The organism is Ruminococcus sp. RTP21198st1_G1_RTP21198_201120 (genome assembly GCF_040924265.1).
GTDB classification, from domain to species: domain Bacteria; phylum Bacillota; class Clostridia; order Oscillospirales; family Ruminococcaceae; genus Hominimerdicola; species Hominimerdicola aceti.
Genome location: NZ_JBCOMH010000002.1, coordinates 173,014 through 230,684, shown reverse-complemented (window position 1 = coordinate 230,684; position 57,671 = coordinate 173,014). Strand labels below are relative to the sequence as shown.

Genomic DNA, 57,671 nt, shown 5'->3' with positions numbered 1-57,671 from the left:
GAAAAGATAGCACACCAAGAACGCCTGAACAAATAGAAAAGCTCAAAAAGATAGGCATAGAGCCGCAAGTAAATGACAGATTTGAAAAACAGTGGCTGACAAGATACGAAGAATTGAGATCTTTCATTGCGGAAAACGGGAGAATGCCTCTCACAAGAAAAATAAAAGGATCAGAAAACAGCATTGCAGTATGGCTCAATTCTCAGAAGAAAAAATACAAGAATGGACAGATGTCAGACAAGCATATTGAAATGCTTGAAGCACTCAAAGTTGATCTTGATCCCGAAAAAATTTGTAGATAAGTAACCTAAAAAAGCTCTTAGATCGCAAGACGACCTAAGAGCTTTTATTCTGGTGCCGCTAACCGGACTTGAACCGGTACGCTGTCGCCAGCGAGGGATTTTCGTACTACTCTATGTTACCATAGCCACACAAAGCGTGTGTTGTAGTCTGGACTTGGTCTTTACCATATCCTTTCGGACTTAGGTAGTCGGTGTAAGGTCTCTACACTCACCCTGACGGGTTAGCACGGCGTTCTGTTTGTGCCTTCGCCGTTTTAGCCGACTTCTACTCCACAGATTTCTCTGTGGGCACTCTCTGAGAAAAAACTCAGACGCACATTGCTATGCGTACAAACATCAAAGTCCCTTGTGTCTGCCTATTCCACCACAGCGGCATGCAAGATATATTATAACACTTTTTTTGCAAAATGTCAACGCTTTTTTGCAAATTACAAGTTGTTAAACGGAAATAAGTGGTAATGACAGAATAGTGGCAGTGTTTATTTTAAATCTTTTTGCCTTGAAACTGAAAATCTGTAGATAAATACAGATATCAAAGCGGTGACGACTTCTGTTATCCAGAATGCGTTCCATACGCCTGTTGGTCCCGTGAGCTTGCAGAGGAAGAACGCAAGTGGCAGTATTATCGCAATAAATCTGCACAGAGATATCATAAGCGACGGAATGCCCATGCCAAGCCCCTCCAGCGCACCTGATGAGGTGACGGATACTGCGGAGATAACAAAGCCGATACAAATTAGGCGTAGTGCTGTTTTGCCTATGGCGATAGTGTCAGCGTTTTCCGTGAAAAGCCCTATGAGCTTGGCTGGGAAAAGTGCGCATATGATAGTTCCTGCCGCCAATATCACACCTGTCATGTAAAGAACAATGCGGTATATTTTCTTCACACGCTCCTTCTCGCCTGCTCCGTAGTTAAAACTGATAACTGGTCGCATACCCTGAATAACACCGTTTGCGGGTAGATAAAGAAAGGTCTGGAGCTTGTAGTAAATTCCAAGAACAAGCACATAGCTTTGTGAATATGCCGCAAGTATGCCGTTGAGGGCGGATATGAGAAGTGACGGCAGTGCAAGATTAAGTGTTGCAGGAATGCCTATGGAGTACATCTTTGCGATTATTATGCCGTCAGGACGCTTGTGTTTTGCGGAAAGCTTAACAGGAAGCTCACAGCGAAGATATGCTATTATGTATATGACAAGGGTCAGCACCTGACCGATACCGGTGGCGAGTGCAGCACCCTTTATACCCATTTCAGGAAAAAATCCACCGCCAAAAATAAGCAGAGGGTCAAGGATTATGTTTGCAATACAGCCGCAGAGCATACTGAACATTGATATCTTCATTCTGCCGACAGATTGGAATATCTTCTCAAATGCAATGGCAAGCATTAATGCAGGAGAGAATGTAAATACAATGTTGCAATACTGCACGCCAAGATCTACAACGTTTTTATTACTTGTGAACATAGATAGAAATGCAGGCATTATAAGTATACATATTATCATTAGCACAATACCATGCAAAGCCGAAAGGGCAAGCCCCTGAGTTGCGGCAATGTCAGCCTTTTCCTTTCTGCCTGCACCAAGATATATGGCAATGACCGCATTGATGCCGATACCAAAGCCGATAGCAGTGGCACTTATAAAATTCTGCACAGGGAACACCAGTGAAAGCGATGTCATTGCGTCCTCGCTTATCTTTGCCACAAAAAAGCTGTCAATGATGTTGTAAAGAGAGTTTACAAGCATTGATATCACCATTGGCAGGGACATTGAAAGCAGAAGAGGGAAGATCGGTCTTGTTTTCATGAAATCACTGTTCATTTATTTTTTACACTCCTTTGTCTGTGGGCAGAAAAAAAGCCGCACAGCCTGTTTGCTGTGTGGCGAAAAGTGACATACTGTCAGGAAAAATCCACGCAAGTTTTACAAAGTATATTTTAACATAGCGGTATGATTTTGTCAATGAATTTTCTTTAATATTGTGTTTCAAAAAAGTATACAAACACGCTAATTGTAGATTGACAAGATTTTTCTGTTATGGTAAAATGTTATTATGATAATTTATGTTAGGGGAGAAAGCGTAATGACTTTTATAGAGTGGCTCAAAGACTGTAATGAAGCAGACCATTTGACTAAAAAGGTTTACATATGTAATGATTATCTCAACGCCGAGAGAATGTTGGAGAACGCAAGCGGTGAAAATATTGTTATAAGGCTTGAAAGATACACAGTCGCAGATCATGCAAAGCATATTATCGAAACCAGTGCCGAGTATATGGACAGCAGGATAATAACACTGTCAAATGCTGAGGGCTGTGAGATAGTAAGACGTATTATTGATGAAAGCGGTATAAACTATTTTAAAAGCGATGACCATAATGCCTGCATGGAGATATTCAAGACAATATCAGAGCTTAGAATGAACTGTATAGGCCCTGATTCATTGTCCTTGGACAGCAGACGTATCAACACGCTGAGTGCGATCTTTCAAGCGTATGAAAATAAGCTTTCAGACAGCAAACTATATGACAGTGCAAAGCTCATAAGCATTGCCAGCGGTCTTATAAAGGCTGGTAAGGCAGACGTGAACAGCGTTCATTTTGCATATGATAAAGAAATAGAAGCTGATAAGCTGACAGCGGAGTATATAGGGCTTTTGCCTGATCCTGCGGTGATAGATAACATGGCTGATATGAGCGATGAGCAGTATCAGAATGGTCTGAGAAAATTAGCACAAAAGGCGGAGCTTTGGAGAAATTATGGCGTAACAAACGAGGTGGAGAGAACTGTTCTACATATCGTGAACAGTGGTTATGAGCTTTGCGATACCGCTGTGCTGTGTCCCGATGATGAGTATATGGACTTGCTCATGAATATGTGCGATCAATACAAAGTCCCCGTGGAATTTCCTGAGGGCATTTCATGCAGACACAGTGACGTTGTTGCATTGTTCAGGGCAATGCTCAAATGGTGCAAAAATGACTATAGATTTGACCTATTCAGAGATGTAATGCTTTCGCCTGTTTTCAAATATGAGGAGATAGTAGAGGACGGCAAGACCAAAAGCAAGGGCCGGATATTCCTTGAAGCACAGAACTCAGGAAACGGCTGGGGCATTGAATGGTATAGCACAAGGGATAGTCAGGTGTTTACGGACTTTTATGATGTCTTTAAAAAAGAAAATGTCAGCGCAAAAGAGTTTTACGGTGGCGTACTGAAATTGGTAAAAAAATATGTGAATGGAGCAAACGCCGAGCAGAGAAGTTCCATATCAAGCGTTAAGGACGCTTTGATAGGCAGATATATATTTTATGCAGACTATGACAAGAGTCTTAGCTTGCAGGAAGCAATGACTGAGATCACCGACATTGCAGAGAACGCAAGGTATTCTTTGCCTGCATCAAAAGGTGCTGTTACCTGCTGTCTTATGGGGCGGTATTCTGCGCTTTTCATGAAAAACATATATGTTCTTGGTCTGACAACAGGAAGATTTCCTGTCATGCAGGACGAGTCACCTGTGCTTAACGATAAGGAGAGAGAACAGCTTTTCGGCAACCGTGACCATTGTTCTGACGCTATCGAGCGCAGAAAGCTCACTGACCTTGTGAGAACTGTTCTCATGGCTGAGAGAGCAAACCTTGTTGTAAGCTGTAGTGTTTATGATACCGTAGAAATAAGAGCGCAAAGCCCGTCGGCAGTGTATACTGTTATTGCGGCTGAAAAGGGCATTGATGTAAACAAAATAGAAGTGTATGATTATCTTTCTGACAGACGCAAGGTGAGCGTGCGTTCTGAGATATCATTAAACAGTGCTTTCCTTAACAAGGCAGAAAAAATCGGGCTTCATGATGACGGTGCAAAGCAAAGCGAAAGCCTTACGGAGTATCTTGATAAGCAAAGAGAAAGCCGTATAGATATATTGCGTGAAATGTGCGAAAAAAAACATTTTATCATTTCTGCCACAAGCCTTTCGACTATGCTTCAGTGTCCGCTGAGGTTTTTCTATGAGCGTATCGCCCATGTTGAAAAGCCGCAGGAGGTGGATATAGACCGCAGTGCATGGCTCAAAGGCAATGTCAAGGGAATGTATATACATGAGATAATGGAGAATTATGCCAAGACTGTGCTTAAAGGAAAAAGTGCGGCTGAGGTGTCTGAAACTGTTGACAAGGCTATACTTGATGAGATATTTGAGAGTGTTACGAAAAAATACCTTCTTGATTATCCACCGTTGGATATGGCTGTTGCGCAGAGTGAGAGAAATGAATATTACAATTGTGTCAAGGCATATCTTGACGAACTGCACGGCGATATACACTCAGGCAAACGTGAGGTCGTTGAGGTCGAGTATCCGTTCAACGGTGATGTGGAGATAGGAGAGTATGAAGTCACCATAATGGGTAGGATAGACCGCCTTGACAGGATAATAGACGGCACAAAGGTGTCATACCAGATAGTTGACTACAAGACGGAGGATATCAAAAAATTCAGGGAAAAGCTCCCAGAAGACCCACAGGATCATATTTATGCACTTGCGCTTGAAAATGGTTGTACGCCTGTGGGAGAAGTGAGCGAAAGTGATATCGTTGCCGCAGATTACGTTTTCATTCTTGAAAAAGGGAATTGCCATGTAGTTAACAATAAGGATAATTCTGGAATCGAAAACATGATAACAATAACATTTAAGAAAATAGTAGAAGAGGGCTTTAAAAAGTGTATTGTGAATAAGAATGATAAAATTACTCCATGCACGTTTTGTCCTGCTTATGAAGAAGTTTGCTCAGGGGGTGCAACAGAATGAGTGAAGAACAGATAAGAAGCTATATAATAGACAAAGACAGTTATGATAAGAATATCCTTGTTGAAGCAGGCGCAGGTGCAGGTAAGACAAGGCTTATAATACAGCGTGTTATAGGTCAGATAGGCGCAGGTATACCTGTTGAAAAGATAGTGCTTATAACTTTCACCAACGCTGCTGCAAACGAGCTTTATGAGAGGATACAGGCAGGGCTTACGGAGAATATCGCAAAATGCAGCGGTGAGGAAAAGAAGCTGTATGAGAACGCTGTTATGAATTTACAGCGCATGAAGATAAGCACTATACACAGCTTTTGTTTGAGTATGCTGTCAGAACAGCCTTTTGAAGCTGACCTGCATTTGGGATTAAAACTTGCCGAGGACGGTGAAACAAAGCAGGCACAGGCTGACTTTTTCGAGAGATATTACCGCACAAATGGTGCGAACATAGAAGATTTCGGCTTTCTGAACAGCAATCAATATAAGCTCAGAGACAGCCGTGTGAAAAACTTTCTTATGGAAACATTTCTTGAGTGTGCTGAATACAGAGATGTTGAGTTTGTTAGGGATAAAAGCTATGACAGTGTGACATTTGACACCATAAATAAGCTTGCCTATAAAGAAATGTGTAACTATAGGGATAGTCTTGTGCGTGCGTTCTATAATGGTGCTTTGGGTGGAAAATACGAAGATATAGCAGGTTTTCTTGTTGGTGATGTGACAAAGTTTTTTCCTGATAATATGAATGTCTACGACCCAAAGTATAATTATGTAAAAGTTTGCGCTAATCTTAAAGCTTGCAAAAAGTTCCTTGAGCCTTTTAATAAGACTAAAATTAAGAAAGATCATCCAAAGAGCAATGAGAACATGGCTATTTTCAGCCCAAGTGGGTTTGATAATGTAAAGAAAGAAAATGCACTGTATGCACTCAACAAGACGGCAACGTATATAGAGCAGGCTGTAAAGGCTTATCAGGAGAGTGAAGACGGGGAGAGCGTTTCAAATGACGGGCTTTTGTATCACACTCACGAGCTTCTCAAAAACAGCAGTGAGGCAAGAGCGTTTTTCAAAGACAAGTATTCCTGCATTTATATAGACGAGTTTCAGGACACTGACGTTATGCAGACTGAGCTTCTGCTGTATCTTTGTGCAGACGACAGCAAGCTTATAGCAGGCGGTGATATATGGCAATGCCCACTCCGCGATGGTGCGCTGTTTGCGGTGGGCGACCCTAAGCAGTCTATCTACGGCTTCCGTGACGCCGATATCAGGCTTTATAACAAAATGAAAGCCAAATTCCAGAACAATAATGAAAAAAACTGCGAGTTTTTCTCACTTGATTACAACTTCCGCTCTGATGAGCAGCTTATAGCTTGGGTAAATGAAAAGTTTCAGCCTGAAATAAACGGCAAATATGGTATGACATACAGCGATATGATATCAAAGGCTGATAAGCCTGCGGCTGTTTCCGACGATGTTATCAGAGGGGCGTATTTTGTCAAAGATCCGGGTGCTGAAAGCGTGGCTAAGATAATATCAGACCTTGTGAACGGTGGAAAGATATTCGACAAGGGTGTGGAAAGACCTATAAAATACAGTGATTTTCTTCTGCTTCTTTGGAACACAACTCAAATGGAGTTTTATTCAATGGTCTTGACAGATTGTGGCATACCATATACAATGTGGGGCAAACGTCCTCAGAAAAACAGTCTGGTGCTGAAAAGATTTATTGCTCTTGCAGAGTTCGTTTTTGAAAGCTACAGCCCTACCGCAAAGGAAAAGGCTTATTCTATCCTTTGGAGATGTAGGCCTGACAGCATCGATTTTGAAGACGCTGAAATTGACGTAGACGATTATGAACAAAACTGTGAAAGCAATGACGCCACGCTTGTTGCAGTAAAGGCGTCTGCCGATACTGTTAATGAGCCTATAGCGAAGCTTTATAAGATACTTGATTTTCCTGAGCTTCTTTTCGATAATACCAGCAACAGAGAATATGAGCTTTCAAATCTTATCTATCTTATTGAAAAGTGGGAAAAGCAGGATTTTGCAGGAAGCGATGAGCTTATGGACATGATGAAAAACGAGCTTTCTGTGCTGAAAGAAAAAGAGCTTATCCTTGACAGCAGTGAGCAGAACTGCGTAAGGCTCATGAATCTTCACAAGGCAAAGGGTCTTGAGGGGAATATCGTTATTATGGCGGAGGCTAAAAATCATAAATTCAGCGGTGGAAAGTACACCGACCTTGTGGCTAAAAGACAGGTCTATGTACCTTTGAAAACAAGCGATTATTCATATATGGACTATCTGACATTCTATCCTAATGAGAGGAAGCAGGCAGAGGATAAATATTTTGGCGAACAGCTCAGGCTTGAATATGTTGCGGCCACAAGAGCAAAGCAGGCTTTTATATTTGTGTATACTTTTGAACGGAAAAAACCTGTGATCGACAAACTTACAATGAGCAAAATAGGCAGAGAACTGCCGCAGATAAACAATGCCACAGCGCAAAGTGCTGTGCAGGCGGTGCAGATAAACGTCAAGGATATATTCGATGAGGTGAACAACAGTCGAAATGCTTTTGATGAAAGCGTTAAAAAGCTCAGTGAGAAATATGTTAGCAAAATCACTCCTAGCCACCTTGAGGACGGCAAAAAGGTCACTATACCAAGTGGAGTGGAGAAACTGTCTTATGGACGTCCAAAGGGCATAGATATCGGTCATATGGTACATCGTGCCTTTGAGCTTGCAGTGAATATGCGTGGAAAGCTGTTTTCGTATAACGAAACGCCACAGCAGAATGAGCTAATTCAGAAGATTGTCAGCAGAGCGTATCTCGACTTTGAGGACGAGTGCAGTTCGCAGGCTTCTGAGAGCTTTTATAAGGACTATATCAACTATCAGCTTCACAGCTTTTTGAAAGATAAGGATATCGAAACATTGCTCAAAAATGCGCAGGCGGTGTATACAGAGCTTCCATTCTACAGTATGGACGGCAATGAATACAGCAACGGAGTTATGGATCTTGTGCTTAAAATGTCAGACAAAAGCTTTATCATAATCGACTATAAGACCAACATACAGGAAGAAGCCGACAGAAAGCTTTTTGAGGAGAGAATTTTAAAGACATATCGTTCACAGCTTGATTTCTACGAAAAGATACTCAGAAAAATGCTCTCGCTCAGTGAGGAAACCAAGGTGGAGTGCCATATTTACTTTATGAATGACGATAAATATATGAAAAACTAGAGCAAAGTCGCTTAAAATATGAATGTGTTAATATTATGAATAATATTATAATTTGTATCGTTCGGTTGACAATGTGATTGAGGTGTGGTATAATAAATCAGTTAATAATGTCGAAAAAAGTAAAAAAAGCAACAATAAGTCTACACTAAGCGTAAGGAGAACGTGAATATGGACGTGTACAAATTATGGACCTGCGATGATAACAGCGAAAGCCAACTGAGTTCCACCTCTTCGGAGATAGAAAAGGAAATTGACGTTCTCGGGAAAACTTTTGATTTTGTCAGGCTGCTGAAAGCGGACGGTCCTCATGGAGTGAGCGGCTGCGTTGAAAATCCATGTCAGTGTTTTTCTTTTTGGAAAGTGGACGAGCCTTGTGAAAACTGTATATCCTTAAAAACTTTTATTGATAAAAAGCCGAGAACTAAGCTTGAATTTATGGGAACTGACATTTATCAGGTCTTTTCAAAGTATGTTCAGGTTGACGGAGAGCCGTATGTTATGGAGCTTATCAAAAAGCTTGATGAGGACTCTCTGCTGGGTGTTCAGGACAGAGAAAAGATAATGAATAAGCTGTCAAAATATCATAAGGCAATGTATACTGATGCATTGACAGGTGCGAGCAACAGGAGATATTTTGAAGATAAGCTTAAAAAGTCCCATGTGCCTGCGGGCGTTGCGATGATAGATCTTGACGACTTCAAGGTTTATAATGATACATGCGGTCATGACGCAGGAGATATGGTGCTTGTGACAGTGGTTGATGCTATAAGGCGCTGTATTAGAAAATCTGATGAGCTTGTGCGTTATGGTGGCGACGAGTTTTTGCTTGTCATGCCTGGTATTCAGGAGGACGATTTTGCCCATAAGCTCAGGAAGATAAAACGAAATATCCATGCGGCAACTGTGCCAGGGTATTCAAATATACGTCTGTCAGCAAGCGTCGGCGGCGTTTTCTCTGATGGCAATAGCCTTGACGAAGCTGTCAGCAAGGCTGATAAGCTTATGTATCAGGCAAAGACAAAGAAAGATACAGTTGTCACAGATGGTCACGAAAGTGTTGTCGGTGAGCCTCAAAAGCAGGAGATACTTATTGTTGACGATTCAAATATAAACAGAGAGATACTCTCTGAAATGCTTGGCAATGAATATATCATACATGAGGCGGCAAGCGGCGAGGAGTGTATTGACCTGCTTAGTCAGTATGGCACTGGAATTTCACTTGTGCTTTTAGATATAATCATGCCCGAAATGGACGGATTTGAAGTCCTTGACTATATGGCGGAACATCATTGGATAGATGATATCCCTGTTATAATGATATCAAGCGAGGATTCTGCGTCCTCTATAAGAAAAGCATATGAGTTTGGCGTTTCTGATTATATCAGCAGACCCTTTGATTCACGCGTTGTGTATCAGCGTGTGTTCAATACCATTAAGCTTTATGCAAAACAGCGCAGACTTATTTCCCTTGTCAGCGACCAGATGTATGAAAAAGATAAAAACAACCGTATGATGATAAGCATACTCAGCCAGATAGTAGAGTTCAGAAACGGCGAGAGTGGAAGTCATGTGGTGAACATAAAGCGCATAACGGAGCTGCTTTTGGATAGGCTTCCCATGCGCACAAACAAGTATACTGTCAGCGGCACTGAGCAGCTTCTCATACCAATGGCTGCGGCACTCCATGATATCGGCAAGATAGGTATTGACGATAAGATACTCAATAAGCCCGGCAGGCTAACCAAAGAGGAGTTTGAGATAATGAAAACTCACTCCGCTATCGGAGCGAATATGCTTGAAAGTCTTGAGCAGTTCCGTGACGAGCCACTCTTGAAGATAGCCCATGACATATGCAGGTGGCACCATGAGCGTTATGACGGCAGGGGCTATCCTGACGGACTAAAAGGCGACGAGATACCGATATCGGCTCAGATAGTTTCTGTCGCCGACGTTTATGACGCACTTGTCAGCGAGCGAGTTTACAAAAAGGCGTATTCTCATGAAAAGGCTATGGAATTGATACTTAACGGAGAGTGCGGTACATTCAACCCTGTGCTTGTCGAATGTCTTAAAGATATTCAGAACGAACTTGCAAAGGGCGTAGAATAAGAGATGATATGATTTGTAAGGAGTGTCCTGATGACTACTAGAGAATTTTATGAAAGCATTGGCGCAAGTTATGACAGCGTTCTGGTACGTTTCGGCAGTGAGAAAATGATAACAAAGTTTGCAAAAAGATTTGCTGATGATACAACTTTTCAGGATATGTGCAAGGCTTTAGAGGAGAAAAACGCCAAGGAAGCTTTCCGTATGGCTCACACCCTCAAAGGCATTTGTAGCAATCTTGGCTTTGATGAGCTTTACAAGGCGAGCTATGACCTTACAGAGGATCTTAGGGACGGTGAGCTGTCAGGCTATGAGCAGGATTATGAAAAGGTCTGCGAAAAATATAAGATAGTTTATGACACTGTGACAAAAATAGATAACTGAGTTTTGACCGATAGTCTGTCAGACTGTCGGTTTTATGGTGAGGAGGAGCTTCCAACCCATGAGCTTAGAATGATGTCTGCGTTTAATGGGAAGATAGCAAACTTCAATCGCAAAACTATCAAGGGCAGACAGCTTTTCAGAATGAAATATTTAATTTGCCCCAGAAAATAGCAAAACACCCGTATCATGTGCGATACGGGTGTTTTTTTATCAGAAGCCTTGTTCTTTAAGTTCTTTTACTATATCTACATAAAATTCTCTCACGTCAAAATCTTTGATGTTCTCCCTGAAAAGGTCGATAACGTCGCCATGAGAAATGCCACGCTTGCCCTTGTGTTCTATCATCTTGGCGTTTTCACCATAAAGTCCCGACTCAACTGTTACTAGCCCGTCATTGCCCTTGCCGTATGGCTTGTTGAGCAGATAGCCGATATTTAACGGAAAACCTGCGGAACGTATACTGTTCATTTTGCTCATCACGGAGCGGTAGGAAACCAACTGGCTGTCAGGGGTGCTTGCGTTAAGCTCAGAGCAGTTTTTGTAAGTCAGGTCATAAACGCCATCTAAAAAGCTTGGGCCTTTGTCACCCAGAGCAGTGAAAAGCTTGTTGTATTTTCTATCAACAAAGCCCTGTATGCTCTCAGGTATCTTCTCAAGAAGCATATCAACGAATTTACAGCCATAGTGTGGCGTGTTTATGGTGGTAAGAGTTGCCACATATTTGTCCATGCCGAGGTGAGAGATAGCGTATCTCGAGTCAAGCCCACCCTTTGAGTGTGCGATTATGTTGACCTTTTCTGCGCCAGTTTCTGCAATGACTTCTTTTATCCTTTCAGCTACCTCAGTGGCACTGACGGATACTTTGTTGGCGGACTGTTGCTTGCCGTAATAGACCTCTGCGCCATTTCTAATAAGTTCATTAGGTACCCTGCCCCAATAGTTTATTACCTGCCAATCACGGAAGAATATGCCATGCACCATAAGTATAGGATACTTTGTCTTGCATATCTCGTTCTCTTTTCGTGCAGCGTCAAGGTCAAGCTTTGCCTGCTCGAAGTAGTATTCACTTCTCGCTGTCTTGTAGAATTTTCTGAACACGATGCAGTTCACAAGAGGTATGTACCAGGTGAATAACAGAATAACATACCACAGTATTTTCACCTGACGTGCCGAAGCCGCTATCCGCACAATGCCACTCAAACACAAAAGCGTTGTTATAGCATAAGCGCAAAGTGCATTTGCAAGAAGCCGCCAACCGTTCAGCTTTGTAAAGCAAAGCGCTATCACTATTATAAGCTGTATAACGCTTTGCAAAACACCGCAGCCAAGTACAAACGCTCCGGAATCAAGCCGTCGGATTTTTCCATGAGAACCTTTGCGTCCATGTGATTTGAACATGAAAACCAAGGTGTATAGTGCAAAAAGTATGATGATAAGCGTTTTGAGCAGAGAATTTATGTCAATAAGTTTCCACAGCAAAGGTGCGTTTGCAAGCAGAAGCACCGGTATAGAAAGAAAAGTTCCCCTAATTTTTTTCATTTTTTACCCCTTAAAGATTATTTTTCAGCTTTACGTGTCTAATATCGTTTCCCACAAACATAATAGGCATGAAACAGCCTGTGAGCCTCGAAACTATACGCTCATTATATTTTCCATTGTATTCTTCATTGGTGAGATTGGTAGAGATTATCGTTGGCCTGCCAAGGTTGATACGCTCGTTGATTATTTCATAGATCACGGAATCTGTAAAGCTCGTTTGAAATTCTGAGCCGAGGTCGTCAAGGATAACAAGGTCGGCATTCTCTATGATGTCAAGTGTCTGACCTGTAGCTCTGCCGAAATGCTCGTCCTCTATCTGTCTGAGAAGCTTAAGCAGAGAGGCGAAAATGACGCTGTAGCCCTTTTGTATAAGTTCATTTGCAATGCAGGCTGAAAGAAAAGTCTTGCCAAGACCTGTTTTGCCAATGAAAAACAGTGATGGAGAGTTTTCATGAAATTTGTCAGCATATGCACGGCAGTTTGAATACACCGTTCTCATTTTCTCTCTCGGTGACATTCCGTTACCGTCGCTTTCAGGATAAAATTCTATTCTGAACTCAGAGAAATCGTGGAGCTGGATACTGCAATTCTCGTTAAGCTCCTCAGTGGTGTATTTTTTCAGCAAGTCGGTGAAGCACTGGCACTTCACTCCGTCACGATAGCCATAATCACAGCATTTAGGACAGTAATAGTGATAATCAAGGTAGTCTTCAGGATAACCTCCCATTTTAAGCAGTCCTTTAATGGCACGTTTAGTATTGGCATTGTTTTGACGCATTTTTTGTATATATTCTCTTCCATGAGCATTTTTGCCTACTATGCCCTTCATTAGTTCACAGTTATTTGCTTTTAGTGATCTTGTAAGAACCTCTATTTCAGGAAGTCGCTGTGCTATCTCCTGAGCGTGGACCTCATGCTCGTTCATGACAGCTTCACGCCGTCTTTTAAGTTCATTTTCAGCCTTGTCATATGCGGTTATTGAATATTTCATTTTCTACTCCTTATCATAGCTTTCCTGATTTTTCTAGATCAAAATTCATTGCGAATTTTTCAAAATCATCAAGATTATAGGAAGTTTGCTTATTAGTATTCTTATTTTTCTTGGAGGTGTGGTACTTTTCGTCCTCGTGTGTGACCTGTTCAGGGGTAGTGATGCTCTTGCCAGCCCAGTTTGACAGTATAGTGTCTATATATTTGTAATTCAGTTTGTTGGTATTGTCAACGCACTTGTTATAGGCTATCTCCAGCATTTCAACAGTGAAGCCCATTGTTCGCCACTTTTCTATAAACTCGAGCTGCTGCTTTGACGGCTTTGCGGTCTGTCCGAAAATTTTCAGTACCTTGAATTCATACTTTTTTATGTTGGAAAGCCTAATTATTTCTTGTTCAATTTGTTGATAAGTACAGATGTCTTGTTCAAACCACCCACGCATTACTGTCACAAGGTAAGACACGTTGTGCTTTTCAAGTGACACACAGTATTCTGCGGCTAAGAGAATAGATGCAGCATCAAATCGGTAATATTCGTAAAGAGCAAGAAGTTCCCCTTGCTCAGTTCCATTGATAGTGCGTTGTAAAACGGTTTGTATCTCGTCAAAAAGATGTGCAAGGTTAGGGTCCTTCTGCTGTTTTTCCAGTATCTCGGAATTTTTGTACCTTATGCACAGCTTGTTTGAAACGCTCTGACGTTTCGGGGCAACTGCCTCAACTTTTGAAACAGGCTCGGCCTTTGTTTCAGGCTCTGAAACAGGCGTAGAAACGGCTTTGACCTGTGCAGGATTTGTCGTATCACTGTGTTCTGTGGTGATGACTCCTAGCGATACCCAATGTGTCACAGCGTCAATGACAGTGTTCTCAGAAAGTCCGGACTTTTCCGCAAGCTTTGCACTGTCGCATTCACGTTCCGTTGAACAGAGTATGCAGAGAAGTACCTTTACAAAGTCGCCATCACTTAATTTTATGTATTTATCGACCACTTTAGACGGCACTGAAAAACTGCTTCCCCAGCGGTCGCAATCAAAAGTATATATCATTATGTATCCTCACAAATATGATTAAAAATATCCAAAATAATTATATCACATAATCTGGACTTTTGCAACAAAATTTGTGCATTTGACTTTTGGTAAATAAAATGCTATAATAGGCTAATACCAAAGAAACGGAGAGATAAAAATGATAAGAAAATTTGTGCCTGAGGACAGGGAAGATTATATCAGATTTTCCACTGAGTTCTATAATTCTTCTGCGGTGGACAAACCTGTTCCAAGAGAGCATTTTGAGCAGGGCTTCGATGAAATGATGAGGTCTGACGTGTATGTGCAGGGTTATATGCTCGTTTGTGACGGCAATAATGTTGGCTACTGTGTTACAATGAAAACATATTCAGTTGAAGCAGGCGGTATTACTATATGGATAGACGAGCTTTTTGTGCTGGAGGAATACCGCTCAAAAGGTCTAGGCAGGGAGCTTTTTAAGTATATCGAGGAAAATGGCGACAAAAAGCTCCGCCGTATCCGACTTGAAGTCGAGCTTGAAAACGGCAGAGCCATATCGCTTTATAAGAAAATGGGCTTTGAGCCTGCGCCTTACGACGGAATGTGGAAAACTATTTTATAGTTCTCTCGTGAATTTCCCTTGAAATGCTGTCGCAAACCTTATTAAGTGCGGCGTGGTCCATTGCGGCGATATAATACTTTTCTATCTCGTCATGGACTTTCTTGGCTTTCTTGATGCCTGAATACACTTCCTCTGCAAGGTCGGAGGCGGTGACTTTATCTAATCTCAGTCTTGTTTTCAGGGCTGAGATCTTTTTCTTGTCATAAAATCTGCCCATGTTGATAGCTTTTTCAAAGCCGTCAAGCTGGCTTATAGGGGAATTTATCACAAATGCGATGCCAGCCTCCGGGATAAGCAAATGCTCGTAAAGGGTGTTGCCAAATAGGATAGCAGGGCAGAGGATAACATCATAACCTCGCTTTACAGCCTGCTGTGCCATGAGGGTGACGAACTTGTGGGAAGCGGCATAATAATCATCGTTCATGGCGAACACGTCAAGGTAGCTGTCAAGAGTGGCAAGCTGCGTCATACAGCCGTATTCTGTCAAAGCGGTCAACTGTCTAAGATCAGTTTTGCCGCTGCCAGAGCCTTTTTTGTTTAGAAGACGTTTTGCTGATCGTTCTGTGAAGCTTTTCAGCTTTTCCTCCAGCAGACAGCCTTCACCGCAATTGTAGGTATCAAAGCAAACGTTAGACAGGGCAGTGGTAAACCTTTTGCTTCTTGCCAAAAGCGACTTGTTTTTGTCTGTGACCTCGATTATTTCAGATCTGAAGGCCTTCAGTTTTTCTTCGTCCCAATACTCTCCTAAGTTGATTATTTTCTGACAAACTCCTGGATATGAACATTCCATAACGTGTGGCGCAGTGCCGTCGCAGATTATGGCCTTTGATGTATGCAGAACGATTGCATCAAGGGAAGCAGGATCAGAGGAGCAATAAAATCTAGTGACGTCCTCTGTCGGTTCAAACTCGGCGGCTATCTTTTTCATAAGTGAAGATTTTCCCGTGCCTGCACCTCCTTTGAGTATGAATGTGAAATACTCCTTATCAGCCATTATCTTGCCAAATTCCGTGGAAAACCCATTCTGCGTCATTGCACCAAAAAAATACTTTTCTGACATAAATTACCCTCCATATCTCAAACGCATCAGATCAGTGTGACTGCGTTTGCATTTTCATTTTTATAATATGTCAGAAAAAGCATGATTGTTCAAAAAAATTAGGTGGACAAAAAAAGCTTGAATAAAGTAAAAAAACTTTCATTGCATGACGTTGCAACTTGATATTGTAATAACGACTTTATCTTTCCTGCCTGCAACAGGATACAAAACGCCGTCCGCTTTATGCAGTGCCTTTTTTACTATTGCAGAACTTTTCATTATGTTCCGCCTTTCTTATCTATCTTAATTCTGCGGTATCATACAGCTAGTTATGACTAACTCGTAAACTTTTATGATAGCACAACAAGGTGGAAATGTCAATAGAATTGGGGCGATGGAAGGCGGTAAGGACAGAAAAATACCGATACAGAGGGGGCTGTATCGGTGGAATATATGGGTAAAGCTTAGTCTGGAAATTCAAGAGATCTTGTACATATCATTTTTGTAGAACATTATTGAATCGTTTTTTTCAGAGCGCCTTAGAACGGTAAGGACATTATAAACATCTGGAAATGGCGAAACCATACCCATACACGCCATACCAAAATTCAATCCATTAAATACTCTAAATTCGGCAGGACTAATTAAAAATAATATAAAAGGAATCACCCCAAGAACAAAAGGCAGCAGACACATCAATATAAACCTATCTCGTTTTAATGGATATGATGCTAATGCCACAAATGTTGTCTTTCCTTTAATTCTTCCTATTGTTACATCTGCGTCCTTAGGATAAACGATTCCGTGTAACCACTCGTGAATTATCAACAATAAAAAGCCTAAAGCAAATCCCACCAGAATAAATATTGGAGAGATCACGACCACCTTGCACACAATGGTTTTACCAAGCATAGCGGCAAAAAGTAAAACACATAGAATTACAGCTATCGGCAACGCTTTTTTCATCAGTTCATCGACGCTCTTAGGCGTTTCTATCTTTATTGCATTATCGGGTAAGTTTCCTGTTTGATATTTATTTATATCTTTTATTGACCACACAATTTTTATCATATTACATACCTTTGTTTATCTAATCTCGATTTATCGTCTAACTATATCGTATTATTCATTATACCACACCATATGCCCCAAAGTCAAGCAAACTATTCGATCCGATATAGTTTGAAACTATATCTATCCCACAGAAATAAATATTTTACTATCGCCTTTTTTCGTGCTATACTAAATACCAGCAAACCAATAGGAAATAAACTATAGTAAAATGAAAGAGGTAATGAAAATGAACAATAATATCAAAGCACCATGCCGCTACGATTTTGTGGGCAGCTTTCTCAGACCTGACTATCTGAAAAAGGCAAGAGCAGATTTTGAAAACGGCGCTATCACAGCCGAGCAGCTTAAAGAGGTAGAGGATAAGGCTATCCTTGACCTCGTTGCAAAACAGAAAAAGGCTGGCTATCATATCATCACAGACGGCGAGTTTCGCAGAGCAACATGGCATCTTGACTTTATGTGGGGCTTCAACGGAGTTGGTCACAGCAAGACACAGACAGGTCTGCCATTCCATGGTGAAGCCGCAATGATAGACGATACATACCTCACAGGCAAGGTATCAGTTGGCGACCACCCATTTGTTGAGCATTTTAAATTCGTTAAGGCTCTCGAGGACGAGAACACAGTCGCAAAGCAGACTATCCCTGCACCTGCACAGTTTCTTGAGCAGATGATAATGCCTTTCGCACTGGAGAACACAAAGAAGTATTATGACGATACAGAAGAGCTTGTTCAGGATATCGCAAAGGGCTACAGAAAAGTCATCGCTGATCTTTACGCAGCAGGTTGCCGCAACATTCAGTTCGACGACTGCTCATGGGGCATGATAGTTGACCCTAATGCAAAGGCTATTTTTGAAGTTGATGACGCAGGTCTTGAGGATATAAAAAGACTTCTGTTGAGAATAAACAACCTTGCTATCGAGGGCAAGCCTGAGGATCTTGTTATCACAACACACGTTTGCCGTGGTAACTTCCACTCAACATATGCAAGCAGCGGTGCTTATGACAGCGTTGCAGAAACACTTTTCGCAGGTGAAAACGTAAGCGCATATTATCTTGAATTTGATGATGAGCGTTCAGGTGGCTTTGAACCTTTGAAAGCAGTAAGCGGCGACAAGAAGGTAGTCCTCGGACTTATCACATCAAAGAAGCCTGAGCTTGAGGACAAGCAGGCTGTTATCGACCGTATCCACGAGGCTGCAAAATACATCTCACTTGACAGACTTTGCCTTAGCCCACAGTGCGGCTTCGCTTCCTGCGAGATAGGCAACAAGCTCACAGAGGAGGAACAGTGGGCAAAGCTTGCTCTTGTTAAGGAGATCGCAGAGGAAGTTTGGGGATAACCAACAGATTTAACATATATCCCGAGGGATACTCAATATTCTTGATAAAAAATGACTCATGTCAAAACATATCCGACTTATTAACAGATCATACGAGTGCAGAGAAAAGGATAAATAAAAACAGGTAGATAACTCAATTGAGGTATCTACCTGTTTTGTTCATATTTCACTATATAGGTCATTCATATTAGTTCTTTGAAAATGTCTATATGAGTATATATCAAATTGATGTGAGTCATTTTTTTAGCTTAATTATGTTGCCACACGCAACGTATTTTTTATAGCCTATGTACCCAATCAATAGCCGCCTCTGCCCAATGAGCCGCCACCGGCTGATAGTGACCTTCCCATGTGGCAGTGGTTTCGTCGCACAATGCAAGTCCATGTCCACCGTATTCATAAATGTGGCTCTCGAATGGAATGTGATACTTTGAAAGACTGCACATATACCAAAGTGTGTTCTCAACCCTTACACAGCCATCATCAGCACAGTGCCAGATGAATGTAGGAGGAGTGTTCTCCGATACTCTCTTCTCCATTGAAACAAGCTCTCTGAGCTCCGATGATTTTTCCTCGCCAATAATATTGAGTATTGAGCCTTCATGAGTGTATTCAGGTTCGGATGTGATAACAGGATAGCCCAAGATAGAGCCGTTTACCTTGATGTCCTCAGGGTTGCAGCCAAGAGGCTTTGTGAGCAGCTCGCTGTTCCAGAAGTTTGCCATTGTTGCCGCAAGGTGTCCGCCTGCTGAAAAACCGCATACTATTATCTTGTCAGGGTCAATGTCAAATTTCTCCGCATTATCTCTAACATACTTGACAGCCGCTGCACATTCAAGAACGTCAGTAGGAAATTTTTTCTTGACGCATGAATATCTCAACACAAACGCACATATGCCTGCACCCAAAAATCTGAATGCAACAGGCTCAGCTTCACGCTCAGAACACCAATCATATCCTCCGCCTGGACAAACGATAACAGCCTTGTGCTTCTTTCTGCCTATTTCCTCAGTTAGCGTGTTGTAATAGCAATCAAGCACAGGTGCGCAGCCTTCGCTTGAAACGCCAGCCTTTTCATAATCCACTTTTATTTCTACTGTTTCTTTAAGCATTTTCTTTCCTCCGAAAATTTATTCTGTAGCCGCCTGCTGGTCTGTCTGAGAGGACGAGTCAGCAGGTGCTGCATTTTCTGTCATATTTACGCAGACGATATAGCCGTCAACGTTGTTGCCTGAGATAGTGTTAGGACGCTCATTGTTGCTGTCGTCAAGTGGTACAGGCACGTTTGTGGTGCTGCCCTTGTCTGCGGCAACGTAGTAAACTGAATACTCAGTGTCGTCAAAAGCCGTGAATGTAAGCGGTTTTTCAAATGTATAGTCCTTGACAAAATCTATGTATTCTTCAAGGCAAAGCTTGTTTGCTGTCATTATCTCAGCGTGTGGTATTCCTACATATCTGAAATGATAAGCCATAGGGCTTACACCTGTGATGTCAGCTTTGTCCTCTGGGTATCTGAGGATAAGTCCGTATTTCCAGCAGTTTTCAGATATCCAACTATAATCTCCCTCGCCTGTGAACTCAGGATATGCGCCTGTGCTTGCGTCATAAAGATGCAGGTCAAAGGCAAGTCCAGTGTCATGCTCGTAGCAGGCAGAGCTGCTGTCTTCATCATCTTCCGCAGGCATAGCTGTGTTTATCATAAGTGTTGATATCTTCTTGTCAGCATAAAAATCATTGCCCATTTTGCCAAAGGCTTCAAAGGTCTCTTTTTTAGCCGTCAGTTGAGTGCTGCTGGTGGACATTATTTGACTTCCGTTCTTGTCAAACAAATAGGAATAAACTGTGTCTGTGTTATTCACTGTACCGGTGAATGAGTGGTCGCCATTAACGAGAACAAGATCTCCATTTACCATATCAGTTTTGTTTTTTGCGGTAACATAAATATAATTGCCCGTAAGCTTTTTTACAGCTTTTTTACTGCTGCTGTCAGCCTTGACCGCAGAGGAGTTTGACGAGCTGTCGGAAATTTTCTTAGGGCTGTCAGCTTTTGAACTGCACGATGTAGATATTCCCAGAATGATCAAAAGCAGTATGGCAAGAGCCGCTGCAATATTCTTGTATTTATAACGTTTTACTTTTGGCACTTAACATCACCTTCCTGTATAACATACACCTAAATTATAACACATTTTTCGTAATAAGTGAACCATATGCCACTGTAGTGTCGGCACTTTTGTTATATCAGACAAATGTTTTGCGGACGTTTTATGCAACAAGCACAAACAAAATAAGGGCTGTACCGCAAAACAGTACAGCCCTTAGTAATAAAAATTCTGTTAGTTTCTTACATAGTCAACAACAGACTTTATGAACGCACGTCCCTCAGGGGAGTGGGAAAGCTTATCAAAATCGCATGAGCAAACTACCACCTTGCCGCCGTCCTTTTCATACTCGTAGAGGAGTGAAAGATCGTGGTTGCGGTCAAAGTTGTCGATAGTTCTCACGATAACATTTTTCTCGCCCTTAAAGTCGTCAAGAATAACCGAGCGTGAGTTCTGAACTATCTCCCACCACTGAGGCGTTGAGTATTTTTCCCCTGCAAAGCCTGCAAGAGCAGGGTGTTCATTGTCGATAAGAAGTCCCATTGTGCCAACAGGGTCAGGTTTTTTCATCATCTGTGAGATGATACAGAACATATGATAGCACCAGAAGTCCTGACAGTAGAAGCCCTCAATAGAATTTTCAAGCCTTGAAAGGTCAGGGACGATAAGTACGGTCTTGCCCTGTTTCAACAGGCTCTCAGCCTCATCGTTCACCTCGTCGAAAATGTACGCACCGCTTATGTCGGTCTTTTCAACGGTAGGTATCGCCCAAAGGTCATAATGATTGTGAATGTCAGTGCCCTCTATCTCAAGTGAAAGCACAGCCTTTGTGTTCTTTTCGACTTGTGGGAAAGTGAACTCTGCGTCGCAAATGTCGGTGTAATTGCCCTCTGATACAAAATCTTTTTCCACCTTGCCGATTACTTCGCCGCTTTCAAGAGCGAGGGTGCAGATAAGTTTGCCGCCTTTAAGCTCAGGTCTGTAATTGCAAAGCTCTGCGTGGGCCTTAAAGCTGCTGCCTGCCTCGAAAACATAGCTGTCAAAGCGTGCCATTACAACGGCGTCATTGCAGAACTCTCTCCATTCGCTGTCGGTGATAAGACCCTTGCTGTCCATGAATGCGTCAAGTACACCCACAAGGGCAGTACCCTGACCGCTGAAATCCTGAATATCGAGTATCTGGAAACCGCCGAGAAGTCTTGAACGGAAAACAGCCTCCATTTCTTCTTTATAGCACTGTACAGCAAGCTTGCCTGAGCATTTGAAATAATCCTCAGCCAGCGGAAGCAGACCCTTTTCATCAAGTCTTTCTCTGAATACCTCAAAGTTTCTGGCTTTAAGGGAGCCCGTGTATTTCTCTATCTCCTTGAAGTTCGGATAAGTTTCATACTGACCTATTTCGTGAGTAACGATAGGCACTTCAGGGATAAAATCTGCGTCAGCATCGCTTGCCTTGACAGTTTTCATGGTCGTGCCGTACTGTATCTGAACAGTGCCGTCCTCTGAAATTTCCGTGGAGCTTGCCTGCTTCTTAGGTCTTATAATGCTGTCATAATCGTGATTTGCCGCAGGCTTGTCAGTCTGAATATGACCAAGTGGAGCGTCACACATAGCGTATGAGCCTCTTATAAGCCTGTCGTTTGCAAGTCTTACGCCAACAAAGAAATCGTCATTTTCTATAACGTTAGGGAACCACTGGAAATTGTTTGAACCTTGTGTGTAAAGGTGTCTGTTGTCAAATTTCTTGTAGCCGCCTATTATATCGTTGAGTATCTTCTTTGAACCCCAAAGCTCGTTGCCCATTGACATCATGCAGTAGGAAGGGTGATTGCCGAAGAATTTCAGCATATTGAAGCCCTCTTCAACGAGGAAATCCTGCTCCTCCTGATTGTGGTTTTCCTCGCCCTCTTCTGTGATAGTTCCCCAGAAAGGAAGCTGTGGCTCCATATAAATTCCAAGCATATCCGCAGCGACAAACGCAGCCTCAGGGGGACAGCAGGTGTGATAGCGGTAGTGGTTCATGCCGTATGACTTTGATATCTTCATTACCCTCAGCCATTCCTCAAGGTCGGTAGGTGCAAAAGCGGTCTTAGGGAATATCATGCCGTCATGCTTTCCTCTGAGAAAGGTTTTTTCTCCGTTTATGGTGAACTTTCCACCCTCAGTCATGAACTCACGCATACCGATGATATGCTCGCTCATGTCACCGTCGATATCTATTCTCAGCTTGTAGAGATTAGGCTCATGCTCACTCCAAAGCAGGCAATCGTCGCCCATTTTGTATAAAGCGTCAAGCTTGCCGTCGGTGTATTCAAAGCTCTGCACCTCAGGAGTGTGGCTTTTTTCGCTGTTGAAACTCTCAGCGCTTATGACAGCTTTTCCGCTTTTTCCGCCTGTTATGTTGGCTGTTACTCTTACTGTCTTGTTATGAATATCGCACCAAAGCATAACATTTTCAGCGTGGGCGTTTTTGTAGCCTATAAGCTCGATGCGTCCTGTGATTCCGTTCCAGTTGGTTTGAGTGTCAGGTGAAGTCAGGTGTCCGCCCTTGGTCTTGTAGCCAACATTTGAAACGCAGATAGTCATTTCATGCACGCCAGTACCGATATACTCGTTCAGGTCATAGATGTGCGGAGTGCAAAGGCTCTCCTGCCTGCCTATCTTTTTGCCGTCTATATAAAGTTCAGTTATTCTTGTTCTTTCAAGATAAAGTTTAAGATTTTCACATTGCAGAGCAGAGAAGTCAACGTTTTTTCTGAACCATGCAAAGCCCTCAAATTTATATGTGTCTGTAAGAAAGCCTGTTTCTCTCTTAGTATTGTATTCGCCTTTTTTAGCGTTGGAAGTGGTGTTTGGAAGGTTTATTGTATCATCAAAAACAAGGTCAGTACCCTTACATTCCTTGTCAAGACACAGCAGCCACTCACCGCTGAGGTCAAGCTTGTTTATCATTAAGCAACTATCCTTTCAAGTTCAAATTTTCAATATCCATTATAACATATGGTATTGCCCTTTTCAACAGTAATCCTTTGATTTAACCAAAATGCTATAAAATTTTGTTGTTTTTAACAATAAAATATGATACAATAAGATTAAAAGAAATCTGCCAACTGGAGGTGCGGGAAAAATGCTTGAAAATACAGATAGAAAGCTGTTGTGGCTGTGGCTCGATGTTGCGTTCGGACCTGCGGACAAGCGTTTGTGGGATGTTATGTCATATTATGACAGCGTTGAAGAAATGTGCGATGATCTATTGTCACTGCGCTGTGGATATGTTACTCAGCAGGAGGCTGAAAAGATAGCCTGCTGTACGTTCTTTCAGGCGAAACAGGTGGCTGAATACTGCGAGAAAAAGGGTATATATATCCTCACCCCTGACGATCCTCTTTATCCTGAACGGTTGAAACAGATAGAATGTCCACCTGCTGTGCTTTTCTGCCGTGGCGATGTAAGCTGTCTGTCTATTGAAAAGAGCGTTGCCATTATCGGCACTAGAGAACCAAGCGATTATTCTGTAGTCGTGGCGGAGGAGTTTTCAAGTTTTCTTGCAGAGCGAGGAGTAAATATCATAAGCGGATTTGCTATGGGTATCGACACTGCCGCACACCGCAGTGCGATGCGTGCAGGTGGAAGCACTGTAGCTGTTATGGGCTGTGGGCTAGAATATGATTATCCTCGTGGCAGGACGGGCTTCAAGCGTGAGATAGCAACACATGGGGTAGCTATTTCAGAATTTTTCCCGCAGGCAAGACCTGTTCCTGAGAATTTTCGTATAAGAAACCGCATTGTTTCGGCACTTTCACATTGCGTTCTTGTGGTTGAAGCAGGAATACGCAGCGGCACGCTGAATACTGTAAATCATGCTTTATCCCAGAATAAAGACGTTTTTGTTATACCGCCTCATGACATTTTCAGCGAGAAATACGCAGGACAGTGTGCGCTTCTCCGTGACGGAGCAATAGAAGTCTATTCACCGAAAGATATCCTCTATCTCCTTAACAAGGCAAAAATATAGAAAAAAGGCTGCGACTTTTTGCCGCAGCCTTTTGTGATATTTGAAATTACTTTGAAAGTGGGCTTTCTCTGTAGATGATGTCCTCTCTCTTTGGTCCGTTTGAAACCATTGTGATAGGGAAGCCGATATGCTTTTCAACGAAGTCGATATACTTCTTGCAGTTTTCAGGAAGATCTTCATACTTCTTGATGCCCCTGATGTCTGACTTCCAGCCGTCGAGAACTTCAAAAACAGGCTTTGCCTTTTCAAGCTTTCTTGTTGTAGGAAAGTCTGTTGTTACCTCGCCGTCTATCTCATAGCCTACGCATACAGGTATTTTGTCAAGATAGCCAAGAACGTCAACTACTGTGAAAGCAACATCTGTTGCGCCCTGGATACGGCAGCCATACTTAGTTGCAACGCAGTCGAACCAACCCATTCTTCTAGGTCTGCCTGTTGTTGCACCAAACTCTCCGCCGTCGCCGCCTCTCTTTCTCAGCTCGTCAGCCTCATCGCCGAATATCTCAGAAATGAATGCACCTGCACCAACTGCGGAAGAATAAGCCTTAACAACAGTTACGATAGTCTTTATCTCATAAGGAGGTATACCTGCACCGATAGCACCGTATGCTGCCAGTGTAGATGAAGATGTTACCATTGGATAGATACCGTGGTCAGGATCCTTCAGTGAGCCAAGCTGACCCTCAAGAAGAACGTTCTTGCCCTCTTTGATAGCGTTCCAAAGGAAAGCAGATACGTCGCATACGTATGGTGCTACCATTTCCTTATACTCCATAAGAGTGTTGAAAAGCTCATCAGCGTCGATAGGAGGCTTGTGATAGAGATGTTCAAGAAGAATGTTCTTTGTTTCAAGAACTCTCTTGATCTTTACCTTGAGAGCCTCTTCGTCAAACAGCTCCTGTACCTGGAAACCTATCTTTGCATATTTATCAGAATAGAAAGGTGCGATACCCGATTTTGTTGAGCCGAAGCTTGCCTTTCCGAGTCTTTCCTCTTCGTACTGGTCAAACAGAACGTGATATGGCATTACCATCTGCGCTCTGTCGGAAATAAGTATCTTAGGCATTGGAACGCCTTCGGAAGTTACCTTTTTAAGCTCATTGAAAAATACAGGGATATTAAGTGCAACACCGTTGCCGATAATATTTGTTGTGTGATCATAGAATACGCCGGAAGGCAAAGTGTGCAAAGCGAACTTTCCGTAGTGATTTACAATAGTATGTCCTGCGTTAGCACCGCCCTGAAATCTTACTACTATATCAGACTTTTCAGCAAGCATATCGGTAAGCTTGCCCTTACCCTCGTCGCCCCAGTTTGCGCCGACAATCGCTCTAACCATTTAATTTTATCCTCCTTGCCATAAAACAGCAAAATTAGTAGCAGATATTTATTAAAATCAATACTGCCACTAGAATATTATAGCACAAAACATTCTATATGTAAAGGCACTTTTAAACATTTAACACTTTTATAACATTTAGCGTATTACCATACTGCTATGATAAAGAATAAAAAGTTTTAATATATCTTGCAAAAATCAGATTTGTGTATTATAATATAGTGTAACGGCTCGTGCTGTGAGATAACAAAATAAAATACGAGGGGATAACGATGACAAAAAGAAAACAATGTGCGGCTCTTGCGCTTGCATTGACGCTGACAATTTCTATGTTTGGCTGTGAAAAAGACAAAGAAACAACACAGTCGTCTGCGGTGTCGCAGATAAAGACAAGCGACTCAGCTCAACCAAGCAATGTGAAGGTCAAGGAATACAAATTTCCGGAGTTTCTGAATAAAATAAAAAGCCTTGACGAGCTTTCACGAAAGCTTTATACAAGCTTTGACAGCACTCAGTATGTTGCCGAGGTTGAGGAGCAGCCTTTTGAGGGATATAAATGTGAAAAGCTTCTTGCAGATCTTTTCTTCACTTATCGTGACGGCAGAGCAGTGGGACTTCTTGACAAGTCCGGAAACGTTGTGCTTGAAGCTGATGAGTACACTGAAATAACTGTGGTGAGCAATGGTATTTTACAGCTTTCTTATGATAAAGAGCGCAACGCTCCTATGCAGTATATGAAATATGACAGCGACGGAAATTTAAGTGACTATAAGCATAAGAAATTCTCCGCTGACAGCCTTTATACATATGAGTCGCAGGCTGATGACAGCGGCACGGACGCAGTTTATTCACTTATGATTCCTGACGGTAAAAATGTTGTGTCATCAGACGGCTCGGATAAGTGGGATTTTGTTGAGAAGATATCAGCCGACAGCATAGATACAAATAAGGCGTACAAAGGCTTTTATAAGCTCACAAAGAATGGCGGCATATACTATGCTTGCTTTGATGACTTTTATAATTATGATATCTACGAGGGCGCATATGCAAAGGTTTGTGTGAAAGTAGGCGGAGAATACGGAGAATGCTATCTTGCCGATCATGATGATTACAACGAGCTTGTGAAAATGATAGACAGCTTCGGCAACGCTTCATACAGGACGGCTCCGTCTAAAGATCCGGGACTTGATTTTATACAGATAACTCTAGGACTTAAAGAGAACACCAAAACAGAGATAACTATTTCCTCTGACGGCTATTGCCTGACGGACACCATAGAAGCTGCTGAGGGTGAGGCTGTGAACAAGTATTTCTCCTATCTTGACAAGGAAGATTTCGCAGATCTTATACTTTGGTGTGAACAGGTGCTTGCTGAGGAGTATCAAAAATAGATTTAAACTTTTTATAAATAATTTGCAGGATAGCGTAAATTTCCTGCAAAAATTGTTTTTTTAGCTCTTGCAAGTTGTTGACATTAGGTAGAACTTGTGCTATTATATTAAAGGTGTGGCGGTTTTCCTGCATATTTTTAATGAACACTGCAAATACTTCTCCTGTGACGAAAGTTACTAATGAAGAACGGGAGGTATCTGAGTGTCTGAACAAGAAGAAAATGTAGAGAGCGAAAAGCTTGCTGAGGATATAAGGCAGATAAAGGAAATGGGTTCTGTCACATTGCCAGACGCAAAGCACGTTATACACTGCCTGAACATTATCGGTCAGGTGGAGGGGCATTATATTTTGCCTGCACAAAACAAGACCACCAAGTATGAGCATATCATACCTGCCCTTGTTGCTATCGAGCAGGATAGGAGCATAGAGGGTCTTGTGATAATCCTCAACACTGTGGGCGGAGATGTGGAAGCAGGACTTGCCATTGCAGAGCTTATTGCTAGTATGAAAACGCCTACTGTGTCAATGGTTGTGGGCGGAGGTCACTCCATAGGCGTGCCGTTGGCGGTGTGTGCGAAAAAGTCATTTATAGTGCCAAGCGCCACAATGACTATACACCCTGTTAGAATGAACGGGCTTGTGCTGGGAGTACCCCAGACGCTTTCTTATTTTGACAAAATGCAGGAAAGGATAGTTCGCTTTGTGTGCGATAATTCAGCCATAAAGCCTGAGCGTTTCCGTGAGCTTATGATGTCAACGGGCGAGCTTGTAATGGACGTTGGTTCTGTTATCGACGGGGAGCAGGCTGTAAAAGAGGGGCTTATCGACAGGCTCGGAGGGCTTTCCGAGGCGATAGACTGCCTTTATGATATGATAGAAAACAGTTCTGAAAAGGAGAAAGCTGAAAATGTTTCAGACAATAATCGACCTTTATGACGTATTCAGGACTGACGTAGATATCGGAGAAGAGTTTGAGGATGATGATACTGCTGTGGACACAGACCCGGCACATTATCTCAGCCGTGACGGCTTTTATCTCTGACAAACAACAAAATTTCGGAGGACAGCAATGGGTATCATCAATGCGATTTTTCAGGCTATAATTCAGGGCTTGACGGAGTTTCTTCCAGTTTCAAGTTCAGGACATCTTTCACTGTATCAGCATTTTACAGGAAACAGCGGAGAGGGAGCTTTGTTTTTCTCGGCGATACTTCACCTTGGCACGCTGGTAGCAGTATTTGTGGCTTTCAGGAAGACAATATGGGATATGATAAAAGAGCTTGGCGTTATGATAAAGGATATTTTTACAGGCAAGTTCACTCTTAAAAATATGAATCCTCCAAGGCGTATGATAGTTATGATAATTGTTTCCTGCTTCTGCCTTGTGCCGTTCCTGCCATTTAAGGGCTGGTTTGAGGGCATTGCAGAGGATTCAAGCATTTTCGCAGAGGGTCTTTGTTTCCTTTATACATCGGCGATACTTTTTATGTCAGATCGTTGTGTAAAGGGTAAAAAGACTCAGGGCGATATAGCTTATAAAGACGCAATAACGGTCGGACTTTTTCAGGGAGTTGCACTGTTGCCTGGCGTTTCAAGATCAGGCTCGACTATCTCAGCGGGACTTTTCTCAGGCATGACCAGAGAAACATCGGTAAAGTATTCTTTCATTCTGGGCATACCTGTTATACTTATGAGCTGTCTGCTTGAAGTCAAGGACGCAGTTTCAACACGTGCTGATATAGATTGGGTTAGCTGTGCAGTTGGATTTGTAGTAGCCGCATTTGTGGGACTTTGTGCTATCAAGCTTGTAAACTGGCTCGTTAAAACGGATAAATTCAAGGTGTTTGCTTATTATACCCTTGTGCTTGGCGTCATAGTCCTTGTTATCTCATTTATCGAGATGTGCATGGGTCACCCTATATCCTTTGCAAAGTAATGACATAAGATAATACAGTTTCTGTGAAAAAGCTTGAAATTCTGTTTTCAGGCTTTTTTGTGGGTTATAAAGGCAAATAACATTTTGCCTTTATTTGCTTAAATAAGACAAATACCGAAAGGAATGGTAAAATAAATGGCAGCTCAAAAGAAAGGCTCAAAGCCTGCGCCAAAGCAGACAGCGGCAAAGAAAAAGCCCGCGCAAAAGCCTGCGCAAGCTGCAAAAAAGAATACAAAACAGCAAAAGCCTCAGAGCAAGCCGCCACAGTCAAATTCCATGACAGCAGTGAGAGAAAGAGAGAACAGACGCTTCTGGTCTTACATACTTTTCTTTTTTGGCATACTTGAATTGCTTATCACGTTCGTGGAGGGGGACGGCTTGTGGAAATGGCTCCATGAGCTGAACCGAGGACTTTTCGGCGTGACAGTATTTCTGTTTGCACCTATGATAATCTATGTTGCACTTATGATAGCTTCAGATGTGACACACAACAAGGTCATAGCGAAGGTGGTGGAGGGAAGCGTTCTTATGCTTCTTATAAGCGGCATGGCTCAGATAATCCAAGTGGGCTCTGTGGACGGAAGTTCGTTCTGGCTCAAACTTGTGGGGCTTTTCAATGATGGAAAACAGCTCCGTGGCGGCGGACTTGCAAGCGCATTGCTTGGCTGGCCTTTGCTTTCGCTTTTCAAGAGAGTTGGCGCAGGTATCGTTATCGTGCTTGTGGCGTTCACTTTTATAATGCTGCTTACAAATGTTACGCTTCCGCAGCTTCTAAAGGCAGTTTCAAAGCCTTTTATAAAGAGCTATGAAGCGGTGAACGAGGAGCGTATCGAGCGTGCAGCTCAGCCTCCGAAGCCTCCAAGAGAGAAGAAGGAGCCAAGGCGTAATGGTAGGGTTGATATTGCAAAATTCTATCCTGATGATGGCCCTGATACTGCGGCGGAAGCCTTTGTGCCTGTTGCAGAGGCGGAAGAAGCTACCGACAAGGTAGACGCTTCAAAGATAGATATGCCGGTCCACCCTGTGAAAGCTCCTGTGATAACACATGAAAAGCTTGAAGAAACGGCTAAGACTACCGATAATGAGGAGCTTAAAAAGATAATAGAAAACGCCATAGGCGACAGCAGAGAAGAAAAGAAGTCCAAGGACGAGCCTGTTAAGCCACCAGTAGTGAATGTTGATAAGAACGGTCAGACAACGTTCTTTGAGAAAGATAATAAAATATCCGCTTACGTTTATCCGCCTGTGGATATACTCAAATATGCTAAAAATCCTGTGGCTTCCGAGATAGTCCAGCAGGAGATACAAGAGAAATCTGCGAAGCTTGTGGAAACGCTTGAAACATATGGCGCTAAAACAAGGATCGTGGGCATACATAGAGGTCCGTCCGTTACAAGATATGAGCTTCAGCCTGCAGCAGGCGTAAGAGTGTCGAAGATAACGGGTCTTGCAGACGATATCGCACTTAACCTCGCGGCAATGAGCGTTCGTATCGAAGCTCCTGTGCCGGGCAAGGCGTGCATAGGCATAGAAGTGCCGAACGATCATAGAGATACGGTTTCTCTCCGTGAGCTTATCGACAGCGAGGAATACAGAAAGGCAAAGGGCAAGCTTACCTTTGCAGTGGGCAAGGATATCGAGGGTAATATCATTATCGGCGATATCGCCAAAATGCCGCATATGCTCGTTGCAGGTACAACAGGTTCAGGTAAGTCTGTTTTTACAAACTCTATCATACTTTCTATACTTTACCATGCGTCGCCTGACGAAGTAAAGCTTATTCTTATCGACCCTAAGAAAGTCGAGTTTCCTATTTATAATAAGATACCTCATTTGCTTATCCCTGTTGTTACCGAGCCTTTAAAGGCGGCTGGTGCGCTTGGATGGGCGGTAAATGAAATGAACAAGCGTTATCTTATGTTCGAGGCGAACAATGTAAAGAACTTGCAGGAGTTTAACGACATGGTTCTTGAAGAACGCAATAAGCCTGCCGAGGAGCAGGACGAAGTCCGTGCAAAGATCGACCTGCTGCCACAGATAGTTATTGTGGTCGATGAGTTCGCCGATCTTATGATGGCTGCGAGAAGCGAGGTAGAGGATTCAGTTTTAAGACTTGCACAGCTCGCTCGTGCGGCAGGAATACATATGATAATCGCAACACAGTCCCCTAGGGCGGACGTGTTGACAGGACTTATCAAGTCAAATATCCCATCGAGAGTTTCTCTCAGTGTATCCAGCAACGTTGACTCACGAGTTATACTTGATGAAAGCGGTGCAGAGAAGCTTCTTGGAAACGGTGACCTGCTTTATAAGCCTGTTGGCGTTAAAAAGCCTATAAGAATGCAGAGCGGCTATGCAGCGACTTCTGAGATAAGAGAGGTTGTAAACTTCCTCAAGAACGAGCATACCGCAGAATATAGCGACGAAGTTATCGCAGAGGTGGAGGAGAATACTCCACAGCCAAAGGACAGCGGTTCGGCAGGCAGCGATAATGTTTCCGTAAATCCTGATGATGACCTTGTAAATCAGGCAATATCCATAATTGTGCAGACAAATAACGCTTCCACCGCGTTCTTGCAGAGAAAGCTAAAGCTCGGTTTCCCTAGAGCCGCCCGTATCATGGACGAGATAGAGGAAATGGGCATAATAGGACCACAGGAAGGCTCTAAGGCACGAAAGATAAACATAACAAAAGAAGAATGGGCTGAAATGCAGGCAAGAAGATAGCTCAGGCGGAAAGGGATAACATGGCAGGCAGATCTGCGAAAAAGAAAAATTCGACAGCACCGCTTAAAAAGGCGGTAACGCTCATAGCGGTTTTTGTGGTGCTGCTTTTTACAGTGCTTGACCTGACAGGGTTAGTTTCTTTCGACAACTTGCTTATCAAGGCAGGCGTTGAGGACAAGCCGGCGGAACACGCTCAGACAGAGGTGCATTTTATCGATGTTGGTCAGGGCGACAGCACCCTTGTGATATCACAAGGCGAGGCTATGCTCATTGACAGCGGCGATAAAGATGACAGCAATAAAATAGAAAAATATCTTGAAAAGCAGGGAGTGACAGAGTTAAAATATCTCATTGCCACCCACCCTCACGCTGACCATATTGGTGAAATGAGCGAGATAATAGACCAGTTTCAGGTGGATAAATTCATTATGCCGAAAGTCAAGGCTGATATGACGCCCACCACAACGATATATGAGAAAATGCTCAAAAGCATAAAGGCAAAGGGCTTGAAGATAACACAGGCAAAGCCTATGGAATTTGAGCTTGGAAGCTGTAAGGTGGAGCTTTTCACACCCAAAAATGATTATGATAATCTTAATAACTATTCCACCCTTGTGAAGATAACAGACGGTGAGAACAGCTTTCTTATCACGGGGGATTGCGAGACCACTGAGGAGAAAGATATACTTTCTCAGGGTTATGATGTTTCCGCAAAGGTGCTTAAAGCAGGTCATCACGGCAGTTCCACTTCTTCGGGGGTCGATTTTCTTAACAAGGTCATGCCGAGATATGCTGTTATATCCTGCGGCAAGGGCAACAAGTATGGTCACCCACACGAGGAAACTGTCACAAGGCTGAAAAAATATGCTTCCCATTTGTATGTCACTGCAGATGTGGGAACGATAGTTTTCAGCTCAGATGGTGAGGGGTTGAGCGTTTCTGCTGAAAAGGGAGAAAAGTGATATGGAAGAGATTCTTACAGTTGACAGGATAGAAAACGGCTATGCCGTGTGTGAAACTGAGCAGGGAGAAAAAAAGGATATACCGCTTTCTGAAACAAAAGACGTTCACGAGGGTGACGTGCTTATCTTAAAGGACGGCGTTTATATCCCAGATAAGGACAAAACAGAAGCAAGAAGAAAAAGGATACTCGCCCTACAGGATGATCTGTGGGCTTAAATATATGCTGAAAGGTATAGATAGAAATGGAAAAAGATTTATTTACGCTTATCAATGAAAAGCTTTCAGGCTTGTCAAAGGGACACAAGCTTATTGCGAACTACATTCTCTCCCACTATGACAAAGCGGCTTTTATGACGGCTCAGAAGCTTGGAAAAACCGTGGGCGTCAGCGAATCAACGGTGGTAAGATTTGCCTCAGAGCTTGGCTATGACGGCTATCCTGCCCTTCAAAAAGGCTTGCAGGAGCTTATGAGAAACAAGCTTACAACTGTTCAGAGAATAGAGGTCACTTCCGACCTTATGAGCAGTGACAACGTGCTTGAAAGGGTACTCAATCTCGACATCGACAAGATAAGGCGTACTTTGGAGGAAACCTCAAAGGAGGACTTTAACAATGCCGTTGACACTATCGTATCCTGCAATACCCTTTACATAATGGGTACGAGAAGTGCAGCTTCTATCGCTTCGTTCCTTGCTTATTATCTGGGACTTATTTTCCCCCATGTAAAGCTCGTTCAGAGTACGACTACTTCCGAGCTTTTTGAAAAGATAATGAGAATAGACGAAAAGGACGCCATGATAGGCATATCTTTCCCAAGATATTCAAAGCAGACCGTCAAGGCTTTGAAGTATGCAAAGAGCAACGGTGCGAACGTTATAGCTATAACAGACTCAAAGGCTTCGCCTATCGCAAAGTATGCAGACAGCCTGCTTCTTGCAAGAAGCGATATGGCTTCGTTCGTTGACTCTCTTGTTGCACCGCTGAGCCTTATAAATGCACTTATCGTTGCGGTATCAATAAGAAATATCGACAGAGTGTCCCAGACCTTTGAACGTCTTGAAAAGGTTTGGGCTGAGTATGACGTTTACGCAAAAAGCGAGGAAGATACACAGTGAGAAGATTTGACGCAGTTATAGCAGGCGCAGGTGCGGCAGGAATGTTCTGCGCAGTTCAGCTTGGCTGGCGTGGAAAGAGCGTTGCTGTTATCGAGCATAGCGGCTGTCAGGGCAGAAAACTCATGATAACAGGCAAGGGCAGGTGTAACGTCACAAACAACTGTACCGCTGACACTGTTATGAAAAATATCCCACGCAACAGCAAGTTCATGTATTCAGCACTGAGCAGATTTGCTCCAGAGGACGTTATGAGCTTTTTTGAGTGTCTTGGTGTGGAGCTTAAAACTGAGCGTGGCAACAGGGTGTTCCCTGTGAGCGACAACGCAAAGGATATCGTAAAAGCACTTGTGAAAGCCTGTGAGGACAGTGGTGTGCAGTTTATCGACGATGAGGTAAAAGAGCTTATCATAAAGGATGGCAGAGCAGAGGGCTTTAAATGCGAGCATGGGGATTATTACGCAGACAGCGTTATCGTTGCAACTGGCGGAAAGTCCTATCCACGGACAGGCTCAACAGGCGACGGCTATAGGCTTGCGAAGTCTGTGGGGCATAAGGTCACGGCAATAACTCCGTCACTTTGCCCTGTAGTCACTTATGAGCGTGAGGAATGTGCTTCTGCAATGGGGCTTTCCCTTAGAAACTGCACCTTGACGCTTCGTGAAGAGGACAGAGATAAACCACTTTTCCACGAGCTTGGGGAAATGCTTTTCACACACTTTGGTCTGAGCGGACCGCTTGTGCTTTCGGCTTCGGCTCACCTTGGTGATATGAACAAGTCACGGTATTATATGGATATCGACCTTAAACCTGCACTGAGCCATGAACAGCTTGACAGCAGGATACTTCGTGATTTCGGTGATTTTCCAAACAGAGATTTTCAGAATTCACTGGGTAAGTTGCTGCCTTCAAAGATAATACCACTTATAATAAAAAGGTGCGGCATCGACCCTGAGAAAAAGGTCAATCAGATAACCCGTGAGGAGCGTGAAAGGCTTGTTTCCACAGTGAAAAAGCTAACGTTCACAGTGAAGTGTATGCGTCCTGTGGAGGAGGCTATAATCACTCGTGGAGGAGTTGATGTTTCGCAGATAGACCCACGGTCAATGGAGTCAAAGCTGTGTAAAGGACTTTACTTTATCGGTGAGGTGCTTGACGTTGACGCTTATACAGGCGGTTTTAATTTGCAGATAGCGTTTTCCACGGCGTATAGCTGTGCGGATAAAATAGGATAAGGAGATTTTGATATGGGAATAAACGTGGCTCTCGACGGACCTTCCGGAGCAGGAAAGTCCACTATCGCAAAGGCGGTAGCGAAAAAGCTTGAATATGTATATGTAGACACAGGTGCGATGTACCGCTCTATAGCTTATTATGTTATAAGCAAGGGTGCAGACCTTTCTGACCCTGAGCAGATAAAACCCCTTCTTGGTGAGATATCCATAAAGCTTTGCTACACAGAAGCAGGGCAAAGAGTAATGCTCAATGACGAGGACGTTTCAGACAAAATAAGAACGCCTGAGATATCCATGGGTGCGTCAAAGGTGTCTGCTATACCTGAGGTAAGAGAATTTCTGCTTGAACTTCAGAAGAATATCGCAAAGGAAAACAACATCATCATGGACGGCAGAGATATCGGCACTGTGGTTTTGCCAAACGCTGAAGTGAAGATATTCCTCACAGCCGCTCCTGAGGCAAGAGCAGAAAGACGTTTCAAGGAACTTCAGGAAAAGGGCGACAAGTCTACATATGACGAGGTATTGCAGGATATAATCCAGCGTGACTATAACGATACTCACAGAGAGATAGCTCCTCTCAAAAAGGCTGAGGACGCCGTTGAGGTGGATTCTACTGAGTTGACTCTTGAAGAGTCTGTTGAGGCTATCTACAAGGTAATAACTGACAAGACTAAAAAAAAAGAGCGTAAGATAAAAGAGATAATGCCTGTCAGACCTGTGAAAAAAGAACACAGGCTTGGTCATTTCCATATGTTTTGGTACACAGTGCTGAGATATATCGTTATCGGACTTTATCATCTGTATTTTAACATCACTTTCGAGGGTACGGAAAATATCCCAAAGGACGGCGGGAATATATTCGCTTCAAACCACAGAAGCTATCAGGACCCTGTTTTTATCGCACTGCCAACAAAAGTGCCGCTGTCTTATATGGCTAAGGAGGAGCTTTTTCATCAGAATGTGTTCTTCACTCTGCTTATAAAAGCGTTCGGAGCATTCCCTGTTACAAGAGGAAAGGGCGACACTCAGGTAATAGATACATCTATCGAAAAGCTTGAAAAGGGCAGAAACCTTGTCATCTTCCCTGAGGGAACACGTTCAAAGGACGGCAAGGTAGGAAAGGGCAAAACAGGCGTTGCATTGGTGGCGGCTGTGGCTCAGGTGCCTGTGGTCCCTGTTGGTATCAATTTCGAGGGCAAGCTCAAATTCAGAAAGCGTGTAGTTGTAAGATTTGGCAAGCCTATAGTGCCTGGCGAGATAGGCGTTACAGCTACCGACCCTCATTCTCTTAGGACTATCAAGAACGAGATCATGAAAAATATCACGGAGCTGGTACATTAAATGTTAACAAAGTGTAAAATTTGCGTTGCAAAGACCGCAGGTTTCTGTTTTGGTGTAGACAGAGCCGTAAAAATAGTGTATAATGAATTAGATAACCGAAATAATGTTGTAACGTTAGGCCCAATCATTCACAATCCAAACGTAGTTTCTGACCTTGAAGCAAAAGGAGTTTACTCCACCGATGTGGATAAGGTCACGAAAGACCAGACAGTTGTTATCAGATCCCACGGAGTTGGACTGGACGTGTATGAAAAGCTTGCAAAGGTAGGTGCGGAAGTAATTGACGCTACCTGTCCCTTTGTGGCAAGGATACACAAGATAGCAGCCGAAAAATCGGGCGAGGGATACGTTATTCTTATCGCAGGTGATGAGGCTCACCCGGAAATAATGGGTATAAGAGGTCATTGCAGCGGAGAGAGTTATGTGTTCAGTTCATGTGACGATTTTGAAAATTTGGTGAAAGAGAAAGATTTTTCGTCAAAAAAGGTTGCAATTCTGGCTCAGACAACGTATAATAAGAATATGTGGAGAAAGTGCGAAGAGCTTTTTGAGAGGTATCTGCCTGAGGCTGTGGTGTATAACACCATATGCAGTGCCACTTCTGAAAGACAGAAGGAGGCGGCGGAGCTTGCGAAGGCTGCCGACATAATGATAATAGTCGGAGGGCTGCACAGCTCCAATACTCACAAGCTTAAAGCCATATGCGATGAATATTGCAAATGTTGGCTTGTGGAGGACGCCGAAGGACTGAGGGCATGTGATATTGACTTATCAGGTGCAAAATTTATCGGGATTTCTGCTGGTGCATCGACGCCGGCTTATATAATCAAGGAGGTACAACAGACCATGAGTGAAATGTTGAACAATGTTGACGAAGAATTCAATTTTGAGGAGGAACTGGAAAAGACTCTGAAAAAAATACATACGGGAATGAAGGTTGAGGGCGTTGTCACCGATATCAATAACGGTGAAGTAGCCGTAGATATCGGAACAAAGCACACAGGCTATATTCCTGCATCTGAACTTACAGATGATCCTACTAAGAAGCCAGAGGATATCGTAAAGGTAGGCGACAAGATCGATCTGATCGTTCTTAAGACAAATGACCAGGAGGGTATCGTTACACTTTCTAAGAAGAAGGTTGACGCAGTTCTTGGTTTCCAGAAGATAGTTGAGGCTAAGGAAGCTGACGCTACACTTACAGGTACAGTTACAAACGTTGTTAAGGGCGGTGTACTCGTATCAGCTAACGGTGTTAAGGTATTTATCCCTGCTTCACAGGCAGCTCCAAGAAGAGATTTCGATCTTAACGATCTGCTCAAGCAGTCAGTAAGCTTCAAGATCCTTGAGGTAAACGAGGCTAAGCAGAGAGCAGTTGGTTCTATCCGTGCAGTAGCAAGAGAGGAAAGAGCAGCAGCTCAGGCTAAGTTCTTTGAGACAGCTCAGATCGGTTCTGAGGTAGAGGGTACAGTTAAGTCTATCACAGATTACGGCGTATTCGTAGATCTCGGTGGTGTTGACGGCCTTATTAGAAGAATGGATCTTTCTTGGAATAGGATCAAGCACCCTTCAGACGTTGTTTCCGTTGGCGATAAGATCACTGTTACTATCAAGGATATCGACAGCGAAACAAAGAAGGTTTCATTGACATATAAGAAGGCTTCAGAGAATCCATGGGAGATCTTCAAGGCTAACTATGAGGTAGGTCAGGTAGTTAAGGCTACTGTTGTTTCTATCACAAGCTTTGGTGCTTTTGCACAGATCATTGACGGTATCGACGGTCTTATCCACATCTCTCAGATCGCTAACCAGAGAGTAAACAATGTTGCAGATATCCTTTCTGTAGGTCAGGTAGTTGATTGCCAGATCACAGAGATCGATCTCGACAAGAAGAGGATCAGCCTGTCTATGAGAGCTTTGCTTCCTGCTGATGACGAGGCTTCTGAGGACGCTGAATAAGCAATAAAATTCATGGGGGCGAGTGATCGCCCTCGTTTTTTATTTTCAATGAAATAACGGCAGCTTTGTTCTGCCAAAAAATCCTTAGAAAAAACTAAAGATTTACCGAAAAGACTTAACTTTTTGATTCGTATGTGGTATAATAATATCAGATCAAATAAAGACGAAAGGTTAAATTTATGGATGAAATAAAAAACACGGCAGTGAAAAAACGCAAAAAGAAAAGATCCACTAATCCTGCTGTCAGAGTTCTCAAAATATTAGGCACAGCTTTGCTGTCGATATTCCTGATACTCATTATCACCTGTTCTATATTTGCAACAGTTCTGACTATTTACGTTCTTAACTTTGCAGATACCACAACAACTATCAGTCTTGACAAGACGGAAACAAGCAACATTTCGAGATTTTTGTCTGTCAACCCTGACTATGATGAAGATGATGAGGATTCACAGGAGTATGACCTTTATTATGCTCTGAAAAACAGCAATAAGCACGTTGTATGGGCTGATCTTGAGGATATCCCTCAGTATGTTCAGGACGCTTTTGTGTACACCGAGGACGAGAGATTTTATTCTCATGACGGCGTTGACTTCAAGAGAACGTTCGCTTCATTTGTCAATGTATTCATACCGATATACGGCGGCAGACAGATAGGTGGTTCGACTATCACTCAGCAGACTATCAAGAACATCACGGGTGATGACTCCAGAGATTCTATCCATGGTATCGAGCGTAAGATACGAGAGATCTTCCGTTCTATCAACGTGGAAAAGACCTACACAAAGGAAGATATCCTCCAAAGCTATCTTAACCTTGTGCCACTGACAACTCAGGAGTATGATATCATCGGAGTTCAGGCTGCTGCAAACTTCTATTTTGGCAAGGACGTAAAGGATCTTAACCTTGCTGAGGCAGCTTCACTTGCGGGTATGACAAGCTGGCCTGCTGCAAACAACCCATATGATAATATGAAAAACAACAAGCTCAGACAGAAGTATACGCTTGATCATATGCTCGATAACGGTGCAATTTCTGAGCAGGAATATAACGAAGCCCTCAACTATGAGCTTAAAATAACAGGCGATATAACCTACACAAGCTCAACTATCTATGAGGACGAAACAAAAGATCAGGGTCCGACATCTTATTTCATGGACGCTGCTATCAATCAGACTATACAGATAATCGCTGACTATTATGGCATTTCATGGGATGACGCTTCCGCAAGACTTTATGACGGCGGATTTACTGCATATACCACTGTTGACAGAAGTATGCAGAAGAAGGTGGAAAAAGAAATGCAGAAGCAAAGTAATTTCACCACCTATGAAATGAACAAAAAGGACGATACTCTGTGGTCAGGCTTTATCGCTATGGACTACCAAGGCAACGTTAAGGCTATCGTCGGCGGACGTGATAAGAAAAAGGAGTCGAGAGTTTATAATATTGCTACTGATGCCAAACGTTCACCAGGTTCTTGTATCAAGCCTATTGCGTCATACGCTCCAGCGCTGGATCAGGATCTTATGACATGGTCAACCCTGTTCACTGATGAGCCTATCACTATTAAGGTAAAGGGCAAGGACCAAAAGTGGCCTGTAAACTATTCTGAAACAGGCGACAGTGCAAACTGGTCTTATCAGCAGCTTACAACTGTAGAAATGCTCACAAGGTCGCTTAATACGCTTCCTGCACAGCTTATCAAAAAAATGACACCTGCTTATTCCTATAACTTCCTTAAGGAAAAGCTTGACATCACTACGCTTGCAGACTCCGACGCTGACTATTCACCAGTAACTGTCGGCGGTCTTACAAATGGTACTAAGCTTGAGGAGCTTGTGGGTGCTTATATGATATTCGGCAATGGCGGTAAGAAGTATGACGTTACCTACGTTTCAAAGGTAGAGGACGCTGACGGAAACGCTATCTATGAAAAGAGCGACGGATACAAGCAGGCTATCAGCGAGTCTACCGCTTACGTTATGAACAGAATGATGCAGAATGTTATAACTCAGCAGGACGGTACTGGTAGATATGCTAAGCTAAACAATACTGACCTTGTCGGTAAGACAGGTACTTCATCTGACTGGTTTGACCTCTCATTTGTAGGCTGTACTCCTGACTACGTTTCAGGTATCTGGATAGGTTATGAAAACTCTGCCACTATCCCTACGAACGAGTATCAGAATATCGGTGCGATTTGGAAGAACGTTTTTGGTGATATCGCTGAGAATGAGAAGCATAAGTCATTTGACAAGACTTTCAAAATGCCTGATACAGTTGAAAAGCTCACCTACTGCACAAAGACAGGTAAGCTTGCGTCAAATTCATGCTATAGCACGGCAACTGGATATTACAAGAAATCCAACGAGCCTGAGTATTGTAGCGGAAATCATTAAAATTAAAGCCTCCATAACTCTATGGAGGCTTTTTTGAAAGGAAATCATTATGGAAAATAAACTGCGAATGTGCGTTCCATGCCATTTCGGGCTTGAAAGCGTGCTTGCATATGAGATAAAAAAGATAGGCGGTGAAAATCTTACCACAACTGACGGCAAGATAAGCTTTGAAGGTGGCTTTGACGTGCTTGCAAAGGCAAATCTTTGGATCGCCACAGGAGAGCGTGTACTTATCGAGCTTGGCAGCTTTAGAGCAGAAAGCTTTGAACAGCTTTTTGACGGTGTTATGAATCTTCCGCTGGAGAACTTTATCGGCAGGGAAGACGCTTTCCCTGTTAAGGGTCATGCCCTTAATTCAAAGCTTCATTCTATCCCTGATTGTCAGAAGATAATCAAAAAAGCCTGCGTTAAAAGACTTGAAAAAGCCTATGGCATAAGCTATTTTGAGGAAACTGCGGCGAAACATCAGATACAGTTTGCTATCCATAAGGACATTGCGACTATCTATCTTGATACATCAGGTGTAGGACTTCACAAGCGTGGCTACAGAAGAAATTCCAACGACGCACCTATCAAGGAAACACTTGCCGCAGGTATAGTTGACCTTGCAAGAGTTCGTGCGGACTCAGTTGTGGTGGATCCTATGTGCGGTTCAGGTACATTTCTTATTGAGTCGGCATACAAGGCACTGAAAGTTGCACCTGGTCTGAGAAGAAATTTTGCGGCAGAGCAGTGGTCACAGATACCTGAAACAGCGTGGCGCAATGCAAGAGCCGAGGCTATGGACGCTATTGACAGGCAGGGTGCATTCAAGGCGTTTGGCTTTGATGTTGATGATATAGCGGTTGAGCTTACAAGAAACAACGCTAAAAAGGCAGGAGTAGGCTCAAAGCTTACAGTAAAACAGCAGGATATCTCAAAATACAGCCAGATAGAGGGTTCGATAACACTTGTCAATCCCCCATATGGCGAGCGTATGCTTGAAATAAAGGAAGCCGAGGAGCTTTATAAGAAAATGGGACAAAGACTTTGCCCGTCAAAGGAGAACCCATGCTATATAATCTCCCCACATGAGGAGTTTGAGGTGTTTTTCGGCAAAAAGGCTGACAAAAAGCGCAAGCTTTACAACGGCATGATAAAATGTAATCTGTATATGTATTTCAAGTGAGGTGCGTGGTGGGTTTGAAATTATCAGAACTTGACGGAATCGTATTCGATATGGACGGCGTTATTTTCGACAGCGAAGTAATAGGTCTTGAAAGCTGGGAGCGCCTTGGAAAGAAATATGGTCTGACCAACGTTCACGAAAATGCTATGAAGTGCATTGGCAGAAGCACTGTTGATACAATGGCTATCCTAGAAGCCGCATATGGTGACAAAGTGTCAATACCCGAACTTTATGACGAAGCAAAAGTCATTTGTGCAGATATTATCGCTGAGCGTGGTTTGCCTCTGAAAAGTGGAGCAAGGGAGTTGCTTTCTTATCTTAAAGAGCGTGATATAAAGGTAGGACTTGCTTCATCAACGTCTTACAAAGGGGTTATCAAAAATCTAAAGGGAGCAGGTCTGCTTGATTATTTCCATGTGATTATTGGCGGAGATATGATAAAACATTCAAAGCCACAGCCTGAGATATATTTACTTGCCTGTGAGAAGCTGGGAGTAAGGCCTGAGAAAACTGTTGCTGTAGAGGACTCTTACAATGGCATAAAGGCGGCTTACAATGCGAAAATGATACCAATAATGGTGCCAGATCTTATTGCACCGACAGATGAGATATTGTCAATGGTGTACAAGAAAATGGACAGTTTGGACGCTGTCCTTGAATATTTTAAAGCATAAACAAAACCCCTCGGCTTACCACCGAGGGGCTTTCATTTATGTCAGAAAGATTACTTTGTCATTGCTGCAACTTCGTCAGCGAAGTTCTCTTCCTTCTTCTCTACGCCTTCGCCTCTCTCGAAACGAACGTACTCAACAACGTCGATCTTGCCGCCAAGCTTCTTAGCTACAGACTCAACGTACTTGCCAACAGATACCTTATCATCCTTAACGAATGCCTGCTCAAGGAGGCAGTTCTCAGAATAGTATTTTCCGATCTTACCGTCAATGATCTTGTGCTTAACCTGCTCAGGCTTGTTAGCCATCTTAGGATCCTCAGCCATCTGAGCCAGCATGATCTCTCTCTCCTTGTCAAGAGCGTCAGCAGGAACAGCCTCTCTGTTCAGGTATGCAGGATTCATAGCAGCAACCTGAAGTGCACAGTCCTTACCAGCAGCAAGGAGCTCAGCATTGTCAGCTGCAATGTCAGAATCAAGCTTTACCATAACGCCGATGCTACCTGCACCGTGAACGTAAGGAACAAGAATGCCTTCCATTCTCTTGAATCTTCTGATTACCATGTTCTCTCTGATCTTGATGAACAGATCCTGAAGTGTCTCTTCAACTGTCTTGTCACCACCGCTGATCTTTGTTGCCTTAAGTGCGTCAACGTCAGCAGGGTTTGTCTCGATTACTGTATCAGCAACTGCTGCAACGAAAGCCTTGAACTCATCATTGTTAGCAGCAAAGTCTGTTTCGATGTTTACTTCAAGAACGCAGCCTACGTTGCCCTTAACTACAGCTGTGCAGATACCCTCTGCTGCAACTCTGCCGCTCTTCTTAGCCTGTGTAGCAAGTCCCTTTTCACGGAGAAGTGTTACTGCCTTTTCCATATCGCCGTCAGCTTCTACAAGAGCCTTCTTGCAGTCCATCATGCCAACGCCTGTTGCTGTCATAAGTTCTTTGATCTCTGCTACGGATACCTTACCCATTATTATTCCTCCTAGTGTTTTATATCGAAATAGGCAGACAAATATACTATAAATGCCTGCCTGAAATTTCAGCTCTTATTCAGCAGCCTCGTCAGCTTCTTCCACCTTATCTGCCTCTTCAGCGGACTCAGCGTCCTCACCCTGTCTGCCTTCGATTATAGCGTTAGCCATGCAACCAGCGATAAGCTTAACTGCTCTGATAGCGTCATCGTTACCTGGGATAACATAATCAACATCGTCAGGATCGCAGTTTGTGTCAACGATAGCTACTACAGGTATGCCAAGCTTCTTAGCCTCTGCTACAGCGATCTTTTCCTTTCTTGGGTCAACAACGAAAAGTGCGCCTGGAAGCTTCTTCATGTTCTTGATACCGCCCATGAACTTTTCAAGCTTTTCTATCTCAAGCTTCAGCTTAACAACTTCCTTCTTAGGGAGAAGGTCGAATGTGCCGTCCTTTTCCATTGTGTGGAGCTGCTCAAGTCTCTTGATTCTCTGCTGGATCGTCTTGTAGTTTGTCATCATACCGCCGAGCCATCTTGCATTTACATAATGTGCATTAGCTCTCAGTGCCTCTTCCTTGATAGAATCTCCAGCCTGCTTCTTTGTACCTACGAAAAGTACCTCTTCGCCATTAGCTGAGATGTCACGGATAAACATATAAGCTTCTTCAAGCTTCTTAACGGTCTTCTGAAGATCGATGATGTAAATTCCGTTTCTTTCTGTGAAAATGTATGGAGCCATTTTAGGGTTCCATCTTCTTGTCTGGTGACCAAAGTGTACACCAGCTTCAAGAAGCTGCTTCATTGATACTACTCCCATTGTAGTAACCTCCTGTTTGGTTTTAGATTTCTGCTTTTGCAGATGTTTTTATCCTCCGGACGGCTTTACTTGCTTTCACCTGTCTTACGGCAGGACCAACGGCAAAAACCTGTCCGTGCGAATTGCTTTAATATTATATCATATTTTCTATTTCATTTCAAGAGCTTCCGACAATTTATTTTAACAAATTTTCGATTTTTACAGTTCTGCTCTTTGTGCATACTGCACTATCGTTGAATTTTACAAGTATGGTATCTTCGCCGATAAGCTCGATATCCGAGCATTTTATGATAATATCCTCATCTCTGCCCATGATACCGAAAGCCCTTGGTTTGCCATAGACGATCAGTGAAACTATATTCGCTCTCTGAGTATCCATTTCTATATCATCAACATAGCCTATTTTCAGTCCTGTTCGCATATTGACGACCTCTTTATTTCGTAAGCTTGAAAAACTACATATCATGAAACCTTCCCCTTTCAAAAAAAGTGCATACCCTTTATAATAGGTATGCACTTTGGGGATCGTCCTATGTATGATCGTTTTTGTTTTTGTAATACATCTCCAACTGATCGTTATACAAATGCTTTATATATAAAGCTATGGTGTTTATGTACATTGCATTTGTAGGCTTTGTTCCGTTAGCAAGGCAACTTTCAAAAAGCATTTGCTTATCCACAGGCTTCATTTTTTCCCAGCCTGAAACTATAGCACTTCTTGTTGAGCGTTCAATAGCCGCAGTGCTTTTTCCATATTGTTTTTCAATGTCCTTATAAAGTTCGCCTATTTGTACTTTATTACCGCTATATTTGAATATAAGAAGAAATATCATGTAGTAGATATGGTCATATCCTGAATGCTTGCGGTTTATGCCCGTTGATGTTATGATCCTATGTATCTCCTTTGAAATATTCTGTCTAAGGATATCAGGATCGACAGGTATCCTTTTTAGCTTGTCAAGCATATAGTGGCATACGTTCTTAGCGTCGTATGGCATAAGTATGTGCAGAATATCATCATAATCGAGAAGAATACGGATCGTTTCTGTGTCATCATAAGTGTAGATGTTATATATTATGGGATAAATGTCATTTTCGTGAAGTATCTCACGAAAATGCAGAAGCTTTTTATATCCCAGCTTACAGCAGTCAATAACGATAACGTCAGGAGTATATTTTACTGCACCTATCTCAAGCTCTATTTCAGTATCACCACATATATGGATCTTTGTACCATTGCGTTTAAGTTCCTCGGTCAACAGTTTATGCTGGCCGTCATATGACTCGGAAATAAGGACCGAATAATCAGTCAGCATACACTTCAACTCCCTTATGACGATTTAACATAATAACTCCTATATTATTATATCAAATTTTTTGACTACAAGCAACTTTAATGGCACATTATTAATCAAATTGTTTCAAAAACGTGACCTTAATGTAATCATATATAACAAAAATATTCATAAATGTCGACTTAACGTATTGCGACAGACGTTAGATACTTTTCTTGATGTGTTCCAATGCACCTTTTTCAAGCCGTGATACCTGTGCCTGAGAGATGCCAATATTTTTTGCTACCTCCACCTGAGTTTGTCCTTTGAAAAAGCGCAGGAAGAGTATATTACGTTCACGAGGCTGAAGCTCGCTCATGGCTTGCTTCAATGAAAGCTCTTCAAGCCAGCTTTTATCGTCACAGGAGTCGCTCACCTGATCCAATACATAAAGAGCATCGCCGTTGTCAGAATACACAGGCTCATAGAGTGAGACCGGGTCGGTTATGGCTTCAAGGGCAATGACCACCTGACTAGGCTTTTCGGTGATAGTGTCTGCTATCTGCTCAACAGTAGGCTCTTTCTGGTTTTCACATATGAGCTGTTCTTTCGCCTGCATTGCTTTATAAGCAAGGTCACGGAGAGAACGGCTCACCCTCATGGGTTGAAAATCACGAAGAAATCTTCTCAGCTCACCTGCTATCATAGGCACAGCGTAGGTAGAAAACTTCACATCAAGAGAGGTATCGAAATTATCTATCGCCTTGATAAGCCCCACAACACCTACCTGAAAAAGGTCGTCAGGGGAGTCGCTTCGGCTCACAAACTTCTGCAAAACGCTCAGCACGAGCCTGAGATTGCCATTTATAAGCTCCTCACGGGCTTTTTTGTCGCCTGAATGGGCTTTTTTCAAAAGCTCCAGCTTTTCCGACTCTTTCAGCGTTTTAAGCTCATTGGTATTCACTCCGCTTATCTCAACTTTATTGTACTGCATCGCACGCTCCTGTTAAAAAGCAGCATTTTATGCTGCCGTGATAATATAATTATTACCTTTCGATCAGGAACTATACAGATATTTTTCAGGAAAATCTGACCATAAAAAATGCAGAGCCGTGTGACTCTGCATTAGTTCTATTCTTTTCTGTCGCTCTTGCGCTGATAGTAGACCGCTAGTATCGCTGTTATTATGGCTGATATGCAAAATGCCAGCAGAAGCTTGTTGGATATTTTTCTGTTTATGAAATTCATTGTAGGGTTGAGTATATCCAATATCCAGAATACAATGAACATTCCCGCAAGTATTATCGTGATATGTGGGAGAATTTTGCTTAGTCTTTTCATTTTTATCCTCCTATATAGATAATGTCGCTGAGGTCACGTCCACCGCCGTCAGGAGCGTTCACAATGCTTTTGTTGAAGTACATCATAGCGGACTTTCCACCGTCAAGATTGAACGCAGACATACAGCCCTCATCACTCATGATAGCCGCAAGCTCGCTGAGAGTTGCGCCCTTTGAGTAGCCTTCGTTTCTGCCGTCAACTGTCACGAAAATATAGTGGCCTGCCGACACACAGCCGATAGCTGAACGTGGATTTGCACTGTTGAGATATTTTGTTGTGTTGAACGTTTCAAGAACGTTGCCACTTCCGTCAAGAAGTGCAGGACCAAAGTTCCAAGCCTGCCATGCACCCTTTGCTATAACAGCGTCGCTGTCATATTCAGACGGGGAGTAGGTCTGCATTGTGCCGTCTGTGAACAGCACGCACACGTCTGCGTCGTTGACATCATCACGGTATTTTATACCGTTTCTTATAACGATACTGCGTTCTGAATTACCATAGAAATCACCGTTTATGGCGAAAAGAGCGTTGTTTTCCACCGCCATACTGAATACTGAGTCCTTGATGTTCTTACCGAATTCTCCGTCTGCAAAGGCGGCTTTTACCTCGCTTGCGCTTGTGACATAAACATCAGCTACAAAATAGGTTATCTTGTTGCTGCCCTCACCGATAGATTTTTTGTATACTGTCACCTGAGCATTGTCAGTTGAAGCCGAGCCAAGCTCCTCAGAGGTTATGGCACCGTTTGTTATACTGCTTATAGCGTTTTGGTCTGAACGATAGTCGGCAGTGTCCTGATTGCCCCAGTTTCTGTGGTTGGTCTGCTCAGTACGCAGTGTGGTTGTAGCCTTTTCTGCCTGCGGAGCTGTTGTGGTAACTGCAGGCTCGCTGTCGTCCTGCGCAGTGCTTTCTGCCTGCGAGTTGTCAGCCGCATTTGGCAGGGTGAAGCTACCCTCTGCGGAGCTGTCAACTGTTGCGATCACTTCTCCCTTTACTCCTGAACTTTGCGGCATAACGTAGTCAAAAAGCATGAATACGCCTATGGCTGCCGCTGTAAGCACAACGTCCGTTATGATCATTGCCCAGACAGGCATTGGCTTTTTTGTCTTATTCGTCAATTTTTCTTTCCCTCTTTCTGAAAACGAAACTTTTTTGCGCCGCCCAGCTTATAAAGAAAAGCAGCACTTCTATAAGTATTTTGCTGATATATTTGTTGTGTATGAGATATTTCACACATAGCTCTAGCATTATTGTGTTTGCAGCTAGTATTAATGCGGCAAGCAGAAAGTATTTTGCGGCTGTCTTTGCAATGCCTTCCTTATTTTTAAAGACGAATTTTTTGTTCATGGAAAAGTTGAAAATGGAGCTTATCACTCTTGCACATATGTTAGAAAACGCTACGTTCCCGCTTATCATTGCGAAAATGCTGTAGCAAATATAGTCCACGCAGAAGCTAAGAAGTGATGAGCATGAGAATTTCAGTATATCCTTGTATATTCTCCATGAGTCTTTGATAGGATTAAAATGTGATGACTCGTTTTTGCCAAGGTAAACTGTTTCGATAGGCACTTCATAGAATATTATGCCTTCTCTTGCACATTCAAGTAGCATATTCATCTCAAACTCATATCTGTCACCGCTTACCGACAGCATAAAAGGTATGAGCTTTGAGGAAAAGCCACGCAAACCCGTCTGCGTGTCGCTTACCTTTACTCCTGCGGCAAATGAGAAAACGAATTTTGTGATGTTGTTGCCGAATTTGCTTCGCAGTGGTATCTTTCCCGAAAATCTGCGACAACCCATAATAAGCTTGTCAGGGGAGCTTTTCAGGGCTTCCGACACCCTTATTATATCCTCCACCTTGTGTTGTCCGTCTGCGTCCGCAATGACGATGCCCACAGTATCGGCTTCATGTTCTTTTATGTATTCAAGTGCGGTTTTTATGCCACGCCCCTTGCCTTTGTTTATCTCATGGGTGAGAACTATGGCTTTTTTTGCGGCTTCGGCAAAAATCGGCAGCTTATCCTTGCCGCTGCCGTCATTAATGACAATTATATGAAAATCGGTCAATGAAGATATATCGTCAATAACAGCCAGCATTTTTTCATCAGGCTCATAAGCGGGTATCACCGCATAAAATCTATCTATCGCCAAGATATCTTCTCCTTTCATTTATCGTATGGTCTAAGTATATCACATATGCTTTAAAATTACAATAAAACTTCTGAAGAATTTATACATAGTTTATCTGTCGAAATTTTGCGAAAATGAAATTGTGTCAGTATTATTGACAAAATAATAAAAATGTCGTATAATAAAAGAAACAATAAAAAATGTACAAATTAATTCAGCAAACGGAGGATTTGATTTCATGGAATATAGAGTTCTTGAAACACGTTCAGCCGATATTCTCACTAAGTACTACAATAACGAGATAGACAGCTTTCTTAATGCCTGCCATGAAGACATTCTGTGGATAGGTCCTGCTGAGAAGCATGTGATACGCACCAGAAAGGCGCTTGTTGATGCTTTTTCGCAAGAAGAACACAAGCTTGAATTTGTGCTCAGCGACCTAAAGGTGTTTTCCATAGGTCTTACGGAATGTTCCTGCGAGGTCATAATGTTTTTCATTTTGGATACGATTTGGCCTGACAGCAGTGTTGGGAGAGCAGATCAAAGGATACAGTTTACATGGGTGAGCGAGAACGGCGAAGAAAAAATAAAGCTTTGTCACATTTCCAATGCCATTAAATATGATGAACGTGACAGGATATATCCTGTACATTATGAAGAAATATACAAGAAAAATGTCTGTTCAGGTGAAAGGCGTACAAAGAGAGTGATAGTAAATGGCGTAGACAGGTCGCTTGTTTTTCTGGATAGGTCATGGATAGCTTATGTGGAAAGCAGCGGCAGTCACTGCGTCATATATACCATTGACGGCTCATTTGAATCAGTGCAGAGCCTTAAGGTGTTTGAAAGACGATATAGGGATATGTTTGTGCGCTGTCATGAAAATTATCTTGTAAATCCTGAATATGTAAGTCGCATAAGCCGTTACAGAATAGAGCTTACATATGGCAAGGTGATCCCTATTTCTGAGAAGAATTACACTGCTGTGAAAACAAAATTATCCCATATAACATAAAAACTGGTGAACATTTTGCGTGTTCGCCAGTTTTTTAGTCAGCATATTTTTTCTAAATTTCGCCGTATGGATTTTATTATCCGCTTTTCAAGTCTTGATATGTAGGATTGGGATATACCGACTTCATCAGCGACCTGCTTTTGGGTCATTTCTTTTTTGCCTGAAAGCCCAAATCGCATTTTCATTATCTGCTTTTCACGAGGGCAGAGCTTTTCGATCTCCTCCAGAAGAAGCTGTTTCTCAACTTCGCTTTCTATGCCCTTGTTCACGGTGTCGTCATCGGTGCCTAGAATATCGGATAAAAGCAGTTCGTTGCCGTCCCAGTCAACATTCAGCGGTTCGTCTATGGATATTTCATTTTTATACTGATTTGATTTTCTAAGAAACATAAGTATCTCGTTTTCTATGCACCGTGAAGCATAGGTCGCGAGCTTGATGTTTTTATCAGGACAGAAGGTGTTTACCGCCTTGATCAGCCCTATAGAGCCTATTGAGATAAGATCCTCTATGCCTGTGCCTGTTGACTCAAACTTCTTTGCTATGTATACCACAAGCCTGAGATTATGCACGATAAGCAGTTCTCGGGCTTTTTTCGGGTCTGTTTTAAGAAGCTCAAAGGCTTTTTTCTCTTCCTCTTTGTTTAGGGGCGGCGGTAACGAATCTGCACCGTTTAGGTAATCTATAGTTTCGGGGTCGTCTGAAAACAAACGGCTCAGAAATCTGTTCAGCCCTAGAGCGAGTGTTTTAAGTGTGGTCATTTGTATTCCTCCTGTATTATCCCAGCAATGCGGGGTTGAATATAGCCCGTGATTTTCCGTTCAGCGAGGGCTTTATGCCCACATAGCACCTGACGTTGTGTACACGGTCTTTATCGTCGATTATCTTTACGCTCCCTGCGGCTGTTATGTGGATAATTCCCTCACCGCTGACAGTAGAGCAGGGGATAAGCCTGAAACCGCTTAGAGGGTCAGGCTCGTCACGGTCAAGGTCGTAGTGATAGAAAAGCCTGTCACAGCAGAAAACCACCACTGGCGTTCCTGTGAAGCTGTCGCAAAGCCTGTTCCCGCTGTCGCATATGGCAGGGACTTTCACTATACAGCCACCATTTTCGTATATGGCTTCGTATTTTGCGACCCTGTTGAAACACCTGCGTGTGATGTTCTCATAAAGACAGAGCAGACCATATGCTATACCGCAGGCAAGGGCAAGCTTAAATAGAGAGATGTCAAAATACACAGTGAGGTTTCTGAAAAAAATCACCTTGCTCCCTGATATCTGCCAAAGGGTCACCACTATACCCGTGAAAACTGCGTCCACTGCACAGTATATGATAAAGTATCGAAGTAGTTGCCAAGGGTCTTTACACCCAAAGGCTATAAGCACTGTGAATACCGCACTGACAAGCTTTATCACCACAATAAGAACTGCAGTGAAATATCCTCTGCTGTCTATAGCCATAACAAGCGACGAAAGTCCTCCCACTGAGCAAGCTGTCAACAGCCGCAGCGGACTTATGACCTTGTGACATATCCTGCCTGCCGCTTCCAGCATGATAAGCGTCATAATGGCGTTTGTCACAAGGAGTATATCTATGTAAATTTTCATGGCGTTCCTCCCTTTGATATTATGATAGCACTGCTTGGATGGAAAAATTGTCGCAATGGGGACAAAAAAAGATCCGCCCTCCCGAAATGGGAAAGCGGATAGCTTATTTGATATCAAATTAGTCAGCAAAGAAAACTGAGAAAGCCTTATATGCCATATAAGTGTCTATCTTCGAGGTTATCTCAAATGGTGCGTGCATTGAAAGCACTGGTACGCCAACGTCGATAACGTTCATGTCAAGGTTTGCGATATACTGTGCGACAGTTCCTCCACCGCCGCCGTCTACCTTGCCAAGCTCGCCTGTCTGCCAAACGATGTTGTGTTCGTCAAAGAGCTTTCTTACTCTGCCCACAAACTCAGCAGAAGCATCGGAAGTGCCTGACTTGCCTCTTGCGCCTGTGAACTTTGTGGCAACAACGCCGTAGTTTATCTGTGATGAGTTTCTTATCTCGAACGGCTCTGAGAATGTTGGGTCATATGCCGCATTTACGTCTGCTGAAAGGCACTCGGAAGCAGAGATAACGTTTCTGCCCTCAAGTCCGTATACCTTTGCAAGGTCAGCAATGAAGTATGGCAGATATGAGCTGTTAAGTCCTGTGTTGCCGTCACTTCCTGTTTCTTCTTTGTCTGTGAGTATGGTCATGCAGGTCTTTTTAGGGTCTTTGCATTTGAGGATAGCCTGCAAAGCTGTGTATGCACAAACTCTGTCGTCCTGACCATAAGAGCCTACCATGCTTCTGTCAAAGCCAACGTCCTGTGCCTTGAATGCAGGAACAGCTTCAAGCTCTGCGGAAACGAAATCGTCCTCTACGATGCCGTATTTCTCGTTAAGGATAGCCATTATGTTGAGTTTTACCTTGTTTGAAACAGCGTCATCTCTGAATGGTCTGGAGCCTATGAGCAGATTAAGCTCCTCGCCCTTGATGAGCTGTGGAGCAGGTCTTTTCATCTGAGCGTCTGCAAGGTGCGGCAGGATATCAGTTACACAGAAAACAGGGTCGTCCTTGTCCTCGCCGATATTTACTGTAACGCTTTCGCCGTCAGCCTTTATAACAACGCCATGAAGTGACATTGGAACAGTTGTCCACTGATATTTCTTTATGCCGCCGTAATAGTGTGTTTTGAACAGGCAAAGCTCCTTGTCCTCGTAAAGTGGGTTCTGCTTAAGGTCAAGTCGTGGTGAGTCGATATGAGCGGCAGCAAGTCTGATACCCTTGTCAAGACCGTCCTTGCCCATAACTGTAAGTATGATAGCCTTTCCTCTGTTTACAAAATAGAACTTGTCGCCGGCGTCATACTTCTTGCCCTTTTCATAAGGCTTGAAGCCTGCTTTTTCAGCCTGAGCCACTGCCTCGATAACAGCCTCACGCTCTGTCTTTGCAGTGTTCAGAAAGCTTTTATAGCCCTCGCAGAACTTGTCTGCCTTTTTGAGCTTTTCTTCGCTAAGGCGAAGTCCACCGTTTTTCTTATCCGAAAGAAGCTTTTCTGCAAGCTTTTCGCCCTCGGACTTTTCTTTCTTCTTGTTATCCATTGTAAAGTCCTCCTTTTAATGTATTCTTATTGAAACTGCGTTACAATGGGCGGACACTGTTCGCCCCTGCGCATGGTTTTGCTTAACTGTTTTCTGTAATATCCCCATGACTGCTGAGTATATCCTTATAATTGTCATAGGCTTTGCGTATCTTGCGCACATAGTTTGAAGTCTGGTCATTTTCGTCAGGTATGTCGCTGACTTTGAAATTGTCAGGGTCAACAGTGCCGTTTTCTATCCAACTGTCAACAAGATTCATTCCGCAGTGATATGCCGCCGCTGTCAGCTCTACAGAGCCGTCATACTTTTCCATAAGATAGCTGAGATAATATGTGCCATATTGGATATTAAGTTCAGGGTCGAACATATCGTCATAGGTGTTGTCACGCTGATCGTCAAGGCGATATTTTATCCAATCGTATGCGTCCTCCATAAGCTGCATAAGACCTCTGGCACCCACTGATGAAACAGCGTCCTTATTAAAGCCGCTTTCCACTTTTATTACAGAGAACACAAGCACAGGGTCGCACTTGTACTTGGTGCTGTATCTTATTACATACTCCTCATAATCTGTAGGATATGAAAAAGAGTTCGGAATATCCTTTGCCTTGTTGATTATCTGCTCGTGATAAAGATATGTGAGCCAGCCTATACCGCACAGCAGAAGTATGACTGCTATGAGTACGGGACCTTTTTTTATGTGCCTTTTCTTTTTACGCCTGCTGTTTTTTCCATTAGCCGCCATTATATCTTTCCTTTATTGTTTCTATGACCTCACAGGTCTTTTGAAATGTGTCATTCACAGAGCCGTTGTTCTCAATGACGAAATCGCTGTGAGCCTTGAAAAATTCCATAGTATGCTGAGAAGAAAAACGCTTTTTTGCAAGCTCCGCCGAAATGCCGTCCCTTTTGGTTATCCTTTCAAGCCTTATGCCAAAGTTTGCCACAACGCTTACGATAACGCTGCAAAGCTTATCCGCACCTGCTTCAAAAAGGGTCGGTGCGTCAAGAAGAACAAACTCGCTCTCTGTGGCGTTTATCTTTTCGTCAATAAGCTTGTTTATAAAAGGGTATATGGTATCATTGAGCATTTGAAGCTTATTCTTATCTGAAAAAACTATCTCCCCGAGCTTCTGTCTGTCAAGAGAATAGTTCTCGTCAAAGCAGCTTGGGAAAAGCTTTGCAAGCTCTTTACAGCATTCGCTCCCTGCCTGTGTGACTTCTCTTGCAACAAGGTCGCAGTTTATTATCTCAAAGCCATTTTCTCTGAAAGCGTCCGATATAGTTGTCTTGCCTGCACCGCTTTGACCTGTAAGCCCTACTACTGTTTTTTTCACAGTTTCACCACCTGAAAGCCTGCGGCTCTTAAAAGTCGGTTATACACTGCAAGCCCCACGCCGTCTTTGTTAGGACAGCGTGCAAAAACTTTCTTTGCACCTATATCGTCAAGTTCTCTGAGAACGTCAAAAAGTTCTTTTGCCTGTTCCTCTTCATTTGCGCCATAGCAGATATGCGGGATATCAAGCCCATCACAATCGCTGTCAGTGAACACCATAAGCGTGGTGTCCTTATCGCCGTGTGCCTTTACATAATCTCTGAAAGCCTCAAGACTGCTGTCAATGATAGTCACATCAGCCTTTGGGGCATAGTGCTTGTATTTCATTCCCGGTGAGCGAACTTTTACGTTCTCACCCAGCTTTTCCAAAACGCCCTTGTCGATAAGAACGTTCGGGGTGATCTCCATTAGATCCTCGGCTGAGATAAATCCCGGTCTGAGAAGTCTTATTCCGTCCTCGCCTTCAAAGCTTATAACAGTTGACTCAACGCCCACTCCGCAAGCTCCGCCGTCTATTATGGCAGGTATCCTGCCGTGCATATCGTTAAGGACGTGCTGTGCTGTTGTAGGCGACGGGCTTCCTGAAAGGTTTGCTGACGGTGCGGCGATAGGGAAGCCGCAGGCTGAGATAAGCGCTCTTGCCACCTTATGTGACGGCATTCTTATGCCCACTGTGTCAAGTCCTCCGCTCGTTACCATTGGTATCTTTTCAGACTTTGGCATTATCATTGTGAGAGGTCCTGCCCAAAATTTTTCTGCGCACTTTACAGCAAGGGGCGGTATCTTATCCACAAGTCCCTCAAGCTGAGAAATGTCAGATATATGCACTATTAGAGGATTGTCGGCAGGTCTGCCCTTTGCGGCGAATATTTTTCTTACAGCCGCTTCATCAAAAGCGTTCGCCGCAAGACCATATACAGTTTCCGTCGGCATACCAACGACTTCACCCTGTGAGAGCAGCTTTGCGGCATATGCTATGCTGTCCTCGTCAGTGCCAAGTATTTTTGTGTCAAACATTTTTTATTCTTCTTCCTGACTTGCAAGCTTGGCAGCCTGATCGGCTGTTGCAAGTGCATCGATTATTTCATCAAGTGCGCCGTTAAGCACCTGTTCAAGTCTGTAGATAGTAAGACCGATCCTGTGGTCGGAAATTCTTCCCTCAGGATAGTTGTAAGTTCTTATTCTTTCGGATCGGTCACCTGTTCCCACCTGTGAACGTCTGTTGTCTGCGATCTCCTTGTTCTGTGCCTGAACTTTCTGGTCAAGGAGTCTTGAACGGAGAACTTTCAGAGCCTTTTCCTTGTTCTTGAACTGTGAACGCTCGTCCTGACACTCAACTACCATGCCTGTAGGCAGGTGAGTTATTCTGATAGCGGAAGATGTCTTGTTGATGTGCTGTCCGCCTGCTCCTGATGAACGGAAAACGTCTATTTTCAGATCTTTTTCTTCGTTAAGGTCAAGCTCCACTTCGTCAGCCTCTGGGAGGACGGCAACTGTAACAGTAGACGTGTGAACTCTGCCCTGTGACTCAGTTTCAGGCACACGCTGAACTCTGTGTACTCCGCTTTCATATTTCAGTCTTGAATATGCTCCCTCGCCTGATACGCTGAAAGTTATTTCCTTATAGCCACCAAGCTCTGTTTCGTTGGCGTTCATGACTTCTATGGTCCAGCCCTTTGAAGCGGCATACATTGAATACATTCTATAAAGAGAGCCTGCGAACAGCGCAGCTTCCTCACCGCCTGCTCCGCCTCTTATCTCTATGATAACGTTACGCTCATCGTTAGGGTCTTTCGGCAGCAGGAGAAGCTTAAGCTCTTCTTCAAGCTTAGCCATATCTTCCTTGGATTCCTCAAGCTGCATCTGCACCATTTCCTTGAAGTCCTTATCCATTCCGCCTGCGTCAAGAAGTTCAAGAGCCTCGTCATTGGCAGCCTTTGCCTTTTTGTATTCACCGAACTTTTCAACTATCGGCGTAAGTGTCTTGTATTCTTTCATAAGGCTCGTATACAGTGAGGTGTTGTTTACAGTTTCAGGCTGCATGAGCTTTTCGTTTATTTCATTGAATTTATCTTCGAGTGCTTTGAGTTTTTCAAACATAGTTATATTCTCCTGTCATTTTTATTTCATATCATACATTTGTTATATATCATAAATTGCGAGAATAGCTATGACTCAGCCTCTCTGATAATAGTTTTTACGTTCTTTTCGGCTTTGCTGCGTACTATCATGAACTCTCGTCCGCAGCCCTCGCAGCGCAGCTTGAAATCCATGCCTGAGCGCAGAACTATCATTCTGTTACTGCCGCAGGGGTGACTTTTCTTCATTACAAGAATATCGCCTTTTACAATATCCATTTTGCACCACTTTCCTTTCATAAAAGGTGAAGCAGAGCGAATACTCTGCCCATACATCGTTATTATAACACATTTCTCCCTTTATTGCAATAGCGGAGAGGGCGGTTTTATTGCTGTACAAATATTATAGTCCATATATTTGATTTTTGTTGCATTGTTACAAAAATGACATTATAAGAAGCTGAATTTACAAAATGTTCATTGAATAGCTTTTGGAAAAGTGTTAATATTAGATTGTTCAAATTTGAAATATCTAATATTGGAGGTTTGACAATGAACGATAATATGACAACAGCAACGCATATGTTTGATCATTCAAAGAAGCTTGCGGAAGCATATGAAAAAGTCATGCAGCCCCTTTGTAAAAAGCTCGATATGCCAAAGACGGCGCTTGACGTGCTCATGTTCCTTGCGAACAATCCTGAGTTCAACACAGCGGGTGATGTGTGCAGATACAGGAATATC

Annotated in this window: 51 protein-coding genes (2 of these 51 only partly in view); 25 read left to right on the top strand and 26 right to left on the bottom strand. The window is 43.0% G+C overall.

What is annotated here, in order from left to right:
- Positions 1–302: the final stretch of a Helicase associated domain protein gene (locus AB5627_RS02425; protein WP_022287693.1), read on the top strand. It extends 3,307 nt beyond the left edge of the window; 302 of the gene's 3,609 nt are visible here — the last part of the coding sequence; its start codon lies beyond the left edge, outside the window; it ends in the stop codon at positions 300–302.
- A gap of 479 nt (positions 303–781) precedes the next feature.
- Here the strand turns inward: AB5627_RS02425 and AB5627_RS02420 are convergent, their stop codons facing one another.
- A complete protein-coding gene (locus AB5627_RS02420; RefSeq protein ID WP_333634991.1) occupies positions 782–2,125 on the bottom strand; it encodes an MATE family efflux transporter in 1,344 nt (447 codons plus the stop codon).
- A 262-nt stretch (positions 2,126–2,387) separates the two neighbouring features.
- Here AB5627_RS02420 and AB5627_RS02415 point away from each other — a divergent pair, with 262 nt between their 5' ends.
- From AB5627_RS02415 to AB5627_RS02395, 5 genes are all read left to right on the top strand, one after another.
- Positions 2,388–5,105, top strand: a complete 2,718-nt coding sequence (locus AB5627_RS02415) for a PD-(D/E)XK nuclease family protein (protein WP_333634990.1) — start codon at positions 2,388–2,390, stop codon at positions 5,103–5,105.
- Positions 5,102–8,350 carry a UvrD-helicase domain-containing protein gene (locus tag AB5627_RS02410; RefSeq protein WP_333634989.1) on the top strand — a complete coding sequence of 1,083 codons (3,249 nt, stop codon included), beginning with the start codon at positions 5,102–5,104 and terminating at the stop codon, positions 8,348–8,350. The genes AB5627_RS02415 and AB5627_RS02410 overlap by 4 nt, the downstream gene beginning before the upstream one ends.
- Before the next feature lie 168 nt (positions 8,351–8,518).
- Positions 8,519–10,459, top strand: coding sequence for a diguanylate cyclase (locus tag AB5627_RS02405; RefSeq protein ID WP_022287327.1), 1,941 nt, complete (start codon positions 8,519–8,521; stop codon positions 10,457–10,459).
- A 30-nt stretch (positions 10,460–10,489) separates the two neighbouring features.
- Positions 10,490–10,840, top strand: a complete 351-nt coding sequence (locus tag AB5627_RS02400) for an Hpt domain-containing protein (protein WP_022287326.1) — start codon at positions 10,490–10,492, stop codon at positions 10,838–10,840.
- Positions 10,841–10,843: 3 nt separating this feature from the next.
- A complete protein-coding gene (locus AB5627_RS02395; protein WP_181987764.1) occupies positions 10,844–11,011 on the top strand; it encodes a hypothetical protein in 168 nt (55 codons plus the stop codon).
- A gap of 39 nt (positions 11,012–11,050) precedes the next feature.
- Here the strand turns inward: AB5627_RS02395 and AB5627_RS02390 are convergent, their stop codons facing one another.
- Genes AB5627_RS02390 through AB5627_RS02380 form a run of 3 tightly spaced genes read right to left on the bottom strand, consistent with a single transcriptional unit; the run spans position 11,051 to position 14,412 of the window.
- Positions 11,051–12,379, bottom strand: a complete 1,329-nt coding sequence (locus tag AB5627_RS02390) for a triacylglycerol lipase (RefSeq protein ID WP_022287325.1) — start codon at positions 12,377–12,379, stop codon at positions 11,051–11,053.
- Positions 12,380–12,389: 10 nt separating this feature from the next.
- Complete coding sequence (locus AB5627_RS02385) at positions 12,390–13,370, bottom strand: ATP-binding protein (RefSeq protein WP_022287324.1); 981 nt, start codon at positions 13,368–13,370, stop codon at positions 12,390–12,392.
- 13 nt (positions 13,371–13,383) lie between these two features.
- Positions 13,384–14,412, bottom strand: coding sequence for a DnaD domain protein (locus AB5627_RS02380; RefSeq protein WP_022287323.1), 1,029 nt, complete (start codon positions 14,410–14,412; stop codon positions 13,384–13,386).
- 142 nt (positions 14,413–14,554) lie between these two features.
- On the opposite strand from AB5627_RS02380, the gene AB5627_RS02375 reads away from it, so the two are divergent.
- Positions 14,555–14,998, top strand: coding sequence for an N-acetyltransferase (locus tag AB5627_RS02375; protein ID WP_022287322.1), 444 nt, complete (start codon positions 14,555–14,557; stop codon positions 14,996–14,998).
- Here AB5627_RS02375 and AB5627_RS02370 read toward each other — a convergent pair.
- Together AB5627_RS02370 and AB5627_RS02365 are read right to left on the bottom strand one after the other, a co-directional pair.
- On the bottom strand, positions 14,988–16,058 hold the full coding sequence (locus AB5627_RS02370; RefSeq protein WP_022287321.1) for a hypothetical protein: 1,071 nt from the start codon (positions 16,056–16,058) through the stop codon (positions 14,988–14,990). The two genes, AB5627_RS02375 and AB5627_RS02370, sit on opposite strands and share 11 nt — an antisense overlap.
- Before the next feature lie 456 nt (positions 16,059–16,514).
- Complete coding sequence (locus tag AB5627_RS02365) at positions 16,515–17,108, bottom strand: DUF3267 domain-containing protein (RefSeq protein ID WP_022287319.1); 594 nt, start codon at positions 17,106–17,108, stop codon at positions 16,515–16,517.
- A 229-nt stretch (positions 17,109–17,337) separates the two neighbouring features.
- On the opposite strand from AB5627_RS02365, the gene AB5627_RS02360 reads away from it, so the two are divergent.
- On the top strand, positions 17,338–18,456 hold the full coding sequence (locus AB5627_RS02360; protein WP_368369651.1) for a 5-methyltetrahydropteroyltriglutamate--homocysteine S-methyltransferase: 1,119 nt from the start codon (positions 17,338–17,340) through the stop codon (positions 18,454–18,456).
- A gap of 278 nt (positions 18,457–18,734) precedes the next feature.
- Here AB5627_RS02360 and AB5627_RS02355 read toward each other — a convergent pair whose 3' ends face one another.
- The 3 genes from AB5627_RS02355 to AB5627_RS02345 form a co-directional block, all read right to left on the bottom strand.
- Positions 18,735–19,568 carry an alpha/beta hydrolase gene (locus tag AB5627_RS02355; protein WP_117923844.1) on the bottom strand — a complete coding sequence of 278 codons (834 nt, stop codon included), beginning with the start codon at positions 19,566–19,568 and terminating at the stop codon, positions 18,735–18,737.
- Positions 19,569–19,586: 18 nt separating this feature from the next.
- Positions 19,587–20,600, bottom strand: a complete 1,014-nt coding sequence (locus tag AB5627_RS02350) for a M15 family metallopeptidase (protein ID WP_278945908.1) — start codon at positions 20,598–20,600, stop codon at positions 19,587–19,589.
- 192 nt (positions 20,601–20,792) lie between these two features.
- A complete protein-coding gene (locus tag AB5627_RS02345; RefSeq protein ID WP_368369650.1) occupies positions 20,793–23,510 on the bottom strand; it encodes a beta-glucuronidase in 2,718 nt (905 codons plus the stop codon).
- A 175-nt stretch (positions 23,511–23,685) separates the two neighbouring features.
- Between AB5627_RS02345 and dprA the strand changes: the two genes are divergently transcribed.
- Positions 23,686–24,573, top strand: coding sequence for a DNA-processing protein DprA (gene dprA / locus AB5627_RS02340; protein WP_022287314.1), 888 nt, complete (start codon positions 23,686–23,688; stop codon positions 24,571–24,573).
- A 46-nt stretch (positions 24,574–24,619) separates the two neighbouring features.
- On the opposite strand, the gene AB5627_RS02335 is transcribed toward dprA, so the two are convergent.
- Positions 24,620–25,912 (bottom strand): adenylosuccinate synthase, encoded by a 1,293-nt coding sequence (locus AB5627_RS02335; RefSeq protein ID WP_195221633.1) that lies wholly within the window; start codon positions 25,910–25,912, stop codon positions 24,620–24,622.
- Between the two features lie 272 nt (positions 25,913–26,184).
- Between AB5627_RS02335 and AB5627_RS02330 the strand changes: the two genes are divergently transcribed.
- From AB5627_RS02330 to AB5627_RS02265, 14 genes are all read left to right on the top strand, one after another.
- Entirely contained in the window at positions 26,185–27,303 is a 1,119-nt protein-coding gene (locus tag AB5627_RS02330; protein WP_022287313.1) for a hypothetical protein, read from the top strand.
- Positions 27,304–27,571: 268 nt separating this feature from the next.
- A complete protein-coding gene (locus AB5627_RS02325; RefSeq protein ID WP_081856029.1) occupies positions 27,572–28,240 on the top strand; it encodes a ClpP family protease in 669 nt (222 codons plus the stop codon).
- Positions 28,212–28,346 (top strand): hypothetical protein, encoded by a 135-nt coding sequence (locus tag AB5627_RS02320; RefSeq protein ID WP_022287311.1) that lies wholly within the window; start codon positions 28,212–28,214, stop codon positions 28,344–28,346. The genes AB5627_RS02325 and AB5627_RS02320 overlap by 29 nt, the downstream gene beginning before the upstream one ends.
- A 27-nt stretch (positions 28,347–28,373) precedes the next feature.
- Positions 28,374–29,240 (top strand): undecaprenyl-diphosphate phosphatase, encoded by an 867-nt coding sequence (locus tag AB5627_RS02315; protein WP_022287310.1) that lies wholly within the window; start codon positions 28,374–28,376, stop codon positions 29,238–29,240.
- Positions 29,241–29,375: 135 nt separating this feature from the next.
- Positions 29,376–31,967, top strand: a complete 2,592-nt coding sequence (locus AB5627_RS02310; RefSeq protein WP_022287309.1) for a DNA translocase FtsK — start codon at positions 29,376–29,378, stop codon at positions 31,965–31,967.
- A 20-nt stretch (positions 31,968–31,987) separates the two neighbouring features.
- Positions 31,988–32,929, top strand: coding sequence for a ComEC/Rec2 family competence protein (locus tag AB5627_RS02305; RefSeq protein ID WP_265290442.1), 942 nt, complete (start codon positions 31,988–31,990; stop codon positions 32,927–32,929).
- Position 32,930: 1 nt separating this feature from the next.
- Positions 32,931–33,146: a DUF3006 domain-containing protein gene (locus tag AB5627_RS02300; protein ID WP_117892876.1), complete on the top strand. Its 216-nt coding sequence runs from the start codon at positions 32,931–32,933 to the stop codon at positions 33,144–33,146.
- 26 nt (positions 33,147–33,172) lie between these two features.
- Positions 33,173–34,045 carry a MurR/RpiR family transcriptional regulator gene (locus tag AB5627_RS02295; RefSeq protein ID WP_022287306.1) on the top strand — a complete coding sequence of 291 codons (873 nt, stop codon included), beginning with the start codon at positions 33,173–33,175 and terminating at the stop codon, positions 34,043–34,045.
- On the top strand, positions 34,042–35,277 hold the full coding sequence (locus tag AB5627_RS02290; protein ID WP_118124009.1) for an NAD(P)/FAD-dependent oxidoreductase: 1,236 nt from the start codon (positions 34,042–34,044) through the stop codon (positions 35,275–35,277). Before AB5627_RS02295 ends, AB5627_RS02290 begins: the two co-directional genes overlap by 4 nt.
- Positions 35,278–35,289: 12 nt before the next feature.
- Positions 35,290–36,621, top strand: a complete 1,332-nt coding sequence (gene cmk, locus AB5627_RS02285) for a (d)CMP kinase (RefSeq protein ID WP_022287304.1) — start codon at positions 35,290–35,292, stop codon at positions 36,619–36,621.
- On the top strand, positions 36,622–38,580 hold the full coding sequence (locus AB5627_RS02280; protein WP_022287303.1) for a bifunctional 4-hydroxy-3-methylbut-2-enyl diphosphate reductase/30S ribosomal protein S1: 1,959 nt from the start codon (positions 36,622–36,624) through the stop codon (positions 38,578–38,580).
- A gap of 179 nt (positions 38,581–38,759) precedes the next feature.
- Positions 38,760–40,982: a transglycosylase domain-containing protein gene (locus tag AB5627_RS02275; protein ID WP_368369649.1), complete on the top strand. Its 2,223-nt coding sequence runs from the start codon at positions 38,760–38,762 to the stop codon at positions 40,980–40,982.
- Positions 40,983–41,031: 49 nt separating this feature from the next.
- A complete protein-coding gene (locus tag AB5627_RS02270) occupies positions 41,032–42,150 on the top strand; it encodes a class I SAM-dependent RNA methyltransferase (protein ID WP_368369648.1) in 1,119 nt (372 codons plus the stop codon).
- Positions 42,151–42,164: 14 nt separating this feature from the next.
- Positions 42,165–42,824 carry an HAD family phosphatase gene (locus AB5627_RS02265; RefSeq protein ID WP_256321498.1) on the top strand — a complete coding sequence of 220 codons (660 nt, stop codon included), beginning with the start codon at positions 42,165–42,167 and terminating at the stop codon, positions 42,822–42,824.
- Between the two features lie 50 nt (positions 42,825–42,874).
- On the opposite strand, the gene tsf is transcribed toward AB5627_RS02265, so the two are convergent.
- The 8 genes from tsf to AB5627_RS02225 all read right to left on the bottom strand — a co-directional run bounded on the left by tsf (position 42,875) and on the right by AB5627_RS02225 (position 49,383).
- A complete protein-coding gene (gene tsf, locus AB5627_RS02260; protein WP_022287299.1) occupies positions 42,875–43,795 on the bottom strand; it encodes a translation elongation factor Ts in 921 nt (306 codons plus the stop codon).
- A gap of 75 nt (positions 43,796–43,870) precedes the next feature.
- Positions 43,871–44,614 (bottom strand): 30S ribosomal protein S2, encoded by a 744-nt coding sequence (gene rpsB, locus AB5627_RS02255; protein ID WP_022287298.1) that lies wholly within the window; start codon positions 44,612–44,614, stop codon positions 43,871–43,873.
- Between the two features lie 175 nt (positions 44,615–44,789).
- Complete coding sequence (locus tag AB5627_RS02250; RefSeq protein WP_138337087.1) at positions 44,790–45,080, bottom strand: YlmC/YmxH family sporulation protein; 291 nt, start codon at positions 45,078–45,080, stop codon at positions 44,790–44,792.
- 64 nt (positions 45,081–45,144) lie between these two features.
- On the bottom strand, positions 45,145–45,930 hold the full coding sequence (locus AB5627_RS02245; RefSeq protein ID WP_022287296.1) for a sporulation initiation factor Spo0A C-terminal domain-containing protein: 786 nt from the start codon (positions 45,928–45,930) through the stop codon (positions 45,145–45,147).
- A gap of 181 nt (positions 45,931–46,111) precedes the next feature.
- Positions 46,112–46,882, bottom strand: a complete 771-nt coding sequence (gene sigG, locus AB5627_RS02240; protein ID WP_038671585.1) for an RNA polymerase sporulation sigma factor SigG — start codon at positions 46,880–46,882, stop codon at positions 46,112–46,114.
- 137 nt (positions 46,883–47,019) lie between these two features.
- Positions 47,020–47,229 carry a hypothetical protein gene (locus tag AB5627_RS02235; protein ID WP_038671587.1) on the bottom strand — a complete coding sequence of 70 codons (210 nt, stop codon included), beginning with the start codon at positions 47,227–47,229 and terminating at the stop codon, positions 47,020–47,022.
- 2 nt (positions 47,230–47,231) lie between these two features.
- Positions 47,232–48,347, bottom strand: coding sequence for a phosphodiester glycosidase family protein (locus tag AB5627_RS02230; protein ID WP_265290444.1), 1,116 nt, complete (start codon positions 48,345–48,347; stop codon positions 47,232–47,234).
- The gene (locus AB5627_RS02225; RefSeq protein ID WP_265290445.1) at positions 48,337–49,383 is read right to left on the bottom strand and encodes a bifunctional glycosyltransferase family 2/GtrA family protein; all 1,047 of its coding nucleotides are present in this window, start codon (positions 49,381–49,383) and stop codon (positions 48,337–48,339) included. Before AB5627_RS02225 ends, AB5627_RS02230 begins: the two co-directional genes overlap by 11 nt.
- 217 nt (positions 49,384–49,600) lie before the next feature.
- On the opposite strand from AB5627_RS02225, the gene AB5627_RS02220 reads away from it, so the two are divergent.
- A complete protein-coding gene (locus AB5627_RS02220) occupies positions 49,601–50,377 on the top strand; it encodes a LytTR family DNA-binding domain-containing protein (RefSeq protein WP_022287291.1) in 777 nt (258 codons plus the stop codon).
- Positions 50,378–50,415: 38 nt separating this feature from the next.
- Here AB5627_RS02220 and sigE read toward each other — a convergent pair whose 3' ends face one another.
- The 8 genes from sigE to AB5627_RS02180 all read right to left on the bottom strand — a co-directional run bounded on the left by sigE (position 50,416) and on the right by AB5627_RS02180 (position 57,206).
- Entirely contained in the window at positions 50,416–51,135 is a 720-nt protein-coding gene (gene sigE / locus AB5627_RS02215) for an RNA polymerase sporulation sigma factor SigE (RefSeq protein WP_022287290.1), read from the bottom strand.
- Between the two features lie 16 nt (positions 51,136–51,151).
- Positions 51,152–51,982, bottom strand: a complete 831-nt coding sequence (locus AB5627_RS02210) for a sigma-E processing peptidase SpoIIGA (protein WP_022287289.1) — start codon at positions 51,980–51,982, stop codon at positions 51,152–51,154.
- A gap of 118 nt (positions 51,983–52,100) precedes the next feature.
- On the bottom strand, positions 52,101–53,513 hold the full coding sequence (locus tag AB5627_RS02205) for an aminopeptidase (RefSeq protein WP_022287288.1): 1,413 nt from the start codon (positions 53,511–53,513) through the stop codon (positions 52,101–52,103).
- A gap of 82 nt (positions 53,514–53,595) precedes the next feature.
- Entirely contained in the window at positions 53,596–54,258 is a 663-nt protein-coding gene (locus AB5627_RS02200) for a lytic transglycosylase domain-containing protein (RefSeq protein WP_022287287.1), read from the bottom strand.
- Positions 54,248–54,850, bottom strand: a complete 603-nt coding sequence (coaE, locus tag AB5627_RS02195; RefSeq protein ID WP_368369647.1) for a dephospho-CoA kinase — start codon at positions 54,848–54,850, stop codon at positions 54,248–54,250. The genes AB5627_RS02200 and coaE overlap by 11 nt, the downstream gene beginning before the upstream one ends.
- The gene (locus AB5627_RS02190; protein ID WP_368369646.1) at positions 54,847–55,866 is read right to left on the bottom strand and encodes an L-threonylcarbamoyladenylate synthase; all 1,020 of its coding nucleotides are present in this window, start codon (positions 55,864–55,866) and stop codon (positions 54,847–54,849) included. The genes coaE and AB5627_RS02190 overlap by 4 nt, the downstream gene beginning before the upstream one ends.
- Before the next feature lie 3 nt (positions 55,867–55,869).
- A complete protein-coding gene (prfA, locus tag AB5627_RS02185; protein ID WP_117876181.1) occupies positions 55,870–56,949 on the bottom strand; it encodes a peptide chain release factor 1 in 1,080 nt (359 codons plus the stop codon).
- A 68-nt stretch (positions 56,950–57,017) separates the two neighbouring features.
- Entirely contained in the window at positions 57,018–57,206 is a 189-nt protein-coding gene (locus AB5627_RS02180) for a DUF951 domain-containing protein (RefSeq protein WP_022287283.1), read from the bottom strand.
- Positions 57,207–57,479: 273 nt separating this feature from the next.
- Between AB5627_RS02180 and AB5627_RS02175 the strand changes: the two genes are divergently transcribed.
- A protein-coding gene (locus AB5627_RS02175) for a MarR family winged helix-turn-helix transcriptional regulator (protein ID WP_022287282.1) crosses the window boundary here: on the top strand, positions 57,480–57,671 show its 5' portion. 264 nt of this gene lie beyond the right edge of the window; the window shows 192 of its 456 coding nt (coding positions 1–192); its start codon is at positions 57,480–57,482; its stop codon lies beyond the right edge, outside the window.

Bases quoted from the DNA above. Each gene is read 5' to 3' on its own strand.
- AB5627_RS02420 (WP_333634991.1), bottom strand. From the start codon at position 2,125: ATGAACAGTGATTTCATGAAAACAAGACCGATCTTCCCTCTTCTGCTT.
- AB5627_RS02415 (WP_333634990.1), top strand. From the start codon at position 2,388: ATGACTTTTATAGAGTGGCTCAAAGACTGTAATGAAGCAGACCATTTG.
- AB5627_RS02410 (WP_333634989.1), top strand. From the start codon at position 5,102: ATGAGTGAAGAACAGATAAGAAGCTATATAATAGACAAAGACAGTTAT.
- AB5627_RS02405 (WP_022287327.1), top strand. From the start codon at position 8,519: ATGGACGTGTACAAATTATGGACCTGCGATGATAACAGCGAAAGCCAA.
- AB5627_RS02400 (WP_022287326.1), top strand. From the start codon at position 10,490: ATGACTACTAGAGAATTTTATGAAAGCATTGGCGCAAGTTATGACAGC.
- AB5627_RS02390 (WP_022287325.1), bottom strand. From the start codon at position 12,379: ATGAAAAAAATTAGGGGAACTTTTCTTTCTATACCGGTGCTTCTGCTT.
- AB5627_RS02385 (WP_022287324.1), bottom strand. From the start codon at position 13,370: ATGAAATATTCAATAACCGCATATGACAAGGCTGAAAATGAACTTAAA.
- AB5627_RS02380 (WP_022287323.1), bottom strand. From the start codon at position 14,412: ATGATATATACTTTTGATTGCGACCGCTGGGGAAGCAGTTTTTCAGTG.
- AB5627_RS02375 (WP_022287322.1), top strand. From the start codon at position 14,555: ATGATAAGAAAATTTGTGCCTGAGGACAGGGAAGATTATATCAGATTT.
- AB5627_RS02370 (WP_022287321.1), bottom strand. From the start codon at position 16,058: ATGTCAGAAAAGTATTTTTTTGGTGCAATGACGCAGAATGGGTTTTCC.
- AB5627_RS02365 (WP_022287319.1), bottom strand. From the start codon at position 17,108: ATGATAAAAATTGTGTGGTCAATAAAAGATATAAATAAATATCAAACA.
- AB5627_RS02360 (WP_368369651.1), top strand. From the start codon at position 17,338: ATGAACAATAATATCAAAGCACCATGCCGCTACGATTTTGTGGGCAGC.
- AB5627_RS02355 (WP_117923844.1), bottom strand. From the start codon at position 19,568: ATGCTTAAAGAAACAGTAGAAATAAAAGTGGATTATGAAAAGGCTGGC.
- AB5627_RS02345 (WP_368369650.1), bottom strand. From the start codon at position 23,510: ATGATAAACAAGCTTGACCTCAGCGGTGAGTGGCTGCTGTGTCTTGAC.
- dprA (WP_022287314.1), top strand. From the start codon at position 23,686: ATGCTTGAAAATACAGATAGAAAGCTGTTGTGGCTGTGGCTCGATGTT.
- AB5627_RS02335 (WP_195221633.1), bottom strand. From the start codon at position 25,912: ATGGTTAGAGCGATTGTCGGCGCAAACTGGGGCGACGAGGGTAAGGGC.
- AB5627_RS02330 (WP_022287313.1), top strand. From the start codon at position 26,185: ATGACAAAAAGAAAACAATGTGCGGCTCTTGCGCTTGCATTGACGCTG.
- AB5627_RS02325 (WP_081856029.1), top strand. From the start codon at position 27,572: ATGGGTTCTGTCACATTGCCAGACGCAAAGCACGTTATACACTGCCTG.
- AB5627_RS02320 (WP_022287311.1), top strand. From the start codon at position 28,212: ATGTTTCAGACAATAATCGACCTTTATGACGTATTCAGGACTGACGTA.
- AB5627_RS02315 (WP_022287310.1), top strand. From the start codon at position 28,374: ATGGGTATCATCAATGCGATTTTTCAGGCTATAATTCAGGGCTTGACG.
- AB5627_RS02310 (WP_022287309.1), top strand. From the start codon at position 29,376: ATGGCAGCTCAAAAGAAAGGCTCAAAGCCTGCGCCAAAGCAGACAGCG.
- AB5627_RS02305 (WP_265290442.1), top strand. From the start codon at position 31,988: ATGGCAGGCAGATCTGCGAAAAAGAAAAATTCGACAGCACCGCTTAAA.
- AB5627_RS02300 (WP_117892876.1), top strand. From the start codon at position 32,931: ATGGAAGAGATTCTTACAGTTGACAGGATAGAAAACGGCTATGCCGTG.
- AB5627_RS02295 (WP_022287306.1), top strand. From the start codon at position 33,173: ATGGAAAAAGATTTATTTACGCTTATCAATGAAAAGCTTTCAGGCTTG.
- cmk (WP_022287304.1), top strand. From the start codon at position 35,290: ATGGGAATAAACGTGGCTCTCGACGGACCTTCCGGAGCAGGAAAGTCC.
- AB5627_RS02280 (WP_022287303.1), top strand. From the start codon at position 36,622: ATGTTAACAAAGTGTAAAATTTGCGTTGCAAAGACCGCAGGTTTCTGT.
- AB5627_RS02275 (WP_368369649.1), top strand. From the start codon at position 38,760: ATGGATGAAATAAAAAACACGGCAGTGAAAAAACGCAAAAAGAAAAGA.
- AB5627_RS02270 (WP_368369648.1), top strand. From the start codon at position 41,032: ATGGAAAATAAACTGCGAATGTGCGTTCCATGCCATTTCGGGCTTGAA.
- tsf (WP_022287299.1), bottom strand. From the start codon at position 43,795: ATGGGTAAGGTATCCGTAGCAGAGATCAAAGAACTTATGACAGCAACA.
- rpsB (WP_022287298.1), bottom strand. From the start codon at position 44,614: ATGGGAGTAGTATCAATGAAGCAGCTTCTTGAAGCTGGTGTACACTTT.
- AB5627_RS02250 (WP_138337087.1), bottom strand. From the start codon at position 45,080: ATGATATGTAGTTTTTCAAGCTTACGAAATAAAGAGGTCGTCAATATG.
- AB5627_RS02245 (WP_022287296.1), bottom strand. From the start codon at position 45,930: ATGCTGACTGATTATTCGGTCCTTATTTCCGAGTCATATGACGGCCAG.
- sigG (WP_038671585.1), bottom strand. From the start codon at position 46,882: ATGCAGTACAATAAAGTTGAGATAAGCGGAGTGAATACCAATGAGCTT.
- AB5627_RS02235 (WP_038671587.1), bottom strand. From the start codon at position 47,229: ATGAAAAGACTAAGCAAAATTCTCCCACATATCACGATAATACTTGCG.
- AB5627_RS02220 (WP_022287291.1), top strand. From the start codon at position 49,601: ATGGAATATAGAGTTCTTGAAACACGTTCAGCCGATATTCTCACTAAG.
- sigE (WP_022287290.1), bottom strand. From the start codon at position 51,135: ATGACCACACTTAAAACACTCGCTCTAGGGCTGAACAGATTTCTGAGC.
- AB5627_RS02210 (WP_022287289.1), bottom strand. From the start codon at position 51,982: ATGAAAATTTACATAGATATACTCCTTGTGACAAACGCCATTATGACG.
- AB5627_RS02205 (WP_022287288.1), bottom strand. From the start codon at position 53,513: ATGGATAACAAGAAGAAAGAAAAGTCCGAGGGCGAAAAGCTTGCAGAA.
- AB5627_RS02200 (WP_022287287.1), bottom strand. From the start codon at position 54,258: ATGGCGGCTAATGGAAAAAACAGCAGGCGTAAAAAGAAAAGGCACATA.
- AB5627_RS02190 (WP_368369646.1), bottom strand. From the start codon at position 55,866: ATGTTTGACACAAAAATACTTGGCACTGACGAGGACAGCATAGCATAT.
- prfA (WP_117876181.1), bottom strand. From the start codon at position 56,949: ATGTTTGAAAAACTCAAAGCACTCGAAGATAAATTCAATGAAATAAAC.
- AB5627_RS02180 (WP_022287283.1), bottom strand. From the start codon at position 57,206: ATGGATATTGTAAAAGGCGATATTCTTGTAATGAAGAAAAGTCACCCC.